The sequence below is a fragment of the Tenacibaculum sp. 190524A05c genome (assembly GCF_964036595.1).
GTDB lineage: Bacteria > Bacteroidota > Bacteroidia > Flavobacteriales > Flavobacteriaceae > Polaribacter > Polaribacter platacis.
The window spans coordinates 671,545-729,215 of sequence record NZ_OZ038523.1; the positions used below are offsets into that span (position 1 = coordinate 671,545).

At 31.0% G+C, this 57,671-nt stretch carries 53 protein-coding genes (1 of these 53 running past the window's edge); 26 read left to right on the forward strand and 27 right to left on the reverse strand.

Going from position 1 to position 57,671, the window contains the following annotated elements:
• Positions 1-12 precede the first annotated feature (12 nt).
• The gene (locus ABNT61_RS02950) at positions 13-1,125 is read right to left on the reverse strand and encodes a DEAD/DEAH box helicase (protein WP_348741906.1); all 1,113 of its coding nucleotides are present in this window, start codon (positions 1,123-1,125) and stop codon (positions 13-15) included.
• A 27-nt stretch (positions 1,126-1,152) separates the two neighbouring features.
• A complete protein-coding gene (locus tag ABNT61_RS02955) occupies positions 1,153-1,554 on the reverse strand; it encodes a thioesterase family protein (RefSeq protein ID WP_348744791.1) in 402 nt (133 codons plus the stop codon).
• Between the two features lie 60 nt (positions 1,555-1,614).
• On the opposite strand from ABNT61_RS02955, the gene ABNT61_RS02960 reads away from it, so the two are divergent.
• The 3 genes from ABNT61_RS02960 to ABNT61_RS02970 are packed head-to-tail and all read left to right on the forward strand — an operon-like array spanning position 1,615 to position 4,379.
• Positions 1,615-2,952: an MATE family efflux transporter gene (locus ABNT61_RS02960; protein ID WP_348744792.1), complete on the forward strand. Its 1,338-nt coding sequence runs from the start codon at positions 1,615-1,617 to the stop codon at positions 2,950-2,952.
• 60 nt (positions 2,953-3,012) lie between these two features.
• On the forward strand, positions 3,013-3,576 hold the full coding sequence (locus ABNT61_RS02965; protein ID WP_348744793.1) for a TetR/AcrR family transcriptional regulator: 564 nt from the start codon (positions 3,013-3,015) through the stop codon (positions 3,574-3,576).
• A gap of 53 nt (positions 3,577-3,629) precedes the next feature.
• Positions 3,630-4,379 carry an SDR family NAD(P)-dependent oxidoreductase gene (locus tag ABNT61_RS02970; RefSeq protein ID WP_348744794.1) on the forward strand — a complete coding sequence of 250 codons (750 nt, stop codon included), beginning with the start codon at positions 3,630-3,632 and terminating at the stop codon, positions 4,377-4,379.
• 36 nt (positions 4,380-4,415) lie between these two features.
• On the opposite strand, the gene ABNT61_RS02975 is transcribed toward ABNT61_RS02970, so the two are convergent.
• Together ABNT61_RS02975 and ychF are read right to left on the reverse strand one after the other, a co-directional pair.
• Positions 4,416-5,087: a DUF2461 domain-containing protein gene (locus ABNT61_RS02975; protein WP_348744795.1), complete on the reverse strand. Its 672-nt coding sequence runs from the start codon at positions 5,085-5,087 to the stop codon at positions 4,416-4,418.
• Positions 5,088-5,175: 88 nt separating this feature from the next.
• Positions 5,176-6,267: a redox-regulated ATPase YchF gene (ychF, locus tag ABNT61_RS02980; RefSeq protein ID WP_348744796.1), complete on the reverse strand. Its 1,092-nt coding sequence runs from the start codon at positions 6,265-6,267 to the stop codon at positions 5,176-5,178.
• Positions 6,268-6,406: 139 nt separating this feature from the next.
• Here ychF and ABNT61_RS02985 point away from each other — a divergent pair, with 139 nt between their 5' ends.
• From ABNT61_RS02985 to ABNT61_RS03000, 4 genes are all read left to right on the forward strand, one after another.
• The gene (locus tag ABNT61_RS02985) at positions 6,407-6,973 is read left to right on the forward strand and encodes a sigma-70 family RNA polymerase sigma factor (protein ID WP_348711968.1); all 567 of its coding nucleotides are present in this window, start codon (positions 6,407-6,409) and stop codon (positions 6,971-6,973) included.
• Positions 6,974-7,055: 82 nt separating this feature from the next.
• Positions 7,056-8,066: a FecR family protein gene (locus ABNT61_RS02990; RefSeq protein ID WP_348744797.1), complete on the forward strand. Its 1,011-nt coding sequence runs from the start codon at positions 7,056-7,058 to the stop codon at positions 8,064-8,066.
• A 14-nt stretch (positions 8,067-8,080) separates the two neighbouring features.
• The gene (locus tag ABNT61_RS02995) at positions 8,081-11,026 is read left to right on the forward strand and encodes a TonB-dependent receptor domain-containing protein (protein WP_348744798.1); all 2,946 of its coding nucleotides are present in this window, start codon (positions 8,081-8,083) and stop codon (positions 11,024-11,026) included.
• A gap of 121 nt (positions 11,027-11,147) precedes the next feature.
• Positions 11,148-14,183 (forward strand): TonB-dependent receptor, encoded by a 3,036-nt coding sequence (locus ABNT61_RS03000; protein WP_348744799.1) that lies wholly within the window; start codon positions 11,148-11,150, stop codon positions 14,181-14,183.
• A gap of 72 nt (positions 14,184-14,255) precedes the next feature.
• On the opposite strand, the gene ABNT61_RS03005 is transcribed toward ABNT61_RS03000, so the two are convergent.
• Positions 14,256-14,606, reverse strand: a complete 351-nt coding sequence (locus ABNT61_RS03005) for a 4Fe-4S dicluster domain-containing protein (protein WP_348711975.1) — start codon at positions 14,604-14,606, stop codon at positions 14,256-14,258.
• 71 nt (positions 14,607-14,677) lie between these two features.
• Here ABNT61_RS03005 and ABNT61_RS03010 point away from each other — a divergent pair, with 71 nt between their 5' ends.
• The 11 genes from ABNT61_RS03010 (at position 14,678) to ABNT61_RS03060 (ending at position 27,042) form a co-directional block, all read left to right on the forward strand.
• Positions 14,678-15,739 carry an acyl-CoA reductase gene (locus tag ABNT61_RS03010; protein WP_348744800.1) on the forward strand — a complete coding sequence of 354 codons (1,062 nt, stop codon included), beginning with the start codon at positions 14,678-14,680 and terminating at the stop codon, positions 15,737-15,739.
• 12 nt (positions 15,740-15,751) lie between these two features.
• A complete protein-coding gene (gene serC / locus ABNT61_RS03015; RefSeq protein ID WP_348744801.1) occupies positions 15,752-16,816 on the forward strand; it encodes a 3-phosphoserine/phosphohydroxythreonine transaminase in 1,065 nt (354 codons plus the stop codon).
• Positions 16,817-16,874: 58 nt separating this feature from the next.
• Positions 16,875-17,819 carry an NAD(P)-dependent oxidoreductase gene (locus ABNT61_RS03020; protein ID WP_348741918.1) on the forward strand — a complete coding sequence of 315 codons (945 nt, stop codon included), beginning with the start codon at positions 16,875-16,877 and terminating at the stop codon, positions 17,817-17,819.
• A gap of 4 nt (positions 17,820-17,823) precedes the next feature.
• A complete protein-coding gene (locus ABNT61_RS03025) occupies positions 17,824-19,068 on the forward strand; it encodes a DUF1015 domain-containing protein (protein WP_348744802.1) in 1,245 nt (414 codons plus the stop codon).
• Positions 19,065-19,733 (forward strand): YggS family pyridoxal phosphate-dependent enzyme, encoded by a 669-nt coding sequence (locus ABNT61_RS03030; protein WP_348744803.1) that lies wholly within the window; start codon positions 19,065-19,067, stop codon positions 19,731-19,733. The genes ABNT61_RS03025 and ABNT61_RS03030 overlap by 4 nt, the downstream gene beginning before the upstream one ends.
• A gap of 78 nt (positions 19,734-19,811) precedes the next feature.
• On the forward strand, positions 19,812-20,909 hold the full coding sequence (locus tag ABNT61_RS03035; RefSeq protein ID WP_348744804.1) for an exonuclease domain-containing protein: 1,098 nt from the start codon (positions 19,812-19,814) through the stop codon (positions 20,907-20,909).
• 23 nt (positions 20,910-20,932) lie between these two features.
• Positions 20,933-21,757, forward strand: coding sequence for an ion transporter (locus tag ABNT61_RS03040; RefSeq protein WP_348711985.1), 825 nt, complete (start codon positions 20,933-20,935; stop codon positions 21,755-21,757).
• The gene (gene miaA / locus ABNT61_RS03045) at positions 21,757-22,659 is read left to right on the forward strand and encodes a tRNA (adenosine(37)-N6)-dimethylallyltransferase MiaA (RefSeq protein ID WP_348744805.1); all 903 of its coding nucleotides are present in this window, start codon (positions 21,757-21,759) and stop codon (positions 22,657-22,659) included. Before ABNT61_RS03040 ends, miaA begins: the two co-directional genes overlap by 1 nt.
• 126 nt (positions 22,660-22,785) lie before the next feature.
• On the forward strand, positions 22,786-24,285 hold the full coding sequence (locus ABNT61_RS03050; RefSeq protein ID WP_348744806.1) for a hypothetical protein: 1,500 nt from the start codon (positions 22,786-22,788) through the stop codon (positions 24,283-24,285).
• A 115-nt stretch (positions 24,286-24,400) separates the two neighbouring features.
• Positions 24,401-25,744, forward strand: a complete 1,344-nt coding sequence (locus tag ABNT61_RS03055) for a glycoside hydrolase family 25 protein (protein WP_348744807.1) — start codon at positions 24,401-24,403, stop codon at positions 25,742-25,744.
• A gap of 116 nt (positions 25,745-25,860) precedes the next feature.
• A complete protein-coding gene (locus ABNT61_RS03060) occupies positions 25,861-27,042 on the forward strand; it encodes a vWA domain-containing protein (RefSeq protein ID WP_348744808.1) in 1,182 nt (393 codons plus the stop codon).
• Between the two features lie 76 nt (positions 27,043-27,118).
• Here the strand turns inward: ABNT61_RS03060 and ABNT61_RS03065 are convergent, their stop codons facing one another.
• From ABNT61_RS03065 to ABNT61_RS03080, 4 genes are all read right to left on the reverse strand, one after another.
• Positions 27,119-27,304 carry a hypothetical protein gene (locus tag ABNT61_RS03065; RefSeq protein WP_348744809.1) on the reverse strand — a complete coding sequence of 62 codons (186 nt, stop codon included), beginning with the start codon at positions 27,302-27,304 and terminating at the stop codon, positions 27,119-27,121.
• A gap of 16 nt (positions 27,305-27,320) precedes the next feature.
• Entirely contained in the window at positions 27,321-28,700 is a 1,380-nt protein-coding gene (locus ABNT61_RS03070; protein ID WP_348744810.1) for a hypothetical protein, read from the reverse strand.
• A 257-nt stretch (positions 28,701-28,957) separates the two neighbouring features.
• The gene (locus ABNT61_RS03075; protein WP_348744811.1) at positions 28,958-30,421 is read right to left on the reverse strand and encodes an AAA family ATPase; all 1,464 of its coding nucleotides are present in this window, start codon (positions 30,419-30,421) and stop codon (positions 28,958-28,960) included.
• Positions 30,422-30,424: 3 nt separating this feature from the next.
• Positions 30,425-31,564, reverse strand: coding sequence for a vWA domain-containing protein (locus ABNT61_RS03080; RefSeq protein WP_348744812.1), 1,140 nt, complete (start codon positions 31,562-31,564; stop codon positions 30,425-30,427).
• Positions 31,565-31,646: 82 nt separating this feature from the next.
• Here ABNT61_RS03080 and ABNT61_RS03085 point away from each other — a divergent pair, with 82 nt between their 5' ends.
• The gene (locus tag ABNT61_RS03085; protein ID WP_348744813.1) at positions 31,647-32,462 is read left to right on the forward strand and encodes a DUF1853 family protein; all 816 of its coding nucleotides are present in this window, start codon (positions 31,647-31,649) and stop codon (positions 32,460-32,462) included.
• Positions 32,463-32,675: 213 nt separating this feature from the next.
• Here the strand turns inward: ABNT61_RS03085 and ABNT61_RS03090 are convergent, their stop codons facing one another.
• Positions 32,676-33,596 (reverse strand): EamA family transporter, encoded by a 921-nt coding sequence (locus ABNT61_RS03090; RefSeq protein WP_348744814.1) that lies wholly within the window; start codon positions 33,594-33,596, stop codon positions 32,676-32,678.
• An 88-nt stretch (positions 33,597-33,684) separates the two neighbouring features.
• Here ABNT61_RS03090 and ABNT61_RS03095 point away from each other — a divergent pair, with 88 nt between their 5' ends.
• The 3 genes from ABNT61_RS03095 to ABNT61_RS03105 all read left to right on the forward strand — a co-directional run bounded on the left by ABNT61_RS03095 (position 33,685) and on the right by ABNT61_RS03105 (position 35,805).
• Positions 33,685-34,374, forward strand: a complete 690-nt coding sequence (locus tag ABNT61_RS03095; RefSeq protein ID WP_348744815.1) for a pseudouridine synthase — start codon at positions 33,685-33,687, stop codon at positions 34,372-34,374.
• Between the two features lie 142 nt (positions 34,375-34,516).
• Entirely contained in the window at positions 34,517-34,660 is a 144-nt protein-coding gene (locus ABNT61_RS03100) for a hypothetical protein (RefSeq protein WP_348744816.1), read from the forward strand.
• Between the two features lie 245 nt (positions 34,661-34,905).
• Positions 34,906-35,805 carry an OmpA family protein gene (locus tag ABNT61_RS03105; RefSeq protein ID WP_348744817.1) on the forward strand — a complete coding sequence of 300 codons (900 nt, stop codon included), beginning with the start codon at positions 34,906-34,908 and terminating at the stop codon, positions 35,803-35,805.
• Between the two features lie 48 nt (positions 35,806-35,853).
• Here ABNT61_RS03105 and ABNT61_RS03110 read toward each other — a convergent pair whose 3' ends face one another.
• On the reverse strand, positions 35,854-37,083 hold the full coding sequence (locus ABNT61_RS03110; RefSeq protein WP_348744818.1) for a class I SAM-dependent rRNA methyltransferase: 1,230 nt from the start codon (positions 37,081-37,083) through the stop codon (positions 35,854-35,856).
• A gap of 143 nt (positions 37,084-37,226) precedes the next feature.
• Here ABNT61_RS03110 and ABNT61_RS03115 point away from each other — a divergent pair, with 143 nt between their 5' ends.
• The gene (locus ABNT61_RS03115; RefSeq protein ID WP_348744819.1) at positions 37,227-38,444 is read left to right on the forward strand and encodes an NADH:flavin oxidoreductase/NADH oxidase family protein; all 1,218 of its coding nucleotides are present in this window, start codon (positions 37,227-37,229) and stop codon (positions 38,442-38,444) included.
• A 156-nt stretch (positions 38,445-38,600) separates the two neighbouring features.
• Here the strand turns inward: ABNT61_RS03115 and ABNT61_RS03120 are convergent, their stop codons facing one another.
• The 11 genes from ABNT61_RS03120 to hisG form a co-directional block, all read right to left on the reverse strand.
• A complete protein-coding gene (locus ABNT61_RS03120) occupies positions 38,601-38,966 on the reverse strand; it encodes a hypothetical protein (protein WP_348744820.1) in 366 nt (121 codons plus the stop codon).
• Positions 38,967-39,036: 70 nt separating this feature from the next.
• On the reverse strand, positions 39,037-39,624 hold the full coding sequence (hisIE, locus tag ABNT61_RS03125) for a bifunctional phosphoribosyl-AMP cyclohydrolase/phosphoribosyl-ATP diphosphatase HisIE (RefSeq protein WP_348744821.1): 588 nt from the start codon (positions 39,622-39,624) through the stop codon (positions 39,037-39,039).
• Positions 39,621-39,959, reverse strand: a complete 339-nt coding sequence (locus ABNT61_RS03130; protein WP_348712039.1) for a cyclic-phosphate processing receiver domain-containing protein — start codon at positions 39,957-39,959, stop codon at positions 39,621-39,623. The genes hisIE and ABNT61_RS03130 overlap by 4 nt, the downstream gene beginning before the upstream one ends.
• Positions 39,960-40,056: 97 nt before the next feature.
• Positions 40,057-40,812, reverse strand: coding sequence for an imidazole glycerol phosphate synthase subunit HisF (gene hisF, locus ABNT61_RS03135; protein ID WP_348741935.1), 756 nt, complete (start codon positions 40,810-40,812; stop codon positions 40,057-40,059).
• 1 nt (position 40,813) lies between these two features.
• Positions 40,814-41,326 (reverse strand): DinB family protein, encoded by a 513-nt coding sequence (locus ABNT61_RS03140; RefSeq protein ID WP_348744822.1) that lies wholly within the window; start codon positions 41,324-41,326, stop codon positions 40,814-40,816.
• A 4-nt stretch (positions 41,327-41,330) separates the two neighbouring features.
• Positions 41,331-42,053: a 1-(5-phosphoribosyl)-5-[(5-phosphoribosylamino)methylideneamino]imidazole-4-carboxamide isomerase gene (gene hisA, locus ABNT61_RS03145; RefSeq protein WP_348744823.1), complete on the reverse strand. Its 723-nt coding sequence runs from the start codon at positions 42,051-42,053 to the stop codon at positions 41,331-41,333.
• Positions 42,050-42,631, reverse strand: a complete 582-nt coding sequence (hisH, locus tag ABNT61_RS03150; RefSeq protein ID WP_348712046.1) for an imidazole glycerol phosphate synthase subunit HisH — start codon at positions 42,629-42,631, stop codon at positions 42,050-42,052. Before hisH ends, hisA begins: the two co-directional genes overlap by 4 nt.
• A 14-nt stretch (positions 42,632-42,645) precedes the next feature.
• On the reverse strand, positions 42,646-43,785 hold the full coding sequence (gene hisB, locus ABNT61_RS03155) for a bifunctional histidinol-phosphatase/imidazoleglycerol-phosphate dehydratase HisB (RefSeq protein WP_348744824.1): 1,140 nt from the start codon (positions 43,783-43,785) through the stop codon (positions 42,646-42,648).
• Entirely contained in the window at positions 43,785-44,810 is a 1,026-nt protein-coding gene (gene hisC / locus ABNT61_RS03160) for a histidinol-phosphate transaminase (protein ID WP_348744825.1), read from the reverse strand. The genes hisB and hisC overlap by 1 nt, the downstream gene beginning before the upstream one ends.
• Positions 44,803-46,092, reverse strand: coding sequence for a histidinol dehydrogenase (gene hisD, locus ABNT61_RS03165; protein WP_348744826.1), 1,290 nt, complete (start codon positions 46,090-46,092; stop codon positions 44,803-44,805). Before hisD ends, hisC begins: the two co-directional genes overlap by 8 nt.
• Positions 46,093-46,105: 13 nt before the next feature.
• Positions 46,106-46,963, reverse strand: a complete 858-nt coding sequence (gene hisG, locus ABNT61_RS03170) for an ATP phosphoribosyltransferase (RefSeq protein ID WP_348712050.1) — start codon at positions 46,961-46,963, stop codon at positions 46,106-46,108.
• Between the two features lie 442 nt (positions 46,964-47,405).
• On the opposite strand from hisG, the gene ABNT61_RS03175 reads away from it, so the two are divergent.
• The gene (locus tag ABNT61_RS03175; protein WP_348744827.1) at positions 47,406-49,037 is read left to right on the forward strand and encodes an ABC-F family ATP-binding cassette domain-containing protein; all 1,632 of its coding nucleotides are present in this window, start codon (positions 47,406-47,408) and stop codon (positions 49,035-49,037) included.
• A 44-nt stretch (positions 49,038-49,081) separates the two neighbouring features.
• A complete protein-coding gene (locus ABNT61_RS03180; protein ID WP_348744828.1) occupies positions 49,082-49,531 on the forward strand; it encodes a hypothetical protein in 450 nt (149 codons plus the stop codon).
• On the opposite strand, the gene ABNT61_RS03185 is transcribed toward ABNT61_RS03180, so the two are convergent.
• The 4 genes from ABNT61_RS03185 to typA form a co-directional block, all read right to left on the reverse strand.
• Entirely contained in the window at positions 49,500-50,654 is a 1,155-nt protein-coding gene (locus ABNT61_RS03185; protein ID WP_348744829.1) for an SAM-dependent methyltransferase, read from the reverse strand. The genes ABNT61_RS03180 and ABNT61_RS03185 overlap by 32 nt on opposite strands.
• 13 nt (positions 50,655-50,667) lie before the next feature.
• A complete protein-coding gene (locus tag ABNT61_RS03190; protein ID WP_348744830.1) occupies positions 50,668-52,098 on the reverse strand; it encodes a DASS family sodium-coupled anion symporter in 1,431 nt (476 codons plus the stop codon).
• Positions 52,099-52,220: 122 nt separating this feature from the next.
• Positions 52,221-53,618 (reverse strand): fasciclin domain-containing protein, encoded by a 1,398-nt coding sequence (locus tag ABNT61_RS03195; RefSeq protein WP_348741948.1) that lies wholly within the window; start codon positions 53,616-53,618, stop codon positions 52,221-52,223.
• A gap of 220 nt (positions 53,619-53,838) precedes the next feature.
• Positions 53,839-55,608 (reverse strand): translational GTPase TypA, encoded by a 1,770-nt coding sequence (typA, locus tag ABNT61_RS03200; RefSeq protein ID WP_348712062.1) that lies wholly within the window; start codon positions 55,606-55,608, stop codon positions 53,839-53,841.
• A gap of 176 nt (positions 55,609-55,784) precedes the next feature.
• On the opposite strand from typA, the gene fahA reads away from it, so the two are divergent.
• Positions 55,785-57,068: a fumarylacetoacetase gene (gene fahA, locus ABNT61_RS03205; protein WP_348744831.1), complete on the forward strand. Its 1,284-nt coding sequence runs from the start codon at positions 55,785-55,787 to the stop codon at positions 57,066-57,068.
• 71 nt (positions 57,069-57,139) lie between these two features.
• Here fahA and ABNT61_RS03210 read toward each other — a convergent pair whose 3' ends face one another.
• On the reverse strand, positions 57,140-57,671 hold the final stretch of the coding sequence (locus ABNT61_RS03210) for a DEAD/DEAH box helicase (RefSeq protein WP_348741950.1). 1,022 nt of this gene lie beyond the right edge of the window; the window shows 532 of its 1,554 coding nt (coding positions 1,023-1,554); the start codon falls outside the window, past its right edge — the gene reads right to left on this strand; it ends in the stop codon at positions 57,140-57,142.

Consider the following 57,671-nt stretch of genomic DNA (forward strand, 5'->3'; position numbering starts at 1 on the left):
TAAAGAGGAATACTATTTTTTAATAAACTCGATATTTAGTTTCTTCTGAATTTGATGAATATTTTCGATTTCATTTGAAAGTACAAACGCTTGAGATATACCTCTATTTCCACCTCTGGCTGTTCGTCCACTTCTATGAGTATAATATTCTAATTGTTCTGGCAATTGATGATGAATAACAAAATTTAAGTTTCGAACATCAATTCCACGAGCCGCAACATCAGTTGATACTAGATACTGTAAACTTTGATTTTTAAAAGCTCTCATTACCTTATCACGTTCAATCTGTTTCATGTCACCTTCTAGAACCCCAATTGTAAATCCTTCTTTTTGTAACTCAGCAGTAAGTTTTCTTGCTCCAGCTTTAGTTCTTACAAATATGATACCTCTTTCATCATCTCTACCTTCTAAAAAAGAGATAATTTCTTCCGTTTTATTTGCTAATGTAACTACTGAATAATAATGCGTTATATTTTCATTTACGAGTGATGCAGGATTAATTTCTACTCGTTTTGCGTTAATATTCATGTAATTTTTCACAATCCTTTTGATTTCGTCAGGCATTGTAGCTGAGAACAACCAAGTGTTTCTATCTCCAGAGGTGTATTTAAGAATTCGATTGATTTCTAGTTTAAAACCCATACTTAACATTTCGTCAGCTTCATCCAGAACAAGTGTCTTAATATGTTTTAAATCCACTTCTCCTCTCTCAATTAAATCAATCAATCTTCCTGGAGTTGCTACTACAATGTGTGTAGTTCTCTTTAAATTCTTTATTTGTCTTTCAATCTTTTCTCCACCATAAACACCTTCTACAAATATTTTATGATCTACATATTTCGTAAATTTAAATAGCTGCTTTTTAATTTGCTGAACAAGTTCTCTTGTTGGAGATAATATTAAAGCTTGAATTTTATCCGAATTCGGATTTATTTGATGTAATATAGGCAAACCAAATGCAGCGGTTTTTCCTGTTCCAGTTTGAGCTAAACCAATAAAATCACTTTTATTATCAATTAAATAAGGAATAGTTTTTTCCTGAATCTCTGTAGGAGTTTTAATTCCTAATTCTTTTAATCCTTTAATATATTCTTTTTGTACACCTAAATCTGCGAATGTCGACATCTGTAAAATTTTGCCGCAAAGATAGTCTTATTCAGCTGGAGAAAGTAATTTTAATATATTTTCATTAATTCTTGTCGGACGAAAAGTTTTACTGTTCAATAAACACCAAGTTGTTTTTGCACTAATTAATAAAGTATTCTCTTTATAAACTTCAACATGACGAATAGATTTTACACCTTCGGTCTCTCCTACCCAGGTTTTTAAAGTAACTACATCATTATGTTTAGCTTGATTTTTATAATCAATTTCGTGTCTTAATACCACCCAAATAAAATCCTTCTCAGTTGAATTTTTAATCAATTTATTCCAGTGCATTTTAGCTATATCTTGTACCCATTGCACATAAACTACGTTGTTAACATGATTTAACTCGTCTATTTCTTCAGGTAAAACCGTTCGTTGAGTAGTAAAAATTTTATTTGAATTCATATAAACAAACATACATAACTAAGCGTATTATTTCGTTAATTTGTTTACTAATTTTCTACTATGAATCAAATTGCCAATGAACTTTCTACAGAGAAAGTAAGCCGCTTACTTTTAAAACAATCAATTCCAGCTTCTATTGGAATACTTGTAATGTCTATCAACATGATTGTAGACACGATTTTCGTTGGTCAATGGATTGGTGTTTTAGCAATTGCTGCAATTACCGTGGTTCTACCTATTGGTTTTTTAATTTCATCAATTGGAATGGCCATTGGAATTGGTGGAAGTTCAGTGATTTCTTTAGCACTTGGAGCCGATAAAGTAGAAAAAGCAAAGAAGGTTTTTGGAAACCAAATTAGTTTAACCACCTTATCTTCTGTAATATTAGTTACGCTGTGTTTAGTATTTGACGAACATGTACTCCGCTTATTTGGAGCCAATGGTAATATTTTAGAACCTGCTTTACCTTATTTTAGAATAATTATTATTGGTGTACCGTTTTTAGCTTATGCAATGATGGGAAATCCTATTATTAGAGCATTAGGAAAACCAACTTATGCTATGATTGCATTAATTCTTCCTGCGGTTGCGAATATTATTCTAGACATAATATTTATTAAAGTGTTAGGTTGGGGAATGTTTGGAGCTGGATTAGCTACATCTATTGCTTATGCTGTTTGTGGATTATTTATTCTAGGATTTCTACTATCTAAAAAGAGTAATCTTAAAATAGGTTTAAGTTATTTAAAACTTGAAAAGAGTATTGTATCTGAGATCAGCTCATTAGGAAGTATTACTTTAGTACGACAAGGAACTGTAAGTGTATTAACAATCATTTTAAATTATTCATTATTTAAGTACGGAAATGAATCTTCTGTTGCGGTTTTTGGAATTATCAATAGATTAATGATGTTCATCTTTTTCCCAGTATTCGGCATTGTTCAAGGATTTTTACCCATTGCGGGTTACAACTATGGAGCTGAACTTTATGATCGAGTTAAAGATGTTTTAAATACTGCCAATAAATATGGAACAATTTTATGTGTCTTTATTTTTATCGCCGTGTATTTCTTAAATTATGAAATGACTGCGGTATTTACTAATGATGAAGAATTATTAAAACAGACACCTAATGCAATTTTAACAACATTGTTGGCTACTCCATTTATTGCATTTCAACTGGTTGGAGCTTCGTATTTCCAAGCTGTAGGAAAAGCAAAACCTGCGTTAATTTTAACTTTATTAAGACAATCTATATTTTTAATTCCCTTTATAATCGTTCTTCCAATGTTTTTTGGCTTGGATGGAATATGGTTTTCTTTCCCTATTTCTGACCTTCTAGCTACCGTCGTTACTTATGTTTACGTTAAAAAGGAAATTTCATTATTAAAAAATTAACATTTTATTTAAGTTTTGAATGTAGATTTTATTTAATTTTGGAACGTTCATTTCAAATATATGCCAAAGACAGAAACATTTGATAAAGATTTAGTTGTTCAACAAGTCACAGAAGTATTTCATACGAAAAGTTATACGTTAACTTCTATGCAAGATCTTGTTGATGCAACTGGTTTGAACAGATCTAGTATTTACAACACTTTCGGTAGTAAATTAGATTTATACATGATGTGTTTAAAAGACTATCAATCAAAATCAATGGATCATATTCAAGGAATTATTACATCAAATAGCTGTCATATCAATACAATAGAACGTATCTTTTATTCTAATGCAGAATGCAAAAATGGATGTCTAATTAATAACTGTGTCTCTGAAATGGCCAATCAGGAAGATAGTATTAATACGTTTCTAAAAAATAATGATAATGGCATGATAGATCTTTTTAAAGACATTGTAGAAAAGGGTCAAAAAGAAGGATCAATCAACAATGAAAAAAATGCATATGACTATGCTATTTATTTAGTCACTGCTTTAAAAGGTTTTAATCTATCAACTATTTTAATGGACAATAAAAAAGATACTCAAAGCATTGTAAAAACAATCCTTTCGGTTCTTGAATAATATTTTTTTTAACCTTATTTGAAACGATTGTTTCAAATAAAATTAACACGATCATGAGTAAATTAAAAAACAAAGTAACAGTAATAACAGGTGCTAATAGTGGAATTGGTTTAGCAACCGCAAAATTATTCTTAAATGAAGGAGCTAAAGTTGTACTTTCAGGAAGAAGACAAGAAGCTTTAGATGAAGTAGCAAAGGAATTAGATGGTGATTTTCTTACCGTTGTAGCCGATGTTTCTAAACCTGAAGATAACAAACGTTTAATTGAAGAAACTGTCAGCAAATATGGAAATATTGATGTTTTATTCTTAAACGCAGGAATTGCGCCACTATCGGCTGCGAACGAAATAACGGATGAGCATTATACTGAAGTGTTCGATACTAATGTAAAAGGACCAATCTTAGCAGTTAAGGAAGCTTTACCTAATTTAAATGATAACGGTTCTATCTTATTTACAAATTCGATTGTTCATCAAAAAGGATTTGATGGATTTAGCGTATACTCTGCCAGTAAAGGAGCTTTAAGAGCGTATTCTAGAGTATTAACATCTGAAGTAAAAGATAGAGGAATTAGAGTAAACTCTATTGCTCCAGGTCCAATTGAAACTCCAATTTATGGTAAAATGAATTTACCAGGTGAAGTAGTTGAAGAAATGGGTAAAGGTTTTGCTCAAAGTGTACCACTTGGAAGATTTGGACAATCTGAAGAAGTAGCAAAAACGGCATTATTCTTAGCTTCGGAGGATGCTTCTTATATCAACGGAGTTGAATTAGAAGTTGATGGAGGATTAAGTCAAATTTAATTCTGAAACAAAAAATCAATACTTTAGGTACTCTACCTAAAGTATTGATTCTCCATTTAGATTTGTAGTTAAAACAGAACTCATTAAATCAAAAAATGGTCTTAACGCCAAATATGAATTGTTGATTTCTGTTATAAAATCTTTTGACAATACTTCTTCGTCTGTAAAATTGCGAACCGCTATATATCCTTTTTTACGCAGTAAATCTATATCTGGATGAGTTTTATCAAATCCTTTAGGAGCAGTTTTTAATTCATCTCCTTCGAATTTATCACCAAAATATTTTTGAAAATTTTTATCAGCTAATATATCTCTGAATTCAGAAGCATCTATTTCAATTTCTTTTCTAATTCGGTATAAATCCTCTTTATTTGGCTCCCAAAAACCACCCGCTAAAAAACTTTCTCCAGGTTTTAATCGAAGATAATATCCTCCTCTCAAATGTGCACCACTTCTAGAAAATGATCCAGCAAAATGAGTCTTATATGGAGTTTTATCTTTGGAAAAACGCACATCTCTATATATTCTAAAAAACTTATGCTTTTCAATTTCGTCATGTGATTCAAGGTTTTCTTGTATCTCCTTATAAAATTGTTTTACATCTTTTTGAACCGAATCAAATTCAGGTTTATGTTCAGCAAACCAATCACGATTATTATTCTTAGCTAATTTTTTTAAGAATTGAAAGGTTGATTTTTCTATTTGCATTCTAATTAGTTTATGTGATTACAAAATACAAAAAAGCTCAAAACCAATAGGCTCTGAGCTTGTTATTATTTCTGAGAATAATATCTTCTTAAACGTTAAATCTAAAGTGCATTACATCTCCATCAGCAACTACATATTCCTTTCCTTCCACTCTAACTTTACCTGCTTCTTTTACTTTCGTTTCACTACCGTAAGTCTCATAGTCGATATAACTGATAGTTTCAGCTCTAATAAAGCCTTTTTCAAAATCTGTATGAATAACTCCCGCAGCCTGAGGTGCAGTTGCTCCTACCGGAATTGTCCAAGCTCTAACTTCTTTCTCTCCTGCGGTAAAATATGTTTGAAGATCTAATAACTTATATGCTGAACGGATTAAACGAGAAACACCTGGCTCCTCTAATCCAATATCTGTTAAGAACATTTGACGCTCTTCATAATCTTCTAATTCTGCAATGTCTGCTTCTGTTGCTACAGCTAAAACAATAATTTCAGCATCTTCGTCTTTTACAGCTTCTTTTACTTGATCAACATATGAATTTCCATCTTTCGCTGAAGACTCATCTACATTACAAACGTACATTACAGGTTTTGCTGTGATGAATTGCATAGACTTTACAAGCTCTTCTTCTTTTTCAGTAAATTCAATTGTTCTAACAGATTTTCCTTCTAATAAAACTGTTTGAATTTTTTCTAAAAGTGCTAATTCAGCTTGAGCTTCTTTGTTTCCAGTTTTAGCAGCTCTCTTTACTTTTTCTAATCGCTTTTCAACAGCTTCTAAATCTTTTAACTGTAATTCAATATCAATTGTTTCTTTGTCTCTAATTGGATCTACAGAACCGTCAACGTGAACGATATTGTCATTATCAAAACAACGTAACACATGTAAAATTGCATCCGTTTCTCTAATGTTAGCTAAAAACTGATTTCCTAATCCTTCACCTTTACTTGCTCCTCTTACTAAACCAGCAATATCCACAATTTCTACAGTTGCAGGAATCACTTTTTCTGGATTTACCAATTCCTCTAATTTCTCTAATCTTGGGTCTGGTACATTTACAACTCCTAAATTTGGTTCAATAGTACAAAACGGAAAGTTTGCACTCTGCGCCTTAGCATTCGATAAACAATTGAATAAAGTTGATTTTCCAACATTTGGTAATCCTACAATTCCAGCTTTCATGTAATATAAATTGATATTTTTTTGCGTGTGCAAATATAGCACATTACTTTACTTTTACGAGATTTCTAATTAAAAAGCTAGTTCTATTTTTCTTAAGTTCCTTCTTTTTTTTAATTTAGGCCTGCAAGAAGTTTATGTAATGAGTAAATTATCGGATGAAATTTTATGGAAATCAATAAAAGATGGAGACTTGAATTCGTTCTCTATTCTTTTTAAAAGGTTTTATCCATCGCTACATAGTTATGGATTAAAAATTTCTCGTGACGAAGTTTTAACGGAAGACGCACTTCAAGATTTCTTCGTTTACATTTATGAGCACAAAGAAAACCTCAGTGATTTACAAAGCATAGCTCCTTACCTATTTGCCTCCTTTAGAAGATTTATAATAAAAAGAATCAATAAAACTCAAAAATATACCTTTGTTCGACATATTGATAAAAATATTGTAGACATTAGTTTTACCCCGGAAGAGTTTATAACAAAACAAGAGTCACTAACTTTTAGGAATAAAAACCTCGCTAAACTCATTAACCAACTACCAAAAAGACAAAAAGAAGTCATCTATTTAAAGTTCAATTGTAATTTTAAAGCTAATGAAATTGCAGAGACAATGGGAATTAATTATCAGAGTGTAATTAATACCCTTCATAAAGCAATAAAAAGCTTAAGAGATGAAGATGATATCGTTAAATTATTAAATTCATAAATTTGCGTTATCAAAAGAGTATAATCCATAATTTATAGTCTTTATATAAATAGAATACATAATAGTACAGTATACTATAGGAATGAGAAAAAAGAAATACAACACAATTCAAGATTTATTGGAAGATCAATCTTTTAATGATTGGGCTTTGAATCCTGAGAGTTCTGACGCGGTTGATTGGGAATTGTGGCTTAAAGAAGCACCTACAAATGAAGTTTTAGCTGCTGAAGCTAAGGATATTATTATTGGAATTAATTTCAAAAAAGAAATTGTTTCTGAGGATAAAGTAAATACTGAATGGGATAAATTAGCAGATAAAATCCAGAATTTAGAAGATAAAAAAAGTAGCCAGCAGGAAAAGGATAGAAAAAGATTGGTGAATGTGAAATATCTTTCTATCGCCGCTACCCTTTTATTATTAGTTTCTTTAAGTGTGTTTACCTATTCGTTATTTTCAACAGTTACGCATAAAACGACTTATGGAGAAATGTTGAATGTTGTTTTGGAAGATGGTTCTGTTGTTACCCTTAATTCAAACTCTTCAATAAGTTACACAAACTTCAATCCAAGATCAATTGAATTATCAGGAGAAGCATTCTTTAAGGTGAAAAAAGATTTAGTTTCAAAAGCTAAATTTAGAGTTAAAACTAAAGATTTAACTGTTGAAGTATTCGGAACTCAATTCAATGTAAAAACATTGCAAAATAAAACAAATGTCTTTTTAGAAGAAGGAAGTATCATGCTTAATTTAAATAATGGTAATGAACAAAAAATGATTCCTGGAAATTATATTGAATATTCTTCATCTGAGAGTAAAATTCTTGTTAATAAGAATAATACATTGGGTGATCAACATGTTTCTTGGAAAAGTGGGAACTTAATTTTTGAAAATACAAACTTAGAAGAAGCATTAATAAAAATTGCAGAAAATTATGGCGTTGAGTTTAAACATCATTCTACTGAAACTAAGGAGATTTTAATTACAGGAAAGGTACCAACAACCAATTTAGAGATTTGTTTAAACGCAATAAAAAAATCGACAAACATTAAAATTCAAAAAGAAAATGGTATACTAGTAGTTTATAAAAATTAACCCTACCATTTTTAATGACCTTAAAAAACACATACCGTTTATATCTATTGGTTTTAGTGTTTTTTACCCTGTTTTCTTTTCAGGGAGTCTCGCAAGAACATAATTATATTTTTTTAGCAGATGCTTTAGATGAGATTAGCGAAAAGCATAAGGTTTTTTTTACCTACAATCCTATTGTAATTAAATCGGACAAAGTAGATATAACTCCATTTGAAAAACTATCTTTAGAACAATCTATTTCTTTACTTAAAAAACTAACACCTTATGAATTAGAATATCTTGGTAATAATTATTACGTAGTCTTTAAACCTAAGAAAAGTTCATATTACAATAGATATTCAACAAATGTAGTGTCTGGAAATAATACTATTTCACGTGATAGTTTAAATTCAAATTTTGAAAATGAGAAACGAATAATTAGAGGTGTTGTATTAGATCCTTTTTATCAGCCCATTAGAAAAGCTAATGTAATTGAGAATAATACACAAAATGGAACTATAACTAGAAATGATGGGAGTTTTGAATTGGAAATGGTTTCAAATGATAATAGCTTAACAATATCTCATATTGGCTTTACAAGTGAACGTGTTCTTTCCGTTCAAAACTTTAATACTGTTATACTTAAATCTGGTGTACAATTAGATGAAGTTTTTATTGTAGGTTCTAGAAATAGTAAGCGTAAAAAAATAGATTCTCCAGTTTCTACCGAAGTTATTGATGTACAAAACGTTATTCGTAAAACAGATTTATTAGAGGTAAATCAATTAATTCAAACTGAAATCCCTTCATTTAATGCTACGAAACAATCCGGGTCCGATGGCGCAGATCATATAATTCCAGCAACGTATAGAGGTCTTGGCCCTGACCAAACTTTAGTACTTATTAACGGTAAAAGAAGACATCAGACTTCATTAATCAATTTATATGGAACTAGAGGAAGAGGAAATTCTGGTACAGACTTGAATACAATTCCTACTTCTGCAATAAAAAGAATTGAAGTTTTAAAAGATGGAGCATCCGCTCAATATGGTTCTGACGCTATTGCAGGTGTTATTAACATTGTTCTTAAGGATAATCCTAATACAACCAATATAAATTCTACATTTGGATTTTATAATGCAACTAATAATGAGGATGATTCAAGAAAGGGAATTGATGGGTTGACTTTTAAAACCGATGTGAATTACGGTGGTAAAATCGGTGAAAATGGATTTGTTAACCTATCGGCCGAATTCCTAACAAAAGGACATACGTTTCGTCAAGGAACTAATATCAGAGAGAACTACGGCGACGCTGCAGTAACGAGTAGTAGTTTATTTTTTAATTCAGAGCTTCCAATTTCAGAATCAATTAACGTATATACAAATGGTGGATATAATTTTAAAAATACCAGAGCTTATGCTTTTACTAGACCATTTGATAGTGAAAGAAATGTGTTGTCAATCTATCCAGATGGTTTTAACCCAGTAATTACTTCAAATATTTCTGATAAATCTCTAACCGTAGGATTCAAAGGTAAATTCAAAGGATGGAATGTTGATTTTAGTAATAGTTATGGTGATAATTATTTTCATTATTTCATCAAAGAGACTTTAAATGCAACGCTATTAGAAAATTCTCCCAGTGAGTTTGATGCTGGTGGACATAGTTTAAATCAAAACACAACTAATATTGACCTTTCAAAACAATTCAGCGGAATATTAAATGGTTTACATGTCGCATTAGGATTAGAAAATAAAATAGAGAATTACAGAATTTTTGCTGGTGAGGAGGAATCGTATCTATCTTACGATATAAACGGATTACCAGTAACTAGCACTACTCCAATAAATTTAATTCCAACTCTTAATGGGATAATAAGACCTGGTGGATCTCAAGGTTTCCCAGGATATGCACCGAGTAATGAAGTCGATAGAGCAAGAACGAGTTTTAGTTTTTATTTAGATACTGAAATAGATATCACTAAAAAATGGATTTTAGCTACAGCAATTCGATATGAAAATTACAGTGATTTTGGAAATTCGATTAATACAAAGATTGCTTCTAATTATAAAATAACACCTAAATCAAACTTACGCTTCTCTTTTAGCACAGGATTTAGAGCTCCTTCCCTAGCCCAAATTTATTACAATTTAAAATTCACAAATTATATAGACAATGTTCCAATGGAATCTTTTTTAATTGCTAATAATGATCCAATTACACGTCAATTTGGTATACAAAGACTCAAGGAAGAAAAAGCTGTTAATTATAGTTTAGGGTTCAATTATAGAATTACTAAGAATATAAATCTATCAATTGATGCCTATCATATTTATATAAAAGATCGAATAATTTTAAGTGGGAATTTTGATGCTACACTATTAAATACAGATGCAGAAAATGTGCAATTTTTTGCAAATGGTGTAAATACTAGTACCTATGGTACAGATTTTAGATTCATTTGGTTGAAGAATTGGAACGATACTAAATTCAATTTAAGTTTAACAGGAAATGTTAACACTATGAACATTACTAGGATTCATAATAAAGATTTAGATGCCGAGACGTTTTTTGGAATCAGAGAACGTTTCTTTCTAAAAGCATCAGCTCCAAATCATAAAATAATTTTCAACTCAATTATTTCTAAAGGAAAATTTTCATGGAGCAATACAATCACAAGATTTAGTAGTTTAGAATTAATTGATTGGCAAATACTAAATCCAATAAGCGAATTTAATAACTCTTCAGAGGAAAGATTTGAAGCTGCTATTGATAAATATGATTCAAAATACACCCTTGACTCTCATATTTCCTACAAATTAAATAAAAATTTTTCCTTCCAGTTTGGAGCCAATAATCTCTTCAACACTTACCCTACTGTACAAGGCGAAAACACTGACAGTGGCGGACTTTGGGATGCAGTACAAATGGGAAGTAATGGGGCCTTCTATTACAGCAAAGTTTTAGCAAACTTTTAAAATTTTTTTAAAATTTAGAGTATAAACAAAAACATAATTACTTAGATATAGTATAACGGAATTGTTAATTGAATAAATAATTAACAATAAAAACCTTAAAATAATCTAATTCATTTTAATTATGCTAAAAACGAAATTATGTTTTCTACTCACTTTAATTTGTGGAGTGATGTATGCACAGACAAAAATTTCAGGTAAAGTTGTTGATACCAATAATGAACCATTACCTGGAGCAAATGTGGTAGAAAAAGGAACGACTAACGGAACATCAACTAATTTTGATGGTATATTCGAATTAACAGTTGCAAGTGATGCTACTCTTGTTGTTACTTTTACTGGATTTGAAACTAAAGAAATTCGTGTAAACGGACAAACGAATTTAACTATTGTTCTGAATGAAGGACAACAACTTGATGAAGTTATTGTAACTGGATCAAGAACTCCAGCTCGAAGTAATACTTCTAGTCCACTTCCAGTAGATATTGTAGGAGTTAAGGAATTACAAGCAACTGGACAAGCTACTTTTGATAAAGCTTTACAATATAAAATACCATCATTTAATACGGTAAACACTCCTGTAAACGATGCAACTTCTCTTTTAGACCCTTATGAAATTAGAAACATGGGTCCAAGTAGAACATTAATTTTGATTAATGGAAAAAGAAAGAATTTAAGTGCCTTACTATATACACAAACTTCTCCAGGACGTGGTGAAACTGGTGCTGATATATCGGGAATTCCTACTGATGCAATCAAAACAATTCAAATATTAAGAGACGGAGCATCTGCTCAGTATGGTTCTGATGCCATTGCGGGTGTAATGAATATTATCTTAAAAGATAGCTATAAAGATGGTTCTGCTACTTTTAGAAGTGGAATAACAGGAGAAGGTGATGGAGAAATGCTGGGTGTTAGTGTAAATAATGGTAGTAAAATTGGAGATAAAGGTTTTATTAATTACACAATTGATTTTTCAAAATCCGCTTTGGCGAATCGTCCTGGAACAGTTGATGCCGATGGTGAGTTTGGAGATTTTGTAGCGGTAGATCCAACTAGCTATAATAGTTATGTAAATGATGATGGAACACTTGGAGGAATACCTCTTTCTAATTTTGCCGATGATGCTGCAATTCAAAATTACTTTACCAATACTTACCTTGGTACTGCAGATTATAACGCTAAGCTAAGTGCTATAAATCAAGGAAATACTTTTGGTAGACAAGTCGTGGATGACTTTTTAGCAAGACGTCCTGATGCTGGAAATATAAATGGTTCCCCTGAAACTACTGCTGCAAAATTTTTAGTTAATGGTAGTTTTGATTTAAGTGATTCAAGTGATTTATATTTTAATGCTGCCTATGTTTATAAAAAAGTAAATAGTTTTGCTAATTATAGAACACCATATTGGAGACAACAAAACGATTTCTTTAACCCGCAAGATTCAAATGGAAATAGAGCAATTCCAGGTTGGAGACAAGGTGGTGATATGGCTTATTTAGCTAATTTCTTCCCAGGAGGTAATCCAAATACAATTGGTGGATATGATGGTTATGTTCCTACTTTTGAAGGAGATTTAAATGATTATAATGCTACTTTAGGGTTTAGGTCTAAAATAAATGGTTGGAATGTTGATGCTAGTGCTACATTCGGTGGAAACACACAAACTTATACGGTAAATAATTCACATAACAGAAATGTAGTTTTATCTCCAACTACTTGGGTGGATTCTAATAATAATGGAGTTATTGATCCAGGTGAAACTACTGAAAGCTCTCAATTGTATAGAGAAAACAGTCCTTTAAGTTTTGACCCAGGTGGAACTTCATTTAACCACATTGTTGGAAATATAGATATTTCTAAGGTATTATCAGATCAAGTTGCAATTGGTATTGGAGCAGAGTTTAGAACTGAAAACTTTGAAGTTATTGAAGGAGGTTTAGCCTCATATGACGGAGGTGGTGCTGATTCTTTTGCTGGAAACAGACCAGAAAATTCAGGAAGTTTTAATAGATATAACTTAGGAGGATATTTCGATATCGCTTGGGATGTAACAGAAGATTTCCTGCTGAATGGTACAGTTAGAGCTGAAAACTTCTCTGATTTTGGAAGTACATTTGTATGGAAGGCTAGTTCTCGTTATAAATTCTTAGAAGACAAATATACATTAAGAGGTTCTGTATCTACTGGATTTAGAGCTCCTACATTACATCAAATTTATACTCAAAAAGCACAATATAGCTTTATACCAGGACAAGGTATTCAGGTTGGTGGTTTAGTGAATAATATTTCTCCACAAGCTCGCTTTCTTGGTATTCCTAAATTAAAAGCAGAAGAGTCTACAAACATTACTGTAGGTATTGGAGGAAAACCATTTAAAAATTTCTCTTTTACTGTTGATTATTACAATATTGCTGTGGAAGATAGAATTGTACTTAGTACAGAAATTGGGAGAACTGCTGCTGGAAATACAACCTTAGATCAAGTTTTAAATGCTAATAACTTAAGTGATTTGAGTTTCTTTGTAAACGCTATTGACACAAGAACATCTGGTATTGATGTTGTTTTAGGATATAAAAATTTAGAGCTAGGAACAGGGAAATTAGGGTTTAATTTATCTGGTAATTACACTATTCAAAATGAAAGAGAAGGTGCTGTTAAAAACCCTGCAATTGTTGCGAGTGCTGGGCAATCTGTAGTAAACCAAACTCAAGAAGCCTTATTCTTTACTTCACGACCTAGAACAAAATGGATTTTAGGAAGTACATATGATATTGAGAAATTTAGTTTCTCTTTAAACAACACTTATTTTGGAAAAACTGAATTCTTCCAACAGGGATTAAGTACTGATGCTAATGGAAATTTTAACATCGGAACAGAATTTACACCTCAAATAGTTACTGATTTTGGTGTTAACTATAATGCTACCGACAATATTACCATTGCTGCGAATATTAATAACATATTTAATGTATTACCTGAATGGAATTTTGTTTCACAAAATGCTGCTGGAGATGCAATTTTAGCTGATCCTGCTCAAGTGCAACAACAATCTAACTTAATTACTTTTAACCAGCGTTATTCACAAATGACATATGATGGTTATCATTTCAGTCAACTAGGAACATTGTTCAATTTATCTATTAATTATAAGTTTTAATCAAGTATCCCCCAAAAGAAAAATCCTGAGTTTTCACTCAGGATTTTTTAATATCATTCAGTTTAAAAGTGATTAATCGTTATGCATAAATCGTTGCTTACCTAACAATTCCTCTTCCGTTTCAACATTATCTTCATCTGGAACACAACAATCTACTGGACATACAGCAGCACATTGAGGCTCTTCATGGAATCCTTTACATTCAGTACATTTATCAGCAACGATGTAGTAAATTTCATCAGAAATAGGCTCTTGATCTTCATCTGCATTTGCACTATTTCCGTTTGGTAATACTATATTTCCTGCTAAATCTGTACCGTCTGCATATTTCCATTCTTCTGCACCTTCATATATCGCTGTGTTTGGGCACTCAGGTTCACAAGCACCACAATTTATACATTCATCTGTTATAATAATCGCCATAGCTAATCTATTTCAGTTTTGTAACTTTGCAGTTGCAAAAATAAAGCCAATTTAATTTAGAAACAATTTAAATGGATAAAATCGAAAAACGAATAGATTCGTTTATAAAATTAGGGCAATTTTTAGGACAATTTTCTAGAACGGAAATCAAGCAAAATGATTCCATTGCTTTTAATGATATTTTCTTTGATGGATTTAAGCATCAATTAAAATTAGCAGAAGAAAACAATACATGGTTTACAAAAGAAAACCTATTGTTTTCTTGTGAAAATTGGTCTTCCGCTTTAACAAGTGAAAACATAAAAAAATGGATTTCAGAAGAGGAATTACATCTTGAATCCAACAATAAAGTAGCTATCATAATGGCAGGTAATATTCCATTGGTAGGTTTTCATGACTTTTTATCCGTTTTAATATCTGGTCACTCTGTTCTTGCTAAATTATCAAGTAATGATAAACATTTGCTTCCTTTTTTAGCTAAATATCTGGAGTTTACAAATGAGGACTTTAAAGGTAAAATTGAATTTACTAATGAAAAACTACAAGGTTTTGATGCTGTGATTGCAACCGGAAGTGATAATACTTCAAGATATTTCGAGTACTATTTCAAGAATAAACCGAATATCATTCGTAAAAACCGAAATTCTGTAGCAGTTATAACAGGAAATGAAAGTGAAAAGAATTTTGAAGACTTGAGTGAAGATGTTTTTCGTTATTTCGGGCTAGGTTGTCGTTCTGTTTCTAAATTATTTGTTCCTCAAGGATTTGATTTTGATGCATTCTTCAAAGGAATGTTCAAAAAACAAGAAATTATAAATAATACTAAATACGCTAATAATTACGATTACAATAAAGCCGTGTATTTAATGAGTGAATTTGATATTCTAGAAAATGGATTCTTAATGATTAAAGAGGATGAAAGCTACTCCTCTCCTATTGCATCTGTATTCTATGAGTATTACGATAATTCAGACGACTTAAAAATAAAGCTTTACGAAGATCGTGATAAAATTCAATGTGTTGTAGCGAATGATTTTATAGAAAATGAAGTGAAATTTGGACAAACGCAACATCCAAATTTATGGGACTATGCAGATGGTGTAAATACGTTGAAATTCTTATCTACCATTTAAATCAAAATTGAAATGAAAAAACATAATTTTAGTGCAGGTCCATGCATTTTACCAGAGAGTGTTTTACAGAAAGCATCAGAGGCAGTAGTTAATTTTAATAATGATGATTTATCTCTTATTGAAATTTCTCATAGAAGTCAGCCTTTTGTTGATGTTATAGAAAAAGCTAGAGCATTAGCCTTAGAACACTTAAACTTGCAAGACAAAGGATACACAGCTTTGTTTTTACAAGGTGGAGCCAGTTCTCAATTTTTAATGACAGCTTATAATTTTTTAGATAAAAAAGCGGCCTATTTAAATACAGGAACTTGGAGTTCTAAAGCAATTAAAGAGGCAAAATTGTTTGGCGAATTAGTAGAAGTTGCTTCATCAAAAGACAAGAACTTCACTTACATTCCTAAAGATTATACTATTCCTTCCGATGTAGATTATTTCCATTGTACAAGTAACAATACTATTTACGGTACTCAAATGAAGAGTTTTCCAAAAACAGACGTTCCTGTTATTTGTGATATGAGTTCGGATATCTTTTCTCGTCAGCTTGATTTTTCAAAGTTTGATCTGATTTATGCAGGTGCTCAAAAAAATATGGGTCCGGCTGGAACAACACTTGTTGTTATCAAAGATGAGTTTTTAGATAACATATGTAGAGAAGTTCCTTCAATGTTAAATTATAAAACTCATACTTCTAAAGATAGCATGTTTAACACCCCGCCAGTGTTTCCTGTTTATGTTTCTATGTTGACGCTAGAGTGGTTAAAGGATTTAGGAGGAATTGATTTTATTGAAGATGTAAATCAAAAGAAAGCAGATTTATTATACGCTGAAATTGATCGCAATCCATTATTTAAAGGGATTGTAAATCCTGAGGATAGAAGTATAATGAATGCTACCTTTGAAATTGAAAATAGTGAGTTAAAGAATCGCTTTGATGAAATGTGGAAGGAAGCTAGAATTAATGGATTAGCAGGACATCGATCAGTAGGTGGATATAGAGCAAGTATGTATAATGCATTGCCATTATACAGCGTTCAAGCCTTAGTTGATGTAATGAAAGAATTAGAAAGAAAAGCATAAGAAATTTAAGAGACTAAATAACATTTAGTTTTAATTATAGATTGAATCAAATTATAAAATGAAAATATTAGTAAACGAAGGAATTACTCAAGAAGGTGTAGTAATATTAGAGGATAAAGGATTTGAAGTATTAATTACTAAAGTTGCTCAAGAGCAATTAGAGAATTTTATAAATGAAAATAGTGTTGATGCTATTTTAATTAAAAATAGAACACAAATTCAGCAAGAATTAATTGATGCATGCCCTAGTTTAAAACTAATCGCATCTGGAAGTACATCAATGGATAATGTTGATGTGCAATATGCTATTGATAATGGTATTCAAGTTGTAAATAGTCAAGAAGGAAGTGCTAATGCAATTGCAGAATTAATCTTCGCGCATCTTTCTGGAATGGTTCGTAATTTACACTTATCAAATAGAGAAATGCCATTAGAAGGAGACATGAATTTTAAAGGTCTTCAAAAGTTATACAGAGGAATTGAATTAAAAGGAAAAACATTAGGTTTAATAGGAATTAATCCTACAAGTATTGCGACAGCAAAGATTGCAATTGGTTTAGGAATGAAAGTTTTAATAACAGATCCTGAAGAAACAGAAGCTTCTGTAGAGCTGGAGTTTTTTGATGGACAAACTATCCAGTTTGAATTAAATGCTATTCCTTTTGATGAAGTTATTTCTGAATCTGATTTTATTTCAGTGCATTTATATAACCGTGATTTCAAATTAGGAGAATCCGAGTTTGATAAAATGAAAGATGGTGTTGGAATTGTAAATTGTGTTCAAGGAGGTTTAGTGGACGAAGTTGCTTTAGTTAAAGCAATGGAGAAAGGACCAATACGTTATGCTGCTTTAGATAGTTTTGAAAACGAACCAAATCCAGAAATTCAGTTATTAATGAATCCTAACCTTTCATTATCTCCAAAAATTAGTAATGCTACAAATGAAGCTCAAGAACGAGTAAGTATTGAGTTAGCGAATCAAATTTCAACATTACTATCTTAATTCTATGGCAAAAATAAAACCATTTAAGGCCGTTCGTCCTACTCGCGATAAAGTAGCTTTAGTTTCATCAAAGTCTTATGAAACGTATCCTGAAGATGAATTGAATGCAAAATTAGCCTTCAACCCTTTTACTTTTTTACATGTTGTAAATCCAGGATATAAATATCATAAGCAAGATGTAACTGGTGAACAACGTTTTAAATTGGTTCATAACAGATATCTAGAATTCAAAGAGAATGAGGTTTTTACGGAAGAAGAAACTCCTTCTTTATACGTGTATCAAAAAATAACAAATTCTCATTCTTTCTCAGGAATAATTGCAGCAACATCAACTGAAGACTATCATAATGATGTTATTAAAATTCATGAAAGAACCTTACGAAAGAGAGAATTACTTTTTGAAAACTACTTAAAAAACACAGGTTTTAATGCAGAACCTGTGCTCCTAACCTATCCTGAGAACACTACGGTAAAATCTATCATTGATAAGTATAAAACACAAAGAGCAGAATACGAATTTACAAGTAATGATAAAGATTTACATTTATTATGGGTTGTAAAAGATCAGAATGATATTGACACATTAAGGAATGCTTTTGAACAAATAGATACTTTGTATATAGCTGACGGTCATCATAGAACCACATCTTCTTGTATTCTGGCAAAAAACTTAGCGAAAGAAAACCCAAATCATAACGGAACTGAAGATTATAATTTCTTTATGAGTTATTTATTGTCGGATGACCAATTAAGTATTTATGAGTTTAATCGTTTTATCAAAGATTTAAACGGTTTATCTCCTGATGAGTTTCTAATGGAATTGGACACTTATTTTAGAATAGAAAATAGAGGTCAGGAATTATATAAGCCTAAAGAAAAGCATCACTTTAGCATGTATCTTAAAGGCGAGTTTTATGCATTATATCTTAGAAAATCAGCTTATGAATTTACAGATGAGTTGAGCGAATTGGATGCAGAAATTCTCTTTAAAACGGTATTAAAACCAATTTTGGGTATTGATGATATTCGTAACGATTCTAAAATTATTTATTCTCAAGATAAATCTGATGGTTTAGAATTAAAAACAAAAGTTGATAGCGGAGATTTCAAAGTTTCATTTGGAATGCTACCAACGAGTATTGACGAGATTAAAACTATTGTAGACAAAGGATTGGTAATGCCTCCTAAAACAACGTATATAGAGCCAAAATTAAGAAGTGCTTTAACCATTTACGAAATTTTAAAATGATAAAAGAAAACTTAAATTCAATACAACAAGATATTCCTAACCACGTAACTCTTGTTGCGGTTTCAAAAACTAAACCTATCGCAGATATTCAAGAAGCATATGATGCTGGACAACGTGTTTTTGGTGAAAACAAAGTTCAAGAAATGGTGACAAAGTACGATGCTTTACCGAAGGATATCGAATGGCATATGATTGGTCATTTACAACGTAATAAGGTAAAGTATATGGCTCATTTTGTTGATTTGATTCATGGCGTAGATAGTTTAAAAACACTTCAAGAAATAAACAAGCAAGCTAAAAAACACAATCGTGTAATAAATTGTTTATTACAAGCTCGTATTGCTGAGGAAGAAACTAAATTCGGACTTTCTTTTGATGATATTCAAGAAATTGTAAATGATGACTCTTTTAAAGAATTGACGAATATTAAAGTTGTTGGATTAATGGGAATGGCTACATTTACCGATAATCAAGCTCAAGTTAAGAAAGAATTTACTTCGTTAGAGTCATTTTTTAATACAATTAAAGTAGAAGTTAAAAATAATTTTGAGTTAAAAATTCTTTCCATGGGAATGAGTGGAGACTACCAATTAGCTATAGATTGTGGTAGTACAATGGTAAGAATTGGAAGTTCTATTTTTGGCGCTAGAAACTACTTTGTTTAAGTTTTATGCGTTTACCACTCTGATTTTCTTATATTTGCTGGATGCTTAGCTACTAATTAAAGTAAGGAGGGAATATAGATGTACGCTATAGTTGATATTGAAACTACTGGAGGAAAATTTAACGAAGAAGGGATTACCGAAATTGCCATTTATAAATATGATGGCCATACAATCATAGATCAATTCATATCTCTTGTCAATCCCGAAAGGGAAATTCAAGAATTTGTTGTTAAACTAACTGGAATTAACAACAAAATGCTTCGCAATGCGCCTAAATTTCATGAGGTTGCCAAAAGAATTATAGAAATTACTGAAGGTTGTGTTATTATCGCTCATAATGCTTCTTTTGACTACAGAATACTTAGAACAGAATATAATCGCTTGGGTTATGATTATGTTAGAGATAATTTATGTACTGTTCAATTAAGTAAAAAATTAATTCCAGATCAAGATTCTTACAGTTTAGGTAAATTATGTAGAGCGCTAGGAATTCCCGTTACAGATCGCCATAGAGCAAGTGGTGACGCTTTAGCTACAGTTAAGTTATTCAAGCTCTTATTAGATAAAGATACCGATAAGAAAATCTTAGAACGTACCATTAAGTTTACTGATAACAGAAATCATAAACTTAAAATCAACAGCATTTTAGAAGAATTGCCAGAAAAAGAAGGTGTTTTTTATGTGCATAATGAAAATGGTAATGTAATCTTTATAGGTAGAGGAAAAAACATCCGCTTAGAGGTTAATAAGCTGTTCTTAAAAGAAAACAAAAGAGCAGAAAAGATTAAAACTAAAGTTGATGTCGTTACTTATCAAGAAACAGGAAATCAATTATTTACTAGGTTAAAGTATTATTTAGAACTTGATAGTATTAAACCTAAGTATAACTTGATCAGAAAGCGTAAATTAACTCATTTAGATTTCAACCATGATCATTTCTTGATTATTGAGAAAGGAAGAATTCCAGAGGAAAACTTAATTATTCTAGTGGAGAAGAATAACGTTATTGGTTACGCATTTACAAATCTTTCTTATCAAAGAAACCAATTAGAGGTATTGAAGAATTTAGTTACTACAATAGAAAACAAACCTCTAGCCAAAACAATTATTAAAAATTATTTATTGAATAATTCTGTAGGTAAAATTGTACGCTACGAACTAGAAAATAATTTGTAATATTGCTTATATAACTAAGTACTTTGGCTGAAAATCAATCAAAATTAAATTGGAAAAGACAACTTCATGAAATTATTTATGAAGCTGATACTCCTGCAGGAAAACTTTTCGATGTTATCCTTTTGATTGCCATTATTGTTAGTATTGCCTTGGTAATGCTAGAAAGTGTAAATCCAATTGGTGAGCAGTATAAAACAGAACTTAATATTGCTGAGTGGATTATTACCATACTCTTTACTTTAGAATATATTCTTAGAATAATTTCAATAAGCAAGCCTAAAAAGTACATCTTTAGCTTTTATGGTTTAATTGATTTTTTATCTACTATTCCAAAATATTTATCGGTAATTTTTACAGGAACACATAGTTTAGTTGCGTTAAGAGCGTTACGATTATTACGTGTGTTTCGAATATTAAAATTAGGTCGTTTTATTGGTGAATCAGAACATTTAGCAAAAGCTTTAAAAGCAAGTAGAGCACGAATTTCTGTTTTTCTATTTTTTGTATTAATCATCTGTATCATTTTAGGTTCGGTAATGTATTTGATAGAAGGATCAGAAAATGGATTTACAAGTATTCCTAGAAGCGTGTATTGGGCAATTGTAACCTTAACAACAGTTGGTTACGGAGATATTGCACCAGCAACACCAATTGGTCAATTTATCGCTAGTGCAATTATGATTTTAGGTTATGCGATTATTGCTATTCCTACAGGAATTATTTCTTCAGAAATTGCTAAAGAAGATAAAGTAAACTTAAACACACAATCTTGTCCGCATTGCGCAACAGAAGGCCATGTTGATGGCGCTATATTCTGTCATCATTGTGGTAATAAATTGAATGAATAATGAATACGTTAATTACTATTGTTGGACCAACGGCGATTGGAAAAACTGCTCTTAGTATTCAGTTAGCACAACATTTTAAATCGGATATTATTTCTTGTGATTCTCGACAGTTTTATAAAGAAATGTGTATTGGTACTGCTGTACCCGATCCAGATGAACTTGCTGCTGCAACTCATCATTTCATTCAAAATAGAAGTGTATTTGAGGATTATAATGTTGGTAGCTTTGAAAAAGATGCTTTACAAAAGTTAGATGAGTTATTTGAAAAAAATCCTATTCAAATAATGGTTGGTGGAAGCGGATTGTATGTTGATGCTGTTGTAAAAGGATTTGATTATTTTCCTGATGTTGATCCGAAGATTCGAGAAGCTTTAACTGAGGAATTGAATTCTTCTGGTTTGAGTACCTTACAACAAAAATTAAAAGAATTAGATCCGACAACATATCAAACAATTGCAACTGATAATCCACACAGAGTTATTAGAGCGTTAGAAATTTGTATTGGAACAGGACTTCCCTACTCTTCCTTCATTAATAAAGATAAAAAGCAACGTAATTTTAAAACGATTAAAGTCGGATTAACTGCGGACCGTGAAATTATTTACGATAGAATTAACCGTCGTGTGGATATAATGATGGAAAACGGTTTGTTAGAAGAAGCTAAGGCTCTGTATCCTCATAAAGCATTAAATGCGTTACAAACAGTCGGATATCGTGAACTATTCGAATACTTTGATGGCAATTGGGAATTAGACTTTGCAATTTCTGAAATCAAAAAGAATACAAGACGATTTGCAAAGCGACAATTAACTTGGTTTAAAAGGTATCAAAACACGGTTTGGTTCGATTTTCAGGAAGATATTTCAACTATAATTTCTCAAGTTTCTGAGCTTATAAAATAATTTCTACACTAAAGCTCTCATTATTAACGCTTATAATCGAAAAGTTAACTTTAAGGTTATTTGTGCTTGGTTTTCACATTTATTGAGTGTAATTTTAACGTAATTAACCCATTAAAAATATAAATCATGCCATCGACTATTCCGTACGATCCTTCCTTGGTATTAGGAAATATCGTTTCTAAAGAAAAACTAGCTAATATCGTTAAGATTTCAGAATTACAAGCGCCAGCAGACGCTGCTGAAAGCGAATTGAATTCACTTATTGCTTTAAAGAGAAGCGTTGATATGACCATACAAGAAACTATGGGTATGGGAATTAATCCAGATGATTTACTTGCTGAATCTGAACAAATCGGAATTCAAATTCAAAAAGCAGCTATTAATTATGGAAAAGCTAAAATAGCTTCAGAAAAAAAGATTCAACCATTAAGATCAAAAATGAACGCTGTTAATGAATCTGTTGAAAGTCCGATTGACTATAATAAAAGTCAGTTAAAAGAAATGCCAATTTCTAGTGACTCTTTACAAATGAATAGTCAGTATTTTTCTTTTGATCAAAATTCTCAATCTTCTGCTAGTCATGCTGCAACTGTAGCGTCTTTCGTAGCGGAATCATTAAGTATTTTCGGAGAAGGACAATCTTCTCAAGCCAGTGCTACGGCACAACAACAAATGAATAGTCAACATTCAAGACATAGTATTGCCGGAACTTTAGTAATTACTATTTCTTGTACACATAAAAATGCTCAAGTTTTTGCGCCATATGTTTTAGACGTAGATAAAGCGGTTCGTTCATGGAATGCCATGAATCCGGACAATATGATTAAAACTAATGATGTAAGTTCTATTGCTGCAATTGAGGCAAAAGCAAACACAAAAGAAGATCCTTCTTTTTCTATATTATCTGGTGCAACTTATGGGTCATCATTTGTAGGAATGGTTCATATTTTAAACACTACGGAATCTGAATCAAGCCAACGAATGGATTCTATTGCTGCGTCGATGCAAGAAACATTTGATATCGGTGGATGGTTTGCTTCAGGAACAGGTTCTTTTGGTGTGAGTTCTACATTCTCAGATAGTGCTAAAAACTTATTAAGTACTCAGAATGTAACCTCACATGCTACTTTAATTACAATGGGAATTATTCCATCTATAAAGTCAAACCAAGTAAAAATGGCTGTTCAAAGTTTTTCTGATTTCGATCCGGCAAAAACTATGGAAGAATTAGCGGTTTTACAAGGAGCAACTGCAAGTGATAACAATACAATTGCCGAAGGTGCTGCTGCTGCAAGAACAGGACAGCAAATGATCACCTTAAAAAATGCAACGATTAAAGCTACGTTAAGTGGTGTTTCTGAAATTGACGACGGACAAAATAAAGTAATTGATACCAACTCTATGATGACTGCCATGGAAGATTATGTTGATAAATGTATTGCTGGTGGTGATAATTTAGGAGTTCCTATCAATTATTATTTAAAACCAATTACACAATCTGAAATTGCAAGAGCTTGGTTAGCTAAATATTATCCAAATAAATACAATCAAGCAGGAAGTGCGGACGATTCTAGCTCTTCTAGTAGTAGTTCATCATCAAGTGATGATGGAGGTTCAGATTCTTAATTCGAAACCAAACTAACTTTACTATACTGTAAACAGTATTCAGGAGATTTTCTTGAGTACTGTTTACTCTATATTACTATTTAATCAACCTAAACTACCTATTACTTGTCTTCCCATGAAAAGTTTTAATGACTTTGAGATTGCGATTTTACATCAAATAAGTTCTTTTCGTAAAGAAGGTATCATTAGTTTAAAAGATTTTCTGGAAAAGATATTCTTCAATCCAGAGGAAGGAAAAGCATTAATTATTCAGTTAAGAGAACAATATGCTATTTTCTTTATTACCAATAAAATCTACAATAATCCTATTTCTCAGAGGGAAGCAATTATAGAATTCAGTCAGTTATTGGCTCTTTTGGATTTTTTAAATACACAAGGTGTTATTTCTATTTTTAGGAATCAACATTTGGTAAAAGAACCTATGTATTTCCTCAGTTCTATTTTTCATGAGCCAAAAATTGAGAATAATAAAATCATCTTGAATGATAATGGATTGTATACAGACAAACCTGAGGAATTAAAAAATGCCAAAGGAGATGTTATTTATAAAGGAATTCAGTTTAACGATAGTCATTTCGTAATTAAAAACTTAATGGGAAATATTGTTATTTCTGATAAGATTAACACCATTATAGATGAAATCAATCCAGTACAAAAGAAAACTCCATTTTATAAGCATAAGATATTCCGTTGGGTAGCTTTATTACTTTTAGTTTTGGGATTATCTTATGGAATTCATTCTTCTAATACCAAAAACACGCAACAACTACATAAGTCTATCCAGCAATTACATAAAAAAATCAAAGTTGTAAAAACTCAAAAGAATCGCGCTTCTAAAACCTTGGTTCCTAAGAAGAACATTAAGCATTTTGGAATTGATATTTCTAAATGGAATGGAGCTATTCTTAAGAATAACTTACCTGATAGTATAGACTTTGTAATCTGTAAAGCTACAGAAGGTAAAAACTTTCTAGATCCAATGTTTTCGTATAATTGGAAAGAAATACAACAAAAGAAGCTAAAACGTGGTGCATATCATTTCTATGTTATTTTAGATAATCCTATTACTCAAGCGAACTTCTTTTGGGAACAAATTAAAGACTTAAGTTCAACCGACTTCCCTCCTATTGTTGATATTGAACATGATAGTTTTGAAGGAATGAATTCAACATCTTCAAACAACAAAAATCTTCAACAAAACTTACTTACATTTTTAACTAGAATTCAACAATTATCTGGAAGAACTCCAATGGTATATACCAATCATAAATTTGCCAATGCACATTTAACAAGTGCTCGTTTTTCAAAATATCCTCTTTGGATTGCTGATTATGAAAATAAAACTTCTCCTAATATCCCTGATGCTTGGATTAATAAAGGATGGACAGCTTGGCAAAAAAGTCCTTCTTATCATATCGACTCAAAAACTATTGATTTAGATGTTTATATAGAGCGTTAAACAACTTTAAATGTACTCTATTATGATTTTTGTCCTGTTTACTCACTAAAACAGTTCACTCACTCACTACTTATTGTTTCAGAACTACTATCCTTATAGTTTTGAAGAAAAAAAAGATGAATAAATTTTTATGTATAGCATTGTTATCGTTTGGAACGGTGAGTTGTAAAAACAATGTAAAGAAAAAAACAGACGAAGTAGTTATTACTGCTTATGCCACTGAAAAGGAACAAACACCTATAACAAAAAAGAAGTCTCAAGATGTAGAAATTGTGTTTTGTTTGGATGCAACGGGAAGTATGAGTGGATTGATTGGAACTGCAAAAGAAAAAATTTGGGACATTGTTTCTGAATTGGCCCAAAGTGGTGATGTAGAAAACTTGAAATTAGGAATGGTTTTTTATAGAGATCGCGGTGATGGTTTTGTTACAAAACAAATTCAATTGACTACTGATTTAGATGAAGTTTACTCTGATTTACTTGAGATTGAAGCTGCAGGTGGTGGTGATACTCCAGAAAGTGTAAATCAAGCTTTACATGAAGCCGTAAATGAAATGAAATGGTCTAAAAAATCAGAAACCTATAGAACCATTTTTGTTGTTGGTGATTGTCCACCACATATGGATTATCAAGATGATGTAAAGTATACCGAAAGTTGTAAAAGAGCTGCACAAAAAGGAATTATCATCAACACCATTAAATTGGGAACGAGTTGTAGAAGTGCCATTCCTCATTTTAAGAAAATGGCAAGTTGTACCAATGGAGAATTTATGCAGTTAGACCAACATGCTTCTGATATTGTAATTGCTACACCTTATGATGATGATATTTATGAAGTTTCACAATCCATTGATGAATCTAGAATGTATTACGGTAGTGAAGCAGAGCAAACTATGAATTACGATAAAAAAGCAAAATCTATTGCTGTGTATGAAAAGAGCTCAAAAACTTCAAATAGTGCCCGTGCCACGTATAAGATGAGTAAATCTGGGAAAAAAGCATGGATGGGAACCAAAGAAATGGTAAACGATTATGCTGATGGAAAAGTAAATCTAGAAGAAATTGCAGAAGAAGAATTACCAAAAGAATTAAAGGGAAAAAGTAAAAGTGAAATAAAAGCAGAATTAGAAAAATTAAAAAGAGAGCGAAGAAAAAAAGAAAGAAAATTAAAAGAATTGTCTGAAAAAAGAAAGCAGTTTATTAAGCAGAAAAAGAAAGAGTTAGATACTTCAAAACAATCGTCTTTTAGTGAAAAGGTTGTAGATGTATTAAAAAAGCAAGCAGAAAAAGAACTATAAGTTTGCTCAGGGATTTTGAGTAGAACCACCGAAAATCTTACGATTTGAGGTGGTTTTGTTGTTTAAAATAGATTCTTTAGATAATATCTTCTGAACGAACTTCAATGCTACTTTGAGGAATAAATACTTTCAAAATTTTCATTTGATGAGGACCTGGAACTTTAGATCTGTGTGCTAAAGCACTTTTTACTGCACTATGACGATTTACAAATAAATTACTAGCAAAATTATGAACTGTACAAATTGCCTGATAATAAAACATAATTTATAATTTTAAATTAAAAAAAGGTTAATGGGAAAGATGCTCTTACGCCTATTGTATTTCTCCTAAAAAAAATATTATTCAAGTTTGCCACATCAAATAAATCATTGAATTGATAAAAAATTTCAATATTTACAACAGATGTTTGTTTTTCTGTATTCTTAAAAGGAATCATTATACCCGTTAAAAAAGAGGAGATCGGTTTTTCGAAGTCTGCTGCATAAAAACTTGGGTTAAGATGTAATGCAAATTCATTTCTTTTACCGAAAAAGGTATAATAATCAAAATTAATAGATAAACGCTTTACATTTCCATTAAATTCATCTACGAAGGCATTAATATTGTTAACTCTGTCACGTTGAGGATTAGTTGAAATAGGCGTAGTATCAACAATGTTGATCCCTGTAAGACTTGATAAATTACTCCCAAATTCAAGTTGAGTGGAAAATGCCCAGAATAAATCTCTTTTTGATATGTTACCCCATCTATATCTCGATAGTCCTAAGTTAATCTTATGACTCACAGTTGTACTGTCGTATACTTGTTCATTAAAATTTAATGCATCATTAAATAAGTTGAACCTATCTCTTCGTAAACCGTAACCAATAGATATCCATGTTATATCTAAATCTTGTACTTCAATATTTGATTCCTTCTTCTTTAATAGTGCTGAATCTTTATCAAACTTATTATAAAGTTCAAATAGAAGGTCATCATAAGTAGATTCTTTAGAGTATTTGTTTATTTTTTTAAACAACATTTTTTTCTCAATTTTTATTTTATTATAGGCAAAATTTATGCTGTCTTTTCTTAACGAAGTTGGTAGTTTAGAATATTTATTTTGAAGAGAATCTAATAGTTTTTCTGTAACTAATAATTTTTGTTTTTTATACTTCAAATCAATAAGTTCTTTTTTTGTAGCAATTGATAAACTATCTAATTTCAACTTATTTTTAAGTTTTTTCTTTTCTTCTACAATTTTTAATTCATCACTATGATCTATAGATAGTCTGTTTGTTTTAAAAGGGTTAATTATATAATTAAATGATACAGATGCTCCTATATTAGAATTTAGTTCAAAATTATTAAAAACATTTACTATACCATCTGATACTCCTCCTGATATATTATATGTCCATACGCTATTAGTATTTAAACTATCAAGTATTACTCCGGATATACTTAAAGTTTCATCATCAGTACTTATTTTTGCATATCTACCAAAATTACTAAAACTATTACCAGTCATTATTTTGGTAAATTGCTTAGATAATAATCCATTAAATAGTTCCTTTGATTTAATCAGATTTTCATCATCAGTAGTCTGTTTTATTTGAGAAAAAGAGTTAGAAAAATATAGAATTATTGTAAAAAGCATTAATACTTTAGTTCTCATAATATTAAGTTTAGTGGGATTAAATATAAGAATTAGTCAAATTTTATAATTACCTACAAGTAGGTACTTTTATATTATATAGCTAATTTTTAGCTTAATTAATGACTTATAATCAAGAAATTTAATGTTAAGAATTATCTCTATTATCAGATAAACGATAGTTTACCCTTGATTTTAAATTTCATATTCATATAAATAAAAAGCTCAGATACAAAATCTGAGCTATTTAAATTCAATTATTATATTAGATTATCTAACTATATACCCCTTATATAATTTGCTAAGGAATCATTAAATTGAAAGCCTTTAGTAAAACGCTTTTTATTTAAAATTTTAAACTCAGACAATGCCCATAACACAAATTCCTTCAAGAAATATAAATCTTCCTTTGGGTATTCCGGTTGGAATTTTTCTATTAAAGAATCTAGAGGTTTAATAACGTCTAATTGCTCTTTAAAATAAGTATCATCCATATCATCCAATAATTCAATTGCGTCACTTGAATAGAACCACTGTGCAATTTCATCGTAAGGTGTTTTTTCATCTTCTTTCTTCAATTTCTTAATCTCAGGGAATAGTTCTAAAAAGAGGGTTTTAACAGCATTAGAAATCAAGTTTTGCGCAACAAAATCAGCTCCCTCCTGTTCACCTTCATAAACTAATTCTACTTTTCCCGTAATTGCAGGAATTGTCCCGAAGAAATCTAATAAACGTACTGTAGTAGTATCATCTTCCGTTAAAAAGCTTCTGCGCTCTGCAGTACTAATTAAATTTTCAAGTACAGAAATACTCATACGAGCACTAACTCCACTTTTTACATCCACATATTCACTATCACGAGCTTCAAAACTAATTTGTTCCACTAAGCGTTTTGCTAATTTCGGAACGTAAACCGTTTCTTTTTGATTCTGTAAAGTATTTGCTTCTTGTTCTGTAATTTTCTCAGCAATATCAATAGATTTCGGATAATGTGTTAAGATCTGTGATCCAATTCTATCTTTTAACGGAGTTACAATACTTCCTCTATTCGTATAGTCTTCAGGGTTTGCAGTAAATACAAATTGAATATCTAAAGGAAGACGTAATTTAAATCCTCGTATTTGAATATCTCCTTCTTGCAATATATTGAAAAGAGAAACCTGAATTCTAGCTTGTAAATCAGGGATTTCATTAATCACAAAAATACAGCGATTTGCACGCGGAATCATTCCAAAATGAATTACTCGATCATCTGCATAATTCAACTTTAAATTCATTGCTTTAATTGGGTCAACATCTCCAATTAAATCAGCAACAGTAACATCTGGAGTGGCTAATTTTTCAAAGAAACGATCATCTCTATGTAACCAGGTGATAGGAGTATCATCTCCTTTTTCTTTAATTAACTCAATTGCGAAACGAGATAATGGTTGTAACGGATCATCATTAATTTCAGAACCTTCTACAACTGGAATATATTCGTCTAACAATGTTACCATTAAACGAGCTAATCTGGTTTTAGCTTGTCCTCTTAAACCCAGTAAATTGATGTTATGTTTTGATAGAATTGCTGTTTCTAATTCAGGGACTACTGAGTTTTCATACCCCCAAACTCCTTCGAAAACAGTTTCTTGATTTTTTAATTTCTGTATTAAATTATTTCTTAATTCGTCTTTGATAGAAACCGATTTATATCCTGATTTCTTTAATTCTCCTAAGGTCTTTACTTCAGTATATATCATAATTTATTTTCCTCTAATTCGTTTTTTTCTATTTTGTTCATAGTCTTCAAAAATCATTTCACCCAATCCTTTTAAGCCTGTGTAAAAAGCTTTTCCTTGATTTGCCTGAGTGAATTGTCGTATAAACTGCATCAAATATGGATCTTGTGCAATCATGAAAGTAGTTATAGGGATATGCAGCTTTCTGGCCTGAGAAGCCATGTTGTAGCATTTTTCTACAATATAACTATCTAATCCATTACTGTTTTTGTAATACGTTCCGTCAGACAATCTCAAACAACTAGGTTTACCATCAGTTATCATAAAGATTTGCTTGTTTGTATTTCGCTTTCTTCGTAGAATATCCATTGCTAATTGTAATCCAGCAACAGTATTTGTATGATAAGGACCTACTTTTAAATACGGTAATTCCTTAACTGAAATAGGCCAAGCATCGTTTCCAAAAACCAAAATATCGATAGTGTCTTTCGGGTATCGTGTTTTTATTAATTCCACTAGAGCCATAGCTACTTTCTTTGCAGGAGTAATTCGATCTTCTCCATACAATATCATACTGTGACTAATATCAATCATTAAAACCGTACTCATTTGAGCTTTAAAGTTGGTTTCTTCAACGATTAAGTCGCGTTCCGTTAATGAGAAATTACCTATACCATTATTAATTTGAGCATTTTTTATGCTCTCTGTTATTGATATACGATCTAATGCATCACCAAAATGAAAGTTTCTATATTCTCCGGTATGTTCATCACCTTGTCCAATTACTTTTGTTTTGTGATTCCCTAATCGGCTTTTTTTAAGCTTACCAAAAATCTGATCCAAAGCATTCTGGCGAATGGCTTGTTCTGTTTTTGCAGTTATTTTTAAATTACCTTCTCCACTACCTTCCGTATTCGTTGGATCAATTTCCTCTCTTATATATCCTTTGTTTTTCAAATCTTCAAGGAAATCATCTAAAGTATAATCTGGAGTAGTTAAATTGTATTCTTGGTCAAGTTGAGTTAGCCATTCAAAGGCTTCATCAAAATCACCAGAAGTGTAGGTAATTAATTCTTTAAAAATATCGAATAACTTGTCAAATGGAGAAACTTCTTCTGCTTCATACTTTTCAAATCGTAATCCTTTTTTGAATTCATTAATCATACTATAAAAATACGGCTATTTGTATTTTTAAACTAATCATAGATTTATGAATATTGTTATTTTAGCATTATTTTAATACTTAATGTACTTCAACAAAAAGGAACTACAACAACAATATCAAGGATTTTGCGACACTAATTTACTATGGACTGGAAGTTTAAATAAAGTATTGCAAAATATTGATTTTCAATACAATTACACTAACCTACTTAAAGTTTTGATTAATACTAAATTAAGACTAGGAAAGTTAGTTGAACAATTTGTCTTTAATCAATTTTCAAATGATCCAAGTATTGAAATCTTAACTGAGAATTTACAGATACAAAATGATAAAATTACCATTGGAGAGTTAGATTGTATTCTATTAAAAGATCAAAAACCTATTCATTTAGAAATAGTTTATAAGTTTTATCTCTACGACAAAAGTGTTGGTACAACAGAAATAGAACATTGGATTGGTCCTAATCGAAGAGATAGTTTTGACCAGAAGTACAACAAACTTGTTACAAAACAACTTCCTCTTCTCAACCATTCAAGAACTAAAGAAATTCTTCAAGAACTAAAAATATCGACAGAGAATATTTCACAACAAGTATATTTTAAGGCTCAATTATTCCCACATATCTCTGACATTGAAAAGCAATTTCCTGTGGTAAATAATGATTGTATTTCTGGGTATTATATTTATGAAGATGAGTTAGAACAATTTAAAGATTGTAAATTCTATATTCCAACTAAACATAATTGGTTAATACATGCTCATCCAAATGTAGATTGGATGAATGTTGAAAGCTATAAACTCGAATTAAAGGAATATTTCGAACAAAAAAATGCTCCATTATGCTGGGTGAAGAAGCCTAATGGAGTCATTTCAAAATTATTTGTTGTATGGTGGTAGATTATATTAATGGTAAGTCTTTAAAATGACTGATCATTAAATACATTAATCCTAGTGCTACCACTGAAGTAACTACAACATATTTAGTATACAGTAAAAATTTAGCATTTTTCATACCGAACAAACATTTTTTAAGGGGTTACATATATAGAACATTTAGGATTCGAAAAACCCTACCTCTCTATTTTTTATAATAACGCATAAAATGATGTTTTATGTTTTTTGAGAAGGCCTAATTTTATTTTTAGTAACTCTTTTTCTAGATGTAATGAAATAAACTCCTGTTAACAATACAATCGAAGCTATTATAGATTGATTTGTTAACTTTTCATCTAAAAAATACCATCCTAATAATAATGCAATAACAGGATTCACATAAGCAGATGTAGCCACTTTCTCTGGAGAAACAACCTTCAATAAGTAATTGAACGCTGTAAAAGCAACAATACTCCCAAAAATGATTAAGATTACTATTGATACTTGAACTTTAAAACTCATTGTAGTAACCGTAGAAATATCTTCATTAAAAATTTGACTAAAACATAATTGTAAAATACTCGCAATAGTCATTTGATAACCTGTACTTACAAAGAAGTTTTTCGGTAAATCTGCTTTTGAAACAAAAACACTTCCATAGCTCCAACTTAATACACAAGAAAGAATCATGAAAATTCCAATGACCATTCCTTCTGAAGTTGCTATTTCTTTCTGACTTACCAGTAAATACATTCCTAATATCCCCAAACCAACTCCAATAATAGATTTTCGTTGCATTTTTTTTCCATCGATTAAACGAAGAAGAAATAACACAAATAAAGGTTGTGTTGAAGCTAACAAAGCCGCAAAACCACTATCTACATATTTTAAAGCCCAAACAAAGACACCATTTCCGTAGACCAAAAACAAAAAGCCGGCAATGGTAACATTTAATAATTGACGTTTAGTCACTTTTAATGATTTTTTTAAGAGCAGCGCAATAATTAAAATCAAAATACCGGCGAAACCAAAACGAATAGCAGCTAAAAACAAAGGCGGAATTTCAGCTACAGCTATTTTATTCAGTAAATATGTAGAGCCCCAGATTACATAAATTGAGAAAAATGAAGCTATAATAAGTAGTTTGGATTTATTCATTAGACGAAGTTAATTTAAAAACTTAGTTGAATAAAGTTTTTTCTTATTTATAACATATCTCTACTTTTGGGGTCTTAAAATAACAGTGATGAATATTGATTTAATATACGAAGATGATTATTGTATTTGTGTTACAAAACCTAATGATGTAGTTGTTCATCATGCTTATCATTCAAGAAATGTAATTCATGAACAATCATTGTTACAATTATTAGAAGAGGATTTCGGCAAGAAATTTTATCCCGTGCATCGATTGGATAGAAGGACTTCTGGAATTATTCTATTAACAAAAGAAACGAAATATGTTTCTGAATTTCAAAAACTATTTACCAATGGCGAAATTCAAAAAATATATTACGGAGTTGTTCGTGGTCATGCACCTGAATCTCGTGTTATTGATTCTCCCGTAAAAGGAAAGGATAGTAATGTGTATAAAGATGCGGAAACACTTTTAGAGTGTGTAAAAACTACCACGCAAAACATTCCTGTTAAACCTTATGACACCTCTCGTTATAGTTTAGTACGATTAAAACCAAAAACAGGTCGATTACACCAACTTCGAATTCATATGAATAAAATTAGTCATCCTTTAATTGGTGATGGTAAATATGGAGACAAAAACCATAATGCGATGTATGAAACTGAATTTGGATGGACGAATTTATTTCTACATGCGAAAACTCTGGAATTCAAGCATCCTTTTACTAATGAAAATTTAAAGCTAGAATCAGATTTTCCTAAGAATTGGAAATCATTATTCGAACAATTTGATTGGTAGAACAACTATTCTTATTTATTTTAACCTACAGCTTTGATTTGCAATTATTTACTGCAACTACAGGGAATTCTAATTTAAAATTAATAAATCGCTAAACTATTTAGTTAAATTACTGTCTATTAACCTTATAAAATTAATCAATATGTTAAAAGACATTTCAAAATTAGGTAAGACTCTTGACAAAGATGAATTAATAACAATTACTGGATCAATTGGTGCTCCTATTCCATGTTTATGCGGATTTCCAGGAGAACCTATGGATCCTAGATGTTATTGTGTGAACTAGTTCAAATATTTAACTTTCACAGAAAAAAGATATAAATCCTATTTCAATTATTGAAGTGGGATTTTTTATCAGAAGAAAAATACAAGATATAAAAATTACCATATGTCTTATTAAAAATACATATCAATAATTATTATAACCATAAGTACTAAAAGATTATTGAGTGACTTTTTCCTCTTTTCTGTATCATAATTAATGTATTGATTCAATTTCAACCGAATCATAAAAAATTAAAAACAAGAAAAATGGGAAAAAAAATTATTTACGTATTAGGCATAATTTTAACAATATCTATAGGAACTTACTTTTATTGGAAAGAAATAAACAAAAAACATGTAAAAACTATACCTGAAGATTCAAAAAAAACAGAGGTAGAAAAACCTTCTCTTAAATTTGGTACAGTAGATGAAAATGGAAATGTAAACTTTACTCTTAAGGATGAAATAAAATTTAAAAAATCTTCTATGGAATTTTCTGTATCGGAAAATTTAGATAACAAAATCGGAGAAGTAAAAGATTTTATGATTTCAGATGAGAAAGAAGAAAAAGCTTTATCTATAACTGGATATTACATGAGTGATGAAACTAACCATACTGCTTTTCCTAGTATTGGTCATGCAAGAGCTAACTCTATTAAAAATTATATTTCTAAAAAAGGAATATCTACAAAAGATATAAATGTGGCTGGAGAATTAAACGATAGAATGAAGATTGACACTTCTAACATAATGCAAAATCCTTTAAAATTTAGTATTGGAAAATCTGTCGATAATTCAGAAATGATTGAGAGAATTATACGAGAAATTCAAGAAAATCCTTTATCTCTAAACTTTAATTCAGGAGAATTTGATACTAATCTAACTCCAAAACAACGTATGAAAGTAGTTAATATTTCTACCTATTTAGACAAAGTAGAAGATGCGTTTTGTTCGATAACTGGACACACAGATAATACAGGTAGCCACAGTACAAATATGACTTTAGGAAAAAAGAGAGCCGAATTTATAAAACAGTATTTTACTAAAAGTGGAATTCCTAATGAAAAAATAGCAGTTTCTTCAAAAGGAGAAAACCAACCTATAAGCACAAATAAAACTAAAGAAGGTAGGGCTAAAAACAGACGCGTTGTGACTTCTATTAAATAAAACCACGATGTAAACTTTATATAAGGCAAGTTTAATACTTGCCTTTTTTTATTCCAGGAATCTGTAATACGCGCATTTTAGATAAGCTCCTTCAGGAAAACCGATCGGATGATCTGAATCATGATACGTTTTCAATTCCGTTTTGAAACGACGTTTACCACTTTCCAAAACATCTTCATTAATATCAAAAAAGTCATCTGCAACAACCCTTGATGAACAAGAAGCTAATACTAATAAACCTTTTTTAGCAGTTAACTTCGCTCCTAACCTGGCTAATTGAGCATATTTCTTTTTAGCTAATTCAATTTCCGAAGCTTGTTTTGCAAAACTTGGAGGATCTATTACAACGACATCAAAAGAAACTTTGTTTTGAATCAATTTACGAAGTTCCTCAAAAGCATCTCCTGCAATTGTTTTATGAACACCCGAATAATCATTTAACTTTCCGTTTTCAACTGCAATTTCAAGTGCTTGTTTACTAATATCTAAACTTGTTACCTCTTTGGCTTCGTTATATAATGCATGAACTGAGAATCCACCTGCATAAGAGAAAACATCTAAAACAGTTTTATTCTTACTAAACTCTCCTACTCGTTTTCTATTCGCTCTATGATCTAAGAAATATCCTGTTTTATGACCTTTGATCACATTAGCAGAAAAGTTCACATTATGTTCTACGAACTCTACAACTTCATTCTCCAAAACTCCATAAACTACATCCCCATCTTTTAAATTATGATTCGTAGATTTTTGAACATTTCTACTTAAACGAATTACAATGGTTTCTGCTTTAGAAATTTCTTGCAGGCTCTTTAAAATGGTTTCTAAAAAAGGTAACCAAATTTCAGAATATAACTTTACCACTAAAACTGTATCGTAAACATCTGCTATGAAAGAAGGAAAACCATCATTTTCACCGAATATTAATCTATAACTGCTGGTGTTTGTTTGTAGCAGTGTATTTCTTTTCTGATATGCTTTTTCTATTTTTTCATGAAAAAACGTTTCATTTACAACAGCTTTTTCTGAAGAGGTATGAATCATTTTTATACGAATAGGTGAATCTGAATCGTACAAGCCTATACCAACTACTTTGTTTTTCTTTCTACCAAAAATAATAGCTAAATCTCCTGTTTTAGGATCTTTACTTATTTTCTCTATGCTATTAGAAAAAACCCATGGATGATTCTTCATCACATGTTGTTCTCCTTTGCTAGTAAGCTTTACGGCTAGATTTTTTGGTTGGTAATTTGAAACAATTCGTTCACTAAAATTCATACAGCAATTGCTAAAAAATGATGTACAAAAATAGGTATTCATTAAGAACTAAACGTAAAACTTTTTCATTTTAAACTTAAGAAACTCCAACGATATGAGTATTTTTAGAATCTTAATTAGAATCTAACCCTTTCATATTAAAAATGACAAAACTACAAGACCCTATTACCTTACCCAACGGAACGGTATTAGCGAATAGAATCGCTAAATCTGCAATGAGTGAGAATTTATCTAATAAAACACATGAACCAACTACCACTTTGATCAATGCATACAAAGAATGGGCAAAAGGGGGTTCAGGATTATTAATTACAGGAAATGTAATGATAGATAGTAAAGCTCTTGGCGAACCTATGAATGTTGTAATTGAGGATGATCGACATGCCAAACAATTACAGGAATGGGCAGCAACAGTAAAAGGAACAGACACTCATCTTTGGGTTCAAATAAATCATCCTGGAAGACAAGCCATGGATCAGATTAATAATGTTCTAAAAGCTCCTTCTGCTATACCTTTAAAATCAAAAGGTAGAAAAAAGGCTACGACAAAAATTCCGAAAGCCTTAACTCATGATGAAATTTTGGATATAATTAAACGTTTCGGAACTACTTCAAGAATTTTAAAAGAAGCTGGTTTTACTGGAGTTCAAATTCATGGTGCACATGGATATTTGGTAAGTCAGTTTTTATCACCTTATGCCAACGTTCGAGAAGATGAATGGGGAGGAACTTTTGAAAAGAGAGCGAAGTTTGTTTTAGAAGTTTATAAAGAAATTCGTTCACAAGTTGGACCAGATTTTCCCATTGGAATTAAGTTAAACTCCGCAGATTTTCAAAAAGGAGGATTTAGCGAAGAAGATTCAATGAAGGTTATTGAGTTGCTTTCTGAAGCTGGAATTGATTTAATTGAAATTTCAGGAGGAACGTACGAAGCACCGGCAATGATGATGGGTAATCGTAAACAAAGTACAAAAGAACGAGAGGCTTATTTTATTGATTATATCGAAAAAGCTAGAAAAATAACTAAAACTCCGTTAATGTTAACAGGAGGATTTAGAACTGTTTCTGTAATGCAAAATGCCGTTGCTTCTGAGAAATTAGATGTTGTAGGACTTGCACGTCCTTATTGCTTATTCCCAAACATTGGAAATGAAATTTTAAATGAATCTCGATCTACATTTCCAGTAAATATTAATAAAACAGGAGTAAAAGGAATTGATGGAATGATGAATATTATTTGGTATGAAGCACAAATAAAGCGCCTAGGTTTAGGAAAATTACCTAAATTAAAACTAAGCGCTTGGTCTGTATTTTTTAATTACCTCTTTCTAATATTCAAATTTAAGTTGACGAAGAAGTAAGTGATATCATATTTATATATGTTCTTGTTCTTTATGTGAAAAGAACACTAGTAATTTTACATTGTTCTAAAAAGATAAGTTATAAGGTTGAATTTTCTTTTATTAAATTCAACCTTATCAATTATATACCTTTTGGCAAATTGTTTTATTTTAACATCAAGGATAAAATAGTACTTTATCTTCTTTATATTCAGATGAATTATCGTAAGGAATTGCTTTTTGCCACGAATAGTATACAACAAGTTGTTGGTTTTCTAAAGTAATTTCTCCATCTCCAGTAATTACATGATTTTTACTTTGATATGGAATTGGAATTATTTTTATCAGTTTATCTTTTAAACTTTTACAAAACTCTGATTCACTTAAGATATAATCATTTAAATAAAAATCTATTGTTCTATCACTTCCTATCCAATCAGGACCAATATCAGGAATTACCCTCCACTCGACATAAAATTCCATTGTTTGCATTTTAACTTTGAGTTCTTCAAAGTTTTCAATTGTAATGTTATTGTTATCCATTTAAGATTAGGTTAATATCAGAATGTGCTTTTAGTTAAAAAAACTTAGTTCTTAAAATTACTCAACCAATTTAGTGTCTACTTTTTAAAACAGCTTCAATATCTTGAAAAGTAAATCCTTTTGCTTTTAACAAAATCAAGTAGTGATATAACAAATCTGCTGCTTCATTGGTGAATAAGTCGTCGTTATTGTCTTTAGCTTCAATTACAACTTCTACGGCTTCTTCACCAACTTTTTGTGCTACTTTATTAATTCCTCTTTTAAATAATTTGTTGGTATATGAAGTTTCTACATTATTGTCGATTCTATCGTGAATAATGTTCTCTAATTCATACACGAAACCTTTTGGTGTTTCTTCTGCGAAACATGAAATATCTCCTTTGTGGCAAGTTGGACCTTTAGGATCTGCTTTAATTAAAATGGTGTCATTATCGCAATCTACTTTAATATCTTTTACATACAAAAAGTTACCACTCGATTCACCTTTTGTCCATAATCTATTTTTACTTCTACTAAAGAAAGTTACCACCTGTTCATTTTGTGTTTTTTCAAACGCTTCTTCGTTCATATAACCTAACATTAAAACTTGTAATGTTTTGTTATTTTGAATAACAACCGGTACTAAACCATCGTTGCTTTTATTGAAATCTACTTTCATGACTTATTTAAAAAATCAATATAATTCGTTAATAATCCTTTTATTTGTTCGGCAGCTACTGGATTTGCAGAGTGTACTTTGAATTGTAAACTTCTTAAATCTAAACCTGATTCATACACTAACCATTTTGCAGCAGCATAACCATCAAGAGCAACTTCTCCATTTTTATCTAATCCTAAATCATTATCAAAACTGATAAAATCTGGCAAACCATTTTTTTGAACATATGAAACAAATGCTTCATACGTTCTTACAATATCAAATTCTTTTTCTTGTGATGCGTCATAAACCATATCTATGGTTCTTAAGTCATCTAAAAACAATTTCTTTTTCATTATCATTTTCTATTTGCCATTCCCGTGAAGACGGGAATCTTATCTAACTCTATGTATGAGATTCCGCATCAAGTGCGGAATGACAAGTTTTTATTGTTTAAATCCTAACAGGAATATTTTGCTCTTTTAAAGCTTGTTTTAATTCTGGAATTGGAATTTCACCAAAGTGGAAAACACTTGCAGCTAACGCAGCATCAGATTTTCCTTCTGTGAATGTATCAATGAAATGTTGCACAGATCCAGCTCCTCCAGAAGCAATAATTGGAATATTTAATTCATCAGACAACCTTGCCAAGGCTTGATTCGCAAATCCAGCTTTGGTACCATCATTATCCATTGATGTGAATAAGATCTCTCCTGCTCCTCTTTGTTCAACTTCCTTAGCCCAATCAAATAAATTCAACTCCGTTGGAATTGTTCCACCAGCCAAATGAACTTTCCATTCTCCGTCAACTTGTTTAGCATCGATTGCTACAACTACACATTGACTTCCAAATTTTTGAGATAATTCATTAATTAACTCTGGTCTTTTAACGGCTGATGAATTAATCGAAACTTTGTCCGCTCCACATTTTAATAAAGCATCTACATGTTCGATAGAAGAAATTCCACCTCCAACAGTAAATGGAATATTTACTTGAGCGGCAACCTTTTCTACCATATCTAATGTAGTTCCTCTGTTTTCAAGAGTAGCTGCGATATCTAAAAACACCAGTTCGTCCGCTCCAAGTTCTGCATATTGTTTCGCGAGAACAACAGGATCACCAGCATCTATTAAGTTTACAAAATTGACTCCTTTTACTGTTCTTCCATTTTTTATATCCAAACAAGGAACTATTCGTTTTGTTAACATGTTAATCTTTATTTTTTATTGTTAAATCTACTCCATCATAAAAACCTAAATCTTTATTCTTTAATTGCTTTACCCAAAAAGCAATTTGTCCTGTGTGATACGAATAATGTTCAGTTACGTGAATTACAATTCCAACACCTGAAAAAGTAAATCCTTGAACTTCTCGTTTTCTAAGGTATTCTTCAAGAGTAGTATTGTTAATAATCTCTTTAGCTTCTTCAAGAGTAGTATTCAGTTTTTCTAATAATTCGGATTTTGAATATCCTTTATTAATAGAAAATTCTAAATCTCTATTTCTTAAATCATCGGTGTTTCCTAATGAAGAAATTGCATACTGAGTAATATTACCACATAAATGAAGTATTAAATTCCCTATACTATTCGAAGAATTATTGATTCTTTTCCAAACATCTTCTTCTGAAATTAAGCTCAATGACTTAGTATTCATTCGAGTACTTTCATCCAATCTGTAAATGATTTGATTCTTTAATTCTTCTAATACTTCAATATTCATTTTTTTACTGTTTTATGATAAATTGCTCTAATTCCTTTAAACTGATTTTATTCTCGTAAATAGCTTTACCAACAATAACACCTTCACAGCCTAACTGTTGTACCTTGAATAAATCGTCCAAATTAGAAACTCCTCCACTTGCTATTAGTTTAACTTTAGTTGTCTCTAAAATTTCCTTGTATAATTCGTTTGAAGTTCCCTCTAACATTCCGTCTTTAGCAACATCTGTACAAATTACATATTCTACACCTATTTCTTCATAATCGGTAATAAATTCAACAACATCAACTACTGAAGTTTCCATCCAACCATGAGTAGCTACTTTTCTATTTTTACAATCAGCTCCTAAAATTATTCTCTCAGATCCATAATTTTTTAACCAATTGATAAAAATATCTGGATTTTTTACTGCAATACTTCCTCCCGTAATTTGATTTGCTCCACTTTCAAATGCAATTTTAGCATCTTCATCAGATTTTAAACCACCACCAAAATCAATTTTTAAATTAGTTTTCGAAGCAATTTGCTCTAATACCTTATGATTTACAATGTGTTTAGATTTAGCTCCATCTAAATCAACTACATGCAAATACTCAATACCAGCATCTTCAAATTGTTTAGCAACCTCTAATGGATTTTCATTGTAAATTTTCTTTGTGTTATAATCCCCTTTTGTTAAACGAACACATTTTCCTTCAATAATGTCAATAGCAGGTATTATTCTCATAATTCTAAAAAGTTTTTTAATATTTTTTCTCCTTCAACACCACTTTTTTCTGGGTGAAACTGAGTTCCGTAAAAATTATCTTTATGTAAAGCTGTAGCATAGTTTATTCCATAATCAGTAGCTGCGATTGCATATTTACAATCTTCAGCATAATAGCTATGCACTAAATACATGTATTCATCTTCTTTTATTCCTTTGAATAAATCTGACTTTAAATTTGAAATTGTATTCCACCCCATTTGCGGAACTTTTAACTCATTAGAGAAACGTTTAATTTCTACATCAAAAATTCCTAAACCTTCGGTATTTCCTTCTTCAGATGAAGTACACATTAATTGCATCCCCAAACAAATACCTAGCACAGGTTGCTTTAATGTTGGAATAACTTTATCCAAGCCACTTTCTCTTAATTTATTCATTGCTGAACTTGCTTCTCCCACTCCTGGGAAAATCACTTTATCAGCATTTTGTATTTCTTCTACGTTATTGGTCAACACAGCATCAACACCTAATCTTTTAAAGGCAAATTGAATGCTTTTTATGTTTCCAGCTCCGTAATCTATAATGACTAATTTCATTCTAATTTGTTTTACTAAAGCACACCTTTAGTTGATGGTAAAAACATTTTATTGGCATCACGTTTTACAGCCATTTTTATAGCTTTAGCAAATGCTTTAAATATTCCTTCAATTTTGTGGTGTTCATTAACACCTTCTGCTTTTACATTTAAGTTACATTTTGCTCCATCTGTAAATGATTTGAACAAGTGGAAAAACATTTCTGTAGGCATATCTCCAATTTTCTCTCTCTTAAACTCTGCATCCCATTCTAACCAATTTCTACCACCAAAATCAACAGCAACTTGCGCTAAACAATCATCCATTGGTAAACAGAATCCATAACGTTCAATACCTAATTTATTTCCAACTGCCTGGTAAAACACTTCACCTAAAGCGATCATTGTATCTTCAATAGTGTGGTGTTCATCAACTTCTAAATCACCATCAACTTTAATAGTTAAATCCATTGCCCCATGACGACCGATTTGGTCTAACATGTGATCAAAGAATTTTAATCCAGTACTAATGTCGTTTTTACCTGAACCGTCTAAATTTAACTTGATATAAATCTTAGTTTCATTAGTGTTTCTAGTAATTTCAGCAACACGATCTTCTAACTTTAAAAACTCATAAATTTCCTTCCAATCGGTACTTGTTAAAGCGATACAATCGATTATTTCTTGTTTAGATGATTCTATTTCATCAGCTCCTAATTCAGGGTTTTCCGACAAATAAATTCCTTTAGCTCCTAAATTCTTAGCTAATTCCATATCTGTAATACGATCACCTAGTACAAAAGAATTTTCAAGATCATATTCTTCAGAAAAATATTGTGTTAACAAACCTGTTCTCGGCTTACGAGTTGGTGCGTTTTCAGCAGCAAAAGTTCTATCTATAAACACTTCAGAAAAAACAACACCTTCTTTAGCAAAAGCATCAATAACTTTATTTTGAGCAGGCCAAAATGTATCTTCTGGAAAAGAATCGGTTCCTAAACCATCCTGATTGGTAACCATAACCAATTCAAAATCTAATTCTTCAGCAATTTTAGCCATGTATTGGAATACTTTCGGATAAAACTCTAACTTTTCTAAACTATCTAATTGATAATCTACAGGTGGTTCTATTACTAAAGTTCCGTCTCTATCTATGAATAATACTTTTTTCTTCATTATAATGCTTTTAGCGCGTTGATTAGTTGTTCGTTTTCTTCTGGAGTTCCAACAGTAATTCTAATACAATTATTAATTACTTTATTTCGATTTCTAATAATAACTTTCTCATCAATTAAATAGTTATAGGTCTTATCAGCATCGTCTACATTTACCAATAAAAAGTTAGCATCAGAAGGATATATTTTATTTACTTTTTTAATGCTTGCCAAGCGTTGCTTTAATCGACTTCTTTCTTCTAAAATAATATCGATGTTTTTCTCTACGTCTGACAAATTATTTAATGATTCTAAAACAGCATCTTGATTTAAAACACTCACATTATATGGAGGTTTAACTCTGTTATACAAATCTAAAATTGCTTTGTTTGTATATGCTGCTCCTACTCTTACACCAGCTAATCCCCAAGCTTTACTGAAGGTCTGACTCACAATTAGATTCGGATAGTCGTTAATCTTCTCGATGAAAGATTGCTTAGAACTGAAATCGATATAAGCCTCATCTATAATTACAACACCTTCGAAATTAGCTAATATATACTCAATATCTTCCTCATTAATTGTATTTCCTGTTGGATTATTTGGAGAACATATAAATATCATCTTCACCAAAGGATCGTCTAAATAAGGCTGTAATTGATTTAAATTAATCTGAAAATCATTAATTAATGGCTGCTTTATTAACTCAATATTATTAATGTCTGCTGAAACATCGTACATTCCATAGGTTGGAGAAAAGGTTAAAGCTTTATCAACTCCAGGTTCACAAAAAATACGAAATGCTATATCAATAACTTCATCACTTCCATTTCCAATAAAGATCTGATCTGTATTAACATTTTTAATCTTTGCTAATTTCTCCTTGATTTTACTTTGTTGCGGATCTGGATAACGATTTAAGTTTCCGTAAGGATTTTCATTTGCATCTAAAAACACATCTGCAGTTCCCTTAAATTCATCTCTTGCAGAAGAATACGGAGTCAAATTCCATATATTTTTTCTAACTATTTTTTCTAAACTAAACATCTGTCAAACTTTTTAAACGTAATGTAACAGCATTTTTGTGAGCTTGTAGTCCTTCAGCCTCAGCCATTAACTCAATAGTATTTCCAATATTTTTAATTCCTTCTTTTGATAATTTCTGGAAGGTAATCTTCTTTACAAAACTATCCAGAGAAACACCACTATAGTTCTTAGCATAACCATACGTTGGTAAAGTGTGATTTGTTCCTGAAGCATAATCTCCAGCACTTTCACAACTATAATTCCCTAAGAAAACAGAACCGGCATTTGTAATTTTATCGATAAAATCATCTGCGCTTTCTGAAGCAATGATTAAGTGTTCTGGAGCGTACTCATTACTAAAATCAATTCCTTCTTCAATAGAATCAAAGTAAACTGTTCTACTATTCTGAAGCGCTTTTTCAGCAATATCTTTTCTCGGTAATTCGTTTAACTGTTTTTCTAATTCAATTTCTATTTCCCCAATACTTTCTTTATTGTTTGAAACTAAAATCACTTGACTATCCGTTCCGTGTTCTGCCTGTGATAATAAATCAGCAGCCACAAAACTTGGATTTGAAGTTTCATCAGCAATCACTAAAACTTCACTTGGTCCCGCTGGCATATCAATAGCAACTCCGTATTCCTGAACTAATTCTTTAGCTTTAGTTACAAACTGATTTCCAGGTCCAAATATTTTATATACTTGTGGAATAGTTTCTGTACCAAACGTCATAGCTCCAACTGCTTGTGCTCCACCAACTTTAAATATTTTGGTTACTCCTACAAGATTTGCTGTATATAAAATTACAGGGTTAACTTTTCCTTCCTTATTTGGAGGTGTACACAATACAATTTCTTTACAACCAGCAACTTTCGCTGGTACTGCTAGCATTAAAATTGTTGAAAATAGTGGTGCTGTTCCTCCAGGAATATATAAACCAACTTTTTCAATTCCTACAGATTTTCTCCAACATTGAACACCTTTAGTAGTTTCAATTACTTTTGGAGTCTCTTTTTGAGAAGTGTGAAAAACTTCAATATTATTTTTAGCCTGCTCAATAGCCTGCTTCAACTCTTCTGAAACTTCATTTTTTGCCGCATCAATCTCTTCCTGAGAAACTTCTAAGCTAGATAACTTAGTATTATCAAACTTCTCGGCATATTCATATAAAGCTTGATCTTTATTTTGCTGAACGTTCTCAAGAATAGCAGTTACGATTTCATTCAGTTCAGATTTATCAAACTGAGCTCTTTTGCAAAGCTCATTCCAGGAACTTTTGTCCGGATTTGTATAAACTTTCATGTTAGCCATTATATTACTGAATCATATTTTCAATTGGACAAACTAAAATTCCTTCTGCACCTGCAGCACGAAGTTCATCAATTAGATCCCAAAAATCGTTTTTATTAATAACTGAGTGAACAGAACTCCAACCTTCTTGAGCTAAAGGCAAAATAGTTGGACTTTTAATTCCTGGAAGGATATTTATGATATCATCTACTTTATTATTTGGAGCATTTAACAACACATATTTATTCTTTCTTGCTGCTAAAACAGATTGTAAACGGAATTGAATCTTATCTAATACCGCTTGATTTTCAGCAGAAATCTGTGGAGATTTTACTAAAACAGCTTCAGATTTCACTAAAACTTCAATTTCCTTTAAGTTGTTTTTGAATAAAGTACTTCCACTAGAAACAATATCACAAACTGCATCTGCCAATCCAATGTTCGGAGCAATTTCAACAGAACCATTAATGATGTGTAAGTTTGCTTCAACTCCAGCTTTTGCTAAGAATTTTTCAACTGTTTTTGGATAAGAAGTTGCAATCTTTTTACCAGCTAAATCAGCTAAACTTTTAGCTTCCGAAGTCTTAGGAACAGCAATGGAAACTCGACATTTAGAAAATCCTAATTTCTCAACTACATCAATATTATTTCCTTTTTCAATGATTAAATTCTCACCAATAATTGCGATATCCACTACTCCATCTCTTAAGTATTGAGGAATATCACCATTTCTTAAAAAGAAAACTTCTAATGGAAAATTACGAGCTGAAGCTTTTAATTGATCTTTCCCATTATCAATCGAAATTCCAATGGCTTTTAAAAGTTTTAAAGAATCTTCGTTAAGTCTTCCTGATTTTTGAACTGCTAATCTTAGTTTACTCATTTTAGTATTTGTGTTGTTGTTTGAGCAAACCTTAGGAATATAATTCTGAACTGTGTAGAATTAAAAAATCCGCTTGATTTACTCAAACGGATTTTAAATTTTATGTTGTTAATTACGTACATATCATTATCGATTCGCTTGAGTGCAAATATGATGATGATGATGATGTAATTGAATAAATGTCATTGTAATAATTTTACGATTGCAAATTTAAATGATATTCTTTTATTCATCCAAATAAAAATGCAACTATTTTAATTTTCTCACAAAAACTCAAATAAAGTTTAATTTTAAACATTACTTTAAAGAATGAAATACAAAAATATCTCGAATCTTCGAGACAGAATGAATTGACAATTTTAAAAATGGTCAAAAATGAAACTTCAAAATGAATATTAACGCAATTGAAAATTACTATTTTCGCGCCATTAAATCATGAATTATGATATCTGTAGATCAATTAACCGTTGAATTTAATGGTAAAGCCTTATTTAGTGATGTTTCATTTGTAATTAATGAAAATGATAAAATTGCATTAATGGGTAAAAACGGAGCAGGAAAATCAACAATGATGAAGATTATTGCTGGATTAAACTCTCCAACTAAAGGTGGTGTTCGTTTCCCTAAAGATACTGTTATTGCCTATCTTCCTCAACATTTATTGATTGAAGATAATTGTACGGTTAAAGAAGAAGCTTCCAAGGCATTTCAAGCTATTTTTGATATGAAATCTGAAATGGATGATTTAAATAAACAATTAGAAACAAGAACAGATTATGAATCTGACGCGTACATGAAAATTATTGAACGTGTTTCTGATTTAGGAGAGAAATATTATGCTTTAGAGGAAGTTAATTATGAAGCTGAGGTTGAAAAAGCATTAAAAGGATTAGGTTTTAAGCAAGAAGATTTTGAAAGAGCTACTTCTGAATTTAGTGGAGGTTGGAGAATGAGAATTGAATTGGCAAAAATTTTACTTCAAAAGCCTGATTTAATTTTATTAGATGAGCCGACAAACCACGTAGATATTGAGTCTGTAATTTGGTTAGAAAACTTCCTATTAAACAAAGCAAAAGCTGTTGTTGTGATTTCTCACGATAAAGCATTTATTGATAATATTACCAATAGAACTATTGAAGTTACTATGGGAACAATTCATGATTATAAAGCGAATTATTCTCATTACTTAGAATTACGAAAAGAAAGAAGAGCTCATCAATTAAAAGCATATCAAGAACAGCAAAAGTTTATCGCTGATACCAAAGCATTTATTGAACGATTTAAAGGAACTTATTCTAAAACAAATCAAGTTGCATCGAGAGAACGTATGTTAGAAAAATTAGTTCCTGTTGAAATTGATGAAGTAGATACTTCTGCTTTAAAACTTCGCTTTCCTCCTTCTCCAAGATCTGGAGATTATCCTGTAAAAGTGAATGAGCTGACTAAAACATATGGAGATCTTACTGTATTTAAAGATGCTAGTTTTTCTATTGCTCGTGGAGAAAAAGTTTCTTTTGTTGGACGAAATGGTGAAGGAAAATCTACCATGATAAAAGCCATTATGGGTGAAATTGATTTTGATGGAGAATGCGGTTTGGGTCATAATGCAAAAGTTGGATATTTTGCTCAAAATCAAGCTTCTTTATTAGATCCAGAATTAACTATTTTTCAAACTGTTGATGAGGTTGCAGAAGGCGATATTCGAACTCAAATAAAGAATATTTTAGGTCGTTTTATGTTTAGTGGAGACGATCTTGAAAAGAAGGTAAAAGTTCTTTCTGGAGGTGAGAAAACTCGTTTAGCAATGGTTAAATTACTCTTGGAACCTGTAAATCTTTTAATATTAGATGAGCCAACGAATCACTTAGATTTAAAATCAAAAGATGTTATTAAAGAAGCGCTTTTGAATTTTGACGGGACTTTGATTTTAGTATCGCATGACCGTGACTTTTTACAAGGTTTATCTGAAAAAGTATTTGAATTTAAAGATAAACGAGTAATTGAACACTTTGAAACGATTGATGCGTTCTTGGAAAGAAATAATATCAATGCATTAAAAGAGATTGATTTGTAAAGTGTTTACCTTTATTTTTGATATAATTCTTTGAAAAGGAAAATATGCTTATCAATTTATATTTATATATCAAGATTTGGTTTATTTTTTTCCGTTATAAAAATAGTTTACCAACCAATTCAGATATTAAAAATCCAACAATGGAAATTGATGGTTGGTCATTAAATTTTTACTGGGACGATGAAGGCTTACTAGAAACAAAATCTCTCCTTATTCAAGGATTTCAGTTTGTTATTTCTTATCGAACAAGTTTGGTAATTGGACTAAACAATAATGAACACGGCTACTTAAGATCAGAAAAAATTGATAGGAGTATCTATGAATTAGCCAAGAAATATTTTCCTAATTGGATAGGTTTTCAACTTTCAAGAAATTCTTATGACTCTAAATTATCTGAGAGAATGCAAAGAATACAAAAAGTTGCCATATGGAGATTTGAAAAAGATATTGATAAGAATATTCTTAAAGCAGTGTCTCCAGATAATGACTCTTAATATGATACAACTCTTTTAAATCTTCAATCTTTTTATCAATTGATTCTGTATCTTTTTTCTTGCTGGATTTACTTCCCACTAGCATCACATTTTTATGTGTATGTTCACTACTGATGAATTCAAATACTTTGGTATTATACTGATGCTTTTCTAAAAGTAAAGCTCTAATAGTATCCGTAACCATTTCGAACTGACGCTCCTTGAAAATACCATATTTCAATAACGGACTCTCCTGCTCTATTCCTTTTACTTGTTGACGAACTTGTTTATGACAACACGGAGCGCAAACTATTAACTCTGCATTTGCCATTAAACCTTTATAAATAGCATCATCTGTTGCAGTATCGCAAGCGTGTAAAGCAATTAAAATATCAATTTTATTATTATCGTATTCTTCAATTTTTTGCTCCACAAAATTTAGATTAGTAAAATCACATTTCTGAGCAACATCGTTACAGAATTCAACTAAATAATCACGTAATTCTATTCCAGTAATGGATACATTATAATTTCTAATGTTAATTAAGTAATCATATAAAGCAAAAGTTAAATATCCTTTACCTGATCCCATATCCACAATATGTAATTGTTTTCCCGTATTTACTGAAACTAATAAATTCTCTATAATTTCAAGATACTTATTGATTTGACGGTACTTATCCGCCATTTTCGGAATCACTTTGTGGTTTTTATCGGTAATCCCTAAATACTGTAAATATTTACTCTCAAGTAATATTCTTTTGGTTTTTGGCTTATCGTGAACTTCAGGTAATTTGTTTTTAAAACTTGGAGCTGTTTTTCTAATAGATACTTTCTTCTTTTTAGAAATCATAACCATTACATCATTTTCTAAAGTAAATAATGTAGCTGCTCGAAACTTTTCATCTAGTAAAATAGAAATCTCTTCAATTCCATCTTCTAAACTAAAATTCTTTGTTTGATCATTAGTGTTATATCTATATGTAAATTGAAGTTGTTGTTCGTTTTTAATAAGAACTAAACGTACATAAACATTTGGTAAACCAAAACTCTTACTAATGGGTTTACTCAATGTAATTTTGACAAAATTATCATCTGTTATACTACTATTTAACTCTTTAAAAAACTGTTCCAAATTTATCATGGCGCAAAGATATTTAGAATATTAATGGAATGATGAATTTGTAGTATAAAATTAACAGTAGAACCGCAATGATGTTTAACAAAACACCAGCTCTTACCATTTGTTTCACTTTAATATATCCGCTAGCAAATACAATAGCATTTGGTGGTGTAGCCATAGGCAACATAAATGCACAACTAGATGCCATTGTTACGGGAATTAAAACATACAATAGAGGTACACCAAAACCAATTGCTATTCCTGCAATTACTGGTGCTAAAACTGCAACTAACGCAACATTACTCATTAATTCCGTCATGAATAACATTAGAACTATTAGTAAACTAATTACTATAAATGGATTAAATCCACTATTTTGAATCGAATCTGTAATTACATCTACAACGCCACTTGAAGCCATTCCTTTTGCAAGAGATAGTCCTCCTCCAAATAAAATTAATATTCCCCAAGCTAATTTCTCTGTATCCTTCCATTCTAGAACGAATTTTCCTGTTTTCATATTCATTGGAATTACAAATAACGATACTGCACCTATCAAACTAATAATAGTGTCCGATAACTTTAATCCTGGAAATATTTCATTTAATATAGTTCTTGTAATCCATAAGAAAACGGTAATTCCAAAAACTAATAAAACTCGTTTTTCTTCTTTTGAAATTTTTCCTAGCTTTTTTAATTCGTCATTAATAACATTTTCAGTTTGAGAAAAATTAATCGTATTACAAGGAAACATCAATTTTGTGAGAACGATAAAAGAAAACCAAATCATTAACATAGAAAATGGTAATCCCATTATCATCCATTTCACAAATGAAATCTGAATATTATATTCATTTTCTAATAATCCTATCAATACTGAATTTGGTGGAGTTCCGATAACTGTAGCAATTCCTCCTGCATTTGCAGAAAACGCAATACCTAACATGATGTTTAAGGCAAAGTTTCGATCTTGTTTAGTGAATCCGTCTTCATCCGTAATTAATAGTTTAACTACTGATAATGCAATTGGCAACATCACAACGGTACTCGCTGTGTTGCTAATCCACATGCTCATAAAAGCAGTAGCAATCATAAATCCTAAAATAACTTTATTCGGAGTTGTACCCGTTAATTTTACAATGCTTAACGCAATGCGTTTATGCAAATTAACTTTCTCCAATGCTAAAGCCAAAATAAAACCTCCGAAGAATAAAAATATAATAGGACTTCCATAATTCGCACCTACTTCCCCTATTGGCATAACCTTTAGAAGAGGAAATAAAATCAATGGTAAAAGTGAAGTAACAGCAATATGCACAGCTTCAGTAATCCACCAGATAATCATCCATAATGCAACGGCAAGAACGGCATCTCCTGTTGAAGAAACTATTGTAAAAGGAAGATTACTAAAAATTAAAAAAGCAATTGGAGCTAGGATTAAACCTATTTTCTTTGAAAGTACCATTTCTTAAATTTCATTATGAAAAAACCAAATCTATTAAAAATAATATGATCTTCAATTTAAATTATAGCATAAAAAAAGCCACTCTTTCGAGTGGCTCATACTAATAACAAATGTTTAAATAACTATGGTAATAACACCGCATCTACTGCATGGATTACACCATTAGTACCTTGTACATCATTTGTAGCAGCTCCAACTAAAATGTTAACTGTTTGCATACTTGATGTATTTATTTGTGCTCCTGAAGTTAAATCGATTGTAATTGTTCCTCCAAGGGTTGAAACGTCTCCATTTGATAATTGGTCTGCCTGAACATTTGCACCACTAACCACATGGTACTTTAATACTGCATCTAGTGTAGCAATTGGAATATCTGCTAAACTGTTCCAAGAAGCATTAGAATCTAATAATGCTTGGAATGCAGCGTTCGTTGGCGCGAAGATTGTAAATGGTCCATCTCCGCTTAATATTGAAACAAAATCTGTTGTATGTCTTGAATCTGTTAAAGCAGCAACTAAAGAAGTAAATCCTGCGTTGTTTAAAGCTAATGTTACAACATTTGGTGGTAACATTACTTTGTCTATAACGTGAACAGTACCATTTGAAGCTGCAATATTAATTAATCCTGTTACTGGCTTAGAATCTCCATTAAACTCAATACCTCCAGTTACTTCTACTTGTAAAGATAAAGGCTCACTATTTGGTCCAGTAGCTAATGTGTTAACATAAGTATCAGTTAATAAATCTGAAGTTACGTTTCCATTAATTACGTGGAATAATAATACATTAGTTAATACATCAACTGGGATATCATCTAATGAATTCCATGATGAATTTGAATCTAATAATGCTTGAAATGCTGCATTTGTTGGTGCGAACACTGTGAAAGGTCCATCTGCTTGTAAAGCTGAAACTAAATTAGCTCTTTGTAAAGCCGCAACTAAAGTACTTAAATCAGCCGTTGCAATAGCTAAATCTGTGATATCCTTCGGTAATTCAGTTGGTAATAAAACTTCATCAATAACATGAATTACTCCATTCTTTGCTAAAATGTCTGGTGTAGTTACTGAAACAGATTGTCCTGATTCTGACTCAATCTTTACTCCGCTAGACAAATCAACAGTAATACTTGCCCCATTTAGAGTAGCAGCAACTTGATTGTCGCTTAAATTTTGAGATGGTGCATAAACTGGTAATACATGATACAATAGAACTGCCTTTAAAGTTTCTACAGGAATATCATCTAATGTTGTCCAAGCTGCTTTCTTATCTAATAAAGCCTGGAAAGCTGTATTTGTTGGAGCAAAAACTGTCATCGCGCCATCAGCCTGTAATGCTGAAACTAAATCAGCTCTTTGTAAAGCCTGAACTAATATTGATAAATTACTATCGGCGGAAGCCAAATCTACAATTGTGTCTTCAATGACTGGTGTGTCGTTGTCATCATCACAAGAAGTTAAGAACCCAAATCCTAAGATTAAACTTAGAATAAATACTTTTTTAATTGATTTTAATAACATTACTTGATTGCTTTAGGGTTAGTGAATAAAATGTTTAAGTTTTTAATGTTTTTAATAAACAAAATAAATTTTGGCCAAAAAATTGTCACTTGATTTTTAAGTGACTACCCAAATATAAAACATTTTGTTTAACATTAACAAACCAACGTTAAACATTTAAGATAAATTCACAAAAAAACACCCAAAACGGGTGTTTTTTAACATTATCTTAAGAAAAATACTATCTAAAGTTAATTTTTCTGATTCTTAAGCTTTCAGGAGTGACTTCTAAATATTCATCATCTTTAATGTACTCCATGCATTCTTCTAATGACATATCAATCTTAGGAGCGATTTTAACACCATCATCCGAACCAGAAGCACGTACGTTCGTTAATTTCTTTCCTTTAATAAGGTTTACACCTAAGTCATCCTGTTTAGAATTTTCTCCAACTACCTGTCCCTTATATATTTCTTGGTTAGGATCAATAAAGAATTTACCTCTATCTTGTAAACGATCAATTGCATAGGCAGTTGCTTTACCAGTTTCAGAAGAAACTATGGCACCATTTACTAAATCAGAAAACTCTCCTTTATATGCATCATAACCTCTTAATCTATGGTTAATAATTGCTTCACCTTGAGTTGCAGTCAATAATTTATTACGTAATCCAATCAAACCTCTAGATGGAATATCAAACTCTAAATGTTGTAAATCACCTTTTGGTTCCATTACTAATAAATCCCCTTTACGCATAGTTACTAAATTGATAGCTTTAGATGCTAACTCTTCAGGCACATCGATTACTAAAGTTTCATACGGCTCACACTTTGTACCATCAATATCTTTTAAAATAACCTGAGGACGACCAACTTGTAATTCGTAACCTTCTCTTCTCATCGTTTCAATAAGAACTGATAAGTGAAGAATTCCACGACCAAATACATTAAACTTGTCTTCTGTATCTGTATCCTCAATTCTTAATGCTAAATTCTTTTCGGTTTCCTTGTATAAACGATCACGTAAGTGACGAGAAGTAACATATTTACCTTCTTTACCGTAGAATGGAGAGTTGTTAATTGTAAATAACATACTCATTGTAGGCTTATCTACTTCAATTCTTCCTAAAGCTTCAGGGTTCTCTAAATCTGCAATTGTATCACCTATTTCGAAATCATCAATACCTGTTACTGCACAAATATCACCACTTCTTACTTTGTTAGTTTCAGCTTTACCCATTCCTTCAAAAACGTGCAATTCTTTAATTCTAACTTTTTTAGTAGTACCATCTGCTTTACAAAGCATATAATCTTTGTTCTTTTCTAAATCTCCACGATATACTCTACCAATAGCAATTCTTCCTTTAAAAGAAGAATAATCTAAAGAAGTAATTTGCATTTGAGGAGTTCCTTCTCTATAAGGAGCTTCAGGAATTGTTTCTAAAACAGCATCTAATAACGGTACGATACTATCAGTTGGTTCTTGCCAATCTTCGCTCATCCATCCATTCTTAGCAGAACCATAAATTGTTTTATACTCTAACTGTTCTTCCGTAGCATCCAATGCAAACATTAAATCAAATACCTTTTCATGAACTAAATCAGGAGTACAGTTTTCTTTATCAACTTTATTAACTACAACAATTGGAGTTAAACCTAATTCTAATGCCTTCCCTAATACAAAACGAGTTTGAGGCATTGGTCCTTCAAAAGCATCAACCAATAAAAGAACACCATCCGCCATTTTTAAAACACGCTCTACTTCTCCACCAAAATCGGCGTGACCAGGAGTATCAATTACATTAATTTTTACACCTTTATAATTAACAGATACATTCTTAGATAAAATAGTAATTCCTCTCTCTCTTTCTAAATCATTATTATCTAATAAAAGATCTGTACGCTCTTTACGTTCATCTAAAATTTTCGCCTGATCAATAATCTTATCTACTAGCGTAGTTTTTCCATGATCTACGTGTGCAATAATTGCTATATTTCTTATCGGTTGCATAATGCTACATTAATTTGCCGCAAAAGTAGTATTTCACTTTGAATTGCGCTAATAATGAAGCACATATTTATTTTGAGTAAAAAAGGGGAAAAATATCTTCTTTTTTTTAATGCTTAAAGTTTGTAGTGAATTGAAAAAATATGTAGGTTTGATGAAACAATTAACTAAAAATACAAATGGAAATAACAGCTAATAATCCGAATAGAAAATCGTGGTTGAAAGTTGAAGAAAATTCAGATTTTCCAATTCAAAATATACCTTTTGGAGTTTTTTTAACTCGTGATGATATCATAACTATTGGAACTCGTATTGGTGATTATGCTATTGATTTAGGTGCATTACATCAGTTAGGGTACTTCGATGGAATTCCATTAACAGATGATATTTTTCTACAAGACACTTTAAACGATTTCATCGCAGATGGAAGAAAAACTTGGCGTTTAGTAAGAAACAGAATTGCAGATATTTTTGATGTAAAGAATGGAAAATTAAGAGACCATGCTGAGCATAAAGACAAAATTATCTTTAGAATGGATGAAGTCGAAATGCTTTTACCTGTTCAAGTTGGAGATTATACTGATTTTTATGCAAGTAAAGAACATGCTACCAATGTAGGTAGTCTTTTTAGAGATCCAAAGAATGCTTTAATGCCAAACTGGTTACATATTCCAATTGGATATCATGGAAGAAGTTCTTCAATTATTCCTTCTGGAACACCAATTCACAGACCTGTTGGTCAATCTAAACCTACTGAAGAAGGTGGTGCTCCAGGATTTGGGCCATCGAAATTATTAGATTTTGAATTAGAAATGGCATTTATAACAACTGTTTCTAATGATTTAGGAGACCGAATTTCAATAGAAGAAGCTGAAGATTATATCTTTGGACTAGTATTATTTAATGACTGGTCTGCACGTGATATTCAAGCCTGGGAATATCAACCTTTAGGACCTTTCTTAGGAAAGAATTTTGCTTCAACAATTTCTCCTTGGATCGTAACTTTAGATGCTTTAGAACCATTTAGAGTTGATAATCCAAAACAAGAGCCTACTCCTTTACCTTATTTACAGCATGAAGGAAAGCATAGTTTTGATATTAACTTACAAATGGCAATTCAACCAGAAGAAAAGGAAGAAACTGTAGTTTGTAATTCTAACTTCAAATACATGTATTGGACTATGGCGCAACAATTAGCTCACCATACTGTAAATGGTTGTCCTGTTGAAGCTGGTGATATGATGGGAAGTGGAACAATTTCAGGACCTACTCAAGATAGTTTTGGATCTATGTTAGAATTAACGTGGAGAGGACAAAATCCTATCAAAATGAATGACGGTAGTGAAAGAAAATTCATTCAAGATAACGATACTGTTATTATGAGAGGATTTGCTAAAAATGACACAGTTAGAATTGGTTTTGGTGAATGTTTAGGTAAAGTTTTACCGGCAAAACCATTATAATTCAAAACATATAACAATAAAAAAACCATTTCAAATGAAATGGTTTTTTTTATGTCTTTAAAGTTTTAATCCTACTCTTCTGGTGGTGGGTGACCGAATATATCTTCATAAACTTCATCAAAGTTAGCTCTTAAGTAAGAATTTAACTTCTTACGATAATCATCTTGTAACCAATCAATGAAATTATGTGTAGACTTACAAATACATTTTGAATATCTGTGAATTCTATCATCTATATCTCCTCCTAACTTCTTCGCTAATAATAATGCATCAAAAACGTCTTCACTATTCTCTATACACATCTTAGCATGATGCTCTATTGATTTCTCAAGAACTTTTTTAGAACTCTGTCCTGATTGAATTGTATCTACATATACTCGTTTAACATCGAAGTATAAATCTTCGTCTTTTGTATTAGCAAATTCTTCTCTAACTGCTTCAGGTAATTCGTATCTAAAATTACTTTCAATATCCTCATCCGTAAGTAAGTTATCTAGATAAAAATTAGGAGCTCTAAACATTTTCTGCCAATCTAAATCCGCTCCCCATGGTCCAAATCTGTGGAAATTATTTCCTAAATCAATTACATTAAAATTAGATTTT

Coding starts and splice junctions, on each gene's coding strand:
- ABNT61_RS02950 (WP_348741906.1), bottom strand. CDS start 1,125: ATGTCGACATTCGCAGATTTAGGTGTACAAAAAGAATATATTAAAGGA.
- ABNT61_RS02955 (WP_348744791.1), bottom strand. CDS start 1,554: ATGAATTCAAATAAAATTTTTACTACTCAACGAACGGTTTTACCTGAA.
- ABNT61_RS02960 (WP_348744792.1), top strand. CDS start 1,615: ATGAATCAAATTGCCAATGAACTTTCTACAGAGAAAGTAAGCCGCTTA.
- ABNT61_RS02965 (WP_348744793.1), top strand. CDS start 3,013: ATGCCAAAGACAGAAACATTTGATAAAGATTTAGTTGTTCAACAAGTC.
- ABNT61_RS02970 (WP_348744794.1), top strand. CDS start 3,630: ATGAGTAAATTAAAAAACAAAGTAACAGTAATAACAGGTGCTAATAGT.
- ABNT61_RS02975 (WP_348744795.1), bottom strand. CDS start 5,087: ATGCAAATAGAAAAATCAACCTTTCAATTCTTAAAAAAATTAGCTAAG.
- ychF (WP_348744796.1), bottom strand. CDS start 6,267: ATGAAAGCTGGAATTGTAGGATTACCAAATGTTGGAAAATCAACTTTA.
- ABNT61_RS02985 (WP_348711968.1), top strand. CDS start 6,407: ATGAGTAAATTATCGGATGAAATTTTATGGAAATCAATAAAAGATGGA.
- ABNT61_RS02990 (WP_348744797.1), top strand. CDS start 7,056: ATGAGAAAAAAGAAATACAACACAATTCAAGATTTATTGGAAGATCAA.
- ABNT61_RS02995 (WP_348744798.1), top strand. CDS start 8,081: ATGACCTTAAAAAACACATACCGTTTATATCTATTGGTTTTAGTGTTT.
- ABNT61_RS03000 (WP_348744799.1), top strand. CDS start 11,148: ATGCTAAAAACGAAATTATGTTTTCTACTCACTTTAATTTGTGGAGTG.
- ABNT61_RS03005 (WP_348711975.1), bottom strand. CDS start 14,606: ATGGCGATTATTATAACAGATGAATGTATAAATTGTGGTGCTTGTGAA.
- ABNT61_RS03010 (WP_348744800.1), top strand. CDS start 14,678: ATGGATAAAATCGAAAAACGAATAGATTCGTTTATAAAATTAGGGCAA.
- serC (WP_348744801.1), top strand. CDS start 15,752: ATGAAAAAACATAATTTTAGTGCAGGTCCATGCATTTTACCAGAGAGT.
- ABNT61_RS03020 (WP_348741918.1), top strand. CDS start 16,875: ATGAAAATATTAGTAAACGAAGGAATTACTCAAGAAGGTGTAGTAATA.
- ABNT61_RS03025 (WP_348744802.1), top strand. CDS start 17,824: ATGGCAAAAATAAAACCATTTAAGGCCGTTCGTCCTACTCGCGATAAA.
- ABNT61_RS03030 (WP_348744803.1), top strand. CDS start 19,065: ATGATAAAAGAAAACTTAAATTCAATACAACAAGATATTCCTAACCAC.
- ABNT61_RS03035 (WP_348744804.1), top strand. CDS start 19,812: ATGTACGCTATAGTTGATATTGAAACTACTGGAGGAAAATTTAACGAA.
- miaA (WP_348744805.1), top strand. CDS start 21,757: ATGAATACGTTAATTACTATTGTTGGACCAACGGCGATTGGAAAAACT.
- ABNT61_RS03050 (WP_348744806.1), top strand. CDS start 22,786: ATGCCATCGACTATTCCGTACGATCCTTCCTTGGTATTAGGAAATATC.
- ABNT61_RS03055 (WP_348744807.1), top strand. CDS start 24,401: ATGAAAAGTTTTAATGACTTTGAGATTGCGATTTTACATCAAATAAGT.
- ABNT61_RS03060 (WP_348744808.1), top strand. CDS start 25,861: ATGAATAAATTTTTATGTATAGCATTGTTATCGTTTGGAACGGTGAGT.
- ABNT61_RS03065 (WP_348744809.1), bottom strand. CDS start 27,304: ATGTTTTATTATCAGGCAATTTGTACAGTTCATAATTTTGCTAGTAAT.
- ABNT61_RS03070 (WP_348744810.1), bottom strand. CDS start 28,700: ATGAGAACTAAAGTATTAATGCTTTTTACAATAATTCTATATTTTTCT.
- ABNT61_RS03075 (WP_348744811.1), bottom strand. CDS start 30,421: ATGATATATACTGAAGTAAAGACCTTAGGAGAATTAAAGAAATCAGGA.
- ABNT61_RS03080 (WP_348744812.1), bottom strand. CDS start 31,564: ATGATTAATGAATTCAAAAAAGGATTACGATTTGAAAAGTATGAAGCA.
- ABNT61_RS03085 (WP_348744813.1), top strand. CDS start 31,647: ATGTACTTCAACAAAAAGGAACTACAACAACAATATCAAGGATTTTGC.
- ABNT61_RS03090 (WP_348744814.1), bottom strand. CDS start 33,596: ATGAATAAATCCAAACTACTTATTATAGCTTCATTTTTCTCAATTTAT.
- ABNT61_RS03095 (WP_348744815.1), top strand. CDS start 33,685: ATGAATATTGATTTAATATACGAAGATGATTATTGTATTTGTGTTACA.
- ABNT61_RS03100 (WP_348744816.1), top strand. CDS start 34,517: ATGTTAAAAGACATTTCAAAATTAGGTAAGACTCTTGACAAAGATGAA.
- ABNT61_RS03105 (WP_348744817.1), top strand. CDS start 34,906: ATGGGAAAAAAAATTATTTACGTATTAGGCATAATTTTAACAATATCT.
- ABNT61_RS03110 (WP_348744818.1), bottom strand. CDS start 37,083: ATGAATTTTAGTGAACGAATTGTTTCAAATTACCAACCAAAAAATCTA.
- ABNT61_RS03115 (WP_348744819.1), top strand. CDS start 37,227: ATGACAAAACTACAAGACCCTATTACCTTACCCAACGGAACGGTATTA.
- ABNT61_RS03120 (WP_348744820.1), bottom strand. CDS start 38,966: ATGGATAACAATAACATTACAATTGAAAACTTTGAAGAACTCAAAGTT.
- hisIE (WP_348744821.1), bottom strand. CDS start 39,624: ATGAAAGTAGATTTCAATAAAAGCAACGATGGTTTAGTACCGGTTGTT.
- ABNT61_RS03130 (WP_348712039.1), bottom strand. CDS start 39,959: ATGAAAAAGAAATTGTTTTTAGATGACTTAAGAACCATAGATATGGTT.
- hisF (WP_348741935.1), bottom strand. CDS start 40,812: ATGTTAACAAAACGAATAGTTCCTTGTTTGGATATAAAAAATGGAAGA.
- ABNT61_RS03140 (WP_348744822.1), bottom strand. CDS start 41,326: ATGAATATTGAAGTATTAGAAGAATTAAAGAATCAAATCATTTACAGA.
- hisA (WP_348744823.1), bottom strand. CDS start 42,053: ATGAGAATAATACCTGCTATTGACATTATTGAAGGAAAATGTGTTCGT.
- hisH (WP_348712046.1), bottom strand. CDS start 42,631: ATGAAATTAGTCATTATAGATTACGGAGCTGGAAACATAAAAAGCATT.
- hisB (WP_348744824.1), bottom strand. CDS start 43,785: ATGAAGAAAAAAGTATTATTCATAGATAGAGACGGAACTTTAGTAATA.
- hisC (WP_348744825.1), bottom strand. CDS start 44,810: ATGTTTAGTTTAGAAAAAATAGTTAGAAAAAATATATGGAATTTGACT.
- hisD (WP_348744826.1), bottom strand. CDS start 46,092: ATGAAAGTTTATACAAATCCGGACAAAAGTTCCTGGAATGAGCTTTGC.
- hisG (WP_348712050.1), bottom strand. CDS start 46,963: ATGAGTAAACTAAGATTAGCAGTTCAAAAATCAGGAAGACTTAACGAA.
- ABNT61_RS03175 (WP_348744827.1), top strand. CDS start 47,406: ATGATATCTGTAGATCAATTAACCGTTGAATTTAATGGTAAAGCCTTA.
- ABNT61_RS03180 (WP_348744828.1), top strand. CDS start 49,082: ATGCTTATCAATTTATATTTATATATCAAGATTTGGTTTATTTTTTTC.
- ABNT61_RS03185 (WP_348744829.1), bottom strand. CDS start 50,654: ATGATAAATTTGGAACAGTTTTTTAAAGAGTTAAATAGTAGTATAACA.
- ABNT61_RS03190 (WP_348744830.1), bottom strand. CDS start 52,098: ATGGTACTTTCAAAGAAAATAGGTTTAATCCTAGCTCCAATTGCTTTT.
- ABNT61_RS03195 (WP_348741948.1), bottom strand. CDS start 53,618: ATGTTATTAAAATCAATTAAAAAAGTATTTATTCTAAGTTTAATCTTA.
- typA (WP_348712062.1), bottom strand. CDS start 55,608: ATGCAACCGATAAGAAATATAGCAATTATTGCACACGTAGATCATGGA.
- fahA (WP_348744831.1), top strand. CDS start 55,785: ATGGAAATAACAGCTAATAATCCGAATAGAAAATCGTGGTTGAAAGTT.